This is a genomic window from Dactylosporangium sp. CS-047395, from assembly GCF_050942185.1.
Lineage (GTDB): Bacteria > Actinomycetota > Actinomycetes > Mycobacteriales > Micromonosporaceae > Dactylosporangium.
The window spans coordinates 6556099-6610374 of record NZ_CP192015.1 but is presented as its reverse complement, the minus strand read 5'-3'; the positions used below and the strand labels follow the sequence as shown (position 1 = coordinate 6610374).

The window sequence follows — 54276 nt, the reverse complement described above, 5'->3', positions numbered from 1 at the left end:
AGGGCGACCCCCGGTGGCAGGAACCGGCAGCTCGCGGCGATCGCGGCGGCGGCCACGCCGAGTGGGGCCAGGCGTGGGTCGGTGCGGAGCGCGTCGTACAGCAGAAGCCCGAAGAACCCGGGAAAGACCAGGTCGAGGCCGGTCGCGTGGAGGGCCGCGCCGCCGGGGACGAGCAGGGCGCCCAGCGCGGTGCCGAGGATCCAGGCCGGCCACTGCACCAGCGTCGCGCCGAACATGAGCCGCCGGTCCAGGCCGCCGCCGGGGAGCTGGGCGGCCACCCACGAGCCGTCGACCACGGCCTGCCCCTGCACCGCGCGCCGCCACGGCCCGCCGGGCAGGTGCCGGGCGGTCGCCGCGGCCATCGGCACGAACCGCAGGTTCATCAGCGCCGCGCTGGCCACGGCCGGGCCGAGGCCGCCCCCGGCGAACGCGGTGACCAGCGCGAACTGGGCCGAGCCGGAGAACACCAGGGCCGACATGGCGATCGCCAGCCAGGCCGGCCAGCCGTGGCCGACCGCGAACGCCCCGAACCCCACCGCGAGCAGGAACGACCCGGCCGCGAGCCCGGCCCCGACACGCAACCCGCGCGACCATCCATCCATGCCCCTCGTCGTCCCCGCCTCTCACATGGTCTAAACCCGCTTAGACCATGTACATTGGATGGCGTGTACGAATGGCGCTTCGTCGGCGGCCACTTGGCCCTCGACCTGTGCAACACGCTGTCCTGGCGGCTCGACCCGGCCCGGGCGGTCGACCGGCTGAGCTCGCCGGACCTGCTGGCCGCCTGGTTCACGGCCGCGACCGGGCGGACTGTGCCCGTGGACGATGCGGCGCTGGCCCGGGTCCGGGAGTTGCGCGCGGTGACCGTCCGGCTTTTTGATGCGCACCTCGCCGGGGCGGCGGCTGCGCCGGGGGACGTGCGGGCGGTGCACGCCGCCTGGATGGCCGCGCTCGCCGAGGCGGAGCTGCCGGGCCGGTTGCCCCTGGTCCCCTCTGCGCGCGGCCTGGTCCCGCACCTCGTGCTGGCTACGGTGGAGCTGCTGCAGCGCCCCGACCTGACCGACCTGCGGCGCTGCGACGGCGACGGCTGCGGCTGGCTGTTCCTGGACACCACCCGCAACCACAGCCGGCGCTGGTGCGACGCGGCCGACTGCGGCAACCGGGCCCGGGTCCGCGCCTACACCCGCCGCCGGCGGGGTGCGCGCGGGTAAGCTTGATCAATGTCTGCGAGTCAGGGTGTCGCCCGTCCGATCGTGTACTACGGCGACCCGGTCCTGCACCGCCGGTGTGCCGACGTGACGGTGTTCGACGAGGCGCTCGGCGGGCTCATCGACGACATGTTCGCGTCGATGTACGAGGCCCGCGGGGTCGGGCTGGCGGCCAACCAGATCGGGGTCGACCTGCGCGTGTTCGTGTACGACTGCCCCGACGCGGACGACATCCGGCAGATCGGGCACATCGTGAACCCGCAGCTGCAGACGGCGTCGGCCCTCGCGCCGCCGGACGAGGGGGACGAGGGCTGCCTGTCGGTGCCGGGGCCGCGCGCCTCGCTGCCCCGGGCCGCGATCGCCACCGTGACCGGCGTGGACAAGCGCGGCAAGCCGGTCAGCGTGACCGGAACGGGATACTTCGCCCGGTGCCTGCAGCACGAGACCGATCACCTCAACGGCATCCTGTACGTCGACCGGCTGCCCGAAGAGCGGCGGGAGGAACTGCTGGCCGAGGCGGGTTTGCGCGGTACAACAAATTCTTAACGCGGCTCTGGCACGCTCTTCGCTGTCGGTGGTGCAGCGGGGGCGCATCAACGACTCGGCGCAACGGCGCCCGTCTGCAACACGGTGATCACGATGTCGTCGGCGGCGCCCGTCCTGGACGAGGTCAACAGGTGATCGCACAACTGCTCGGCAGACAGGTGGTGACGGCCCGTGAACAGGCCGGCCGGCTCACGCATGCTCGCATCCATCGCTGCACCCGGCCGCTCGACGAGGCCGCTGGGCTGACACTCGACATGGCTGCCGTGTTCCGGCGCGAGCTCGTCGTTGTTGGGAGCCAGCGGGATCGGGGGCGGATGACCGGCGTCGCACCAGTGCAGCGGGTGGGCGGCTGGGGTGCCCGCCGTCGCCTCGTCCATCGTGGCCCGCGCCGGGTGCTTCAGGCGTCCTCGTCGAACCAGCGGCCGGTGCGGTAGGCCTTTCGGGCGCGCATCAGGTTCGCGGTGATGAGTGTCGCGACGAACATCGGGATGAGCCCCCACCAGCGCAGGCTCGTCGCGGCCAGGGCCAGGCCGCCCAGCATGAGCACGGTCGCGACCGCGGCCTGACGCTTGTAGTTGGGGCGGTTCATGCGGGCCCTGCGCTCGGCCTCGCGCCGTCGGCGTCCCACGCGACCGTTGTACCGCCGCCGCGCAAATCTGTCAGCAGTGTGATCGGTTGGACAGGTCGGCGGGCAAACTGAACGCTCATCGTTCAGTTAACATGGCCGGGTGACGGCAACCGCGGTGCACGGGCGGCCCCGCGATCCCCAGGTGGATCGGCGGATACTGCGGGCCGCGCTCGACGTGTTCGGCGACGTCGGGTGGGCCGGGTTCGCGATGGAGCCCGTCGCACGGCGGGCGGGGGTGGGCAAGGCCTCGCTGTACCTGCGCTGGAGCTCCAAGGAGGCGCTGCTCAACGACGCGCTCACGGCCGGGCTGCTGCGGGTCGAGGACGTCGACACCGGGACGCTGCGCGGGGACCTCGTCGAGCTGGCCACGCAGGTGCTCGACCGGTACGCCGGGCCCTCCAGCCGCGCCGCGCTGCGGCTGCCGCTGGAGATGGGGACCATCCCGGGCGTGGCCGAGCACTACGCGGCGCTGCACAAGGCGCAGATCGCGGCCGCGCGGGCGATCGTGCGGCGGGGGATCGACCGGGGCGAGCTGCCGGCCACGGTGTCCGTCACGCTGCTGCTCGACACGCTCGTCGGCGGGGCGATGATGCACGCGATCAGTACGCCGGCGGACAAGCGCGCGGCGCTGGCCGCGGACACGCCCCGGCATGCGCGCCGGCTCGTGGATTTCCTGCTGCACAACGGGAGCTACTCGTGATCATCACCGGCACCGCCCAGCACGAGGCCTGGCAGGAGCGCGTGCTGCCGCCGGTCGAGCAGGTGCGCCCCGACGTGTGGTCGGTGCCCGTGCCGATTCCGGACAGCCCTTTGCGGTACACGCTGAGCTATGTCTTTGTTGACGACGCCGGTGTGCTGCTGGTGGATCCCGGATGGGACAGCGCCGAGGGGCGGGCCGCGCTCGAGGCGGGTCTGGCGTGCGCCGGCGCCGGGATCGGAGACGTCACCGGGGTCGTGCTCACCCACGTCCACCCCGACCACCACGGCATGAGCAACTGGGTGCGCGAGCGCAGCGGAGCCTGGATCGGCATGCACCCGGCCGAGGCGGAGACGCTGCCGGTGCGCGCGTGGCGGCACCGCGACCCGGGCACCGACCGGGCCTGGCTGCTGCGCCACGGGGTGCCCGCCGACGTCACGGAGGGGCTGGTCATCAGCCACAACCGGATCGGCGAGCTGATGGACATGGCCGAGCCGGACCGCGCCATCGAGGACGGCGACCTGCTGCCGCTGGCCCGCCACGAGCTGCGCGCGATCTGGACGCCGGGCCACACGCCGGGCCACCTGTGCCTGCACGAGGCCGGGGCGGGCGTGCTGCTCACCGGCGACCACCTGCTGCCCCGGATCAGCCCCAACATCGGCATGCACGACGGCTCCGAGGGCAACCCGCTGGGCGACTACCTGGCCTCGCTGGAGATCACCGCGAAGTACACCGCGGAGGAGGCGTTGCCGGCGCACGAGTACCGCTTCCGGGGCCTGGACGCCCGCGCCGCCGAGCTGGTCCGCCACCACGACGAGCGGGGCGGCGAGATTCTGGCCGCGATCGACGCCAACGGCGGTGCGGCGACCGCGTGGACGGTGGCGGCCGGGCTGACCTGGTCGCGGGGCTGGGACGCGCTGCACGGGGTGCTGCGGCGGCTGGCCCTGGGGGAGACCCTGGCCCATCTGGAGCACCTGGCCGCGATCGGCGCGGTGCGGGCCTCGACCGGTGCCGACGCCCTGGTCCGCTGGCGCCGGGCCGCGACCGACTGAGTGACACCCGGCTGACACCGGGGCTCGGCTAGGTTGGGTTGCGGCCCCACCGGGCGGTGGCCGCGAGCGCGATCGGGCTGCCGGCGCGCTCGGCCGGCCAGAACAGGTCGAATCGCAGGCTCGGCCCGCCGTGGACCGGGCGGACAGTGAACGCCGGGTCGGCGAAGACGCCGATGTCGCCGCCGGTCTCCAGCGGCAGGATCTCCGCGAGCACGCCGGTCCGGCGCACGTGGTCGGCGAGCGTGGCCCAATCGGCGTCGGGGTGCGTGCCGACGCCGACGTGGTCCCGGCCCCACACCTGGCCCATCCAGATCGGGTCGAGCGCGGCGAACGGATCGTCGTGCCGCATGGCCACCCGGGTGCGGTGCGAGGCCACCATGACGTGCTCGGCGCCCTCCGGGGCCGTGAACCGTCCGGAGAGGATCACGGCGTCGAGGTCGCCGCGGCCCAGGTCGTCCACCAGCCGGTCGCACGGTTCCAGGACGACCTCGACGTCGAGGCCGAGTTCGGTGAAGAGGCCGGGCGGCGTGAAACGTGAGCCGCCCAGGCGCGGCTTTCGGTCCATGACCTCAGTGTGGCATCGCGAGCAATCGATTTATAGCACGACCGTCACCGGCCAGCGGCCGCAGCGGACCAGTTTCACCGCGATCGAGCCGGCCAGCCGGTGCAGCGCGCCCGCCGAGCGGCCCACGATCACCGCGTCCGCGTTCAGGGCCTGCGCCACCGCGACCAGCTCCGTGAACGGCTCGCCGGTGCGCACGACGAGATGGGCGTCGACGTCGAGGCGGGCGATGTCGCGCTCGACCGCGTCGCGGAGTTGCCGCTCCACGGCGTCGTGCGCGTCCACCACGTTGAGCGCGGCGTGCCCGCCCGAGTCGGCCAGGGACAGGACGGTGGCGGAGAGCGTGCGCACGTACACGGCGACGAGGCGGCTGCGCTGCCGCCGGGCCAGTCCGACCGCGTAGGCCGCGGCGCGCAGGGACGGGATCGAGCCGTCGACGCCGACCAGGATCGTCCCGGGACCGTCCCCGGGGGTGCGTGCGGGGGTCATCACAGCCAAAAGCATAACGCGCGAATATAAGTAGGTGATATAAAGGACGGGTGTCCAAGATCCTCGACGGGGCGGTGCTCGCCGTCAGCCTGGAGCGGGTCGTCTCGCTCCTGCGGCGGCTGGCCCCGGCGGACGACGTGTCGCTGACCAAGGCGGCGACGCTGCGGACGCTCGACGTGCACGGGCCGTGCCGCCTGTCGGAGCTCGCGGTGCGCGAGGGCATCACGCAACCGGCCATGACGCAGCTCGTCTCGCGGCTGGAGCAGGACGGCTACGCCGAGCGGCGCTCGTGCGCCGGCGACGCCCGGGTCGTGATGGTTCACCTCACCGCGGCCGGGGCAGACGTGCTGCGCCGGCGCCGCGCCGCCCGGGCCCGCCGGATGAGCGAGCTGGCGGAGCACCTCAGCGCCGAGGACCGCGCCGCGCTCGCCGCCGCGTTGCCGGCCTTGGACCGGCTCGTCACCACCGATCCGACCCTCCCCGGGAGTACCTCCGTATGAACCAGCACAGTCCGGCGACGGCCAGTCCGTTCCGCCAGCCGAAGGCGGTGTGGGCCGTCGCGTTCGCCTGTGTCGTGTCCTTCATGGGCATCGGCCTGGTCGACCCGATCCTGCCCGCGCTGTCGCACCAGCTGCACGCGTCGCCCAGCCAGGTGTCGCTGCTGTTCACCAGCTACCTGCTGGTGACCGCGGTCGCGATGCTCATCACGAACATGGTGTCCAGCCGCATCGGGCCCAAGCGCACGCTCATCGTCGGCCTGGCCATCATCGTGGTGTTCGCGGCGCTGGCCGGCACCTCGGACAGCATCGGCGGCATCGTCGGCTTCCGGGCCGGCTGGGGACTGGGCAACGCGCTGTTCATCGCCACCTCCCTGGCCGTCATCGTGGCCTCGGCGAGCGGCGGGTTCGGCGGGGCGATCATCCTGTACGAGACGGCTCTGGGCATCGGCATCGCCGTGGGCCCGCTGCTCGGCGGGACCTTGGGCGGGATCAGCTGGCGCGGGCCGTTCTACGGCGTGAGCGTGCTGATGTTCATCGCGCTCGTCGCGACCATCACGCTCGTGCCCAGGACGCCGAAGCCGGCCGAGCGGACGAGCGTCATCGCCCCACTCGCCGCGCTGCGCCACCGCGGGCTGCTCATCATGAGCCTGACCGCCGTGCTGTACAACTGGGGCTTCTTCACCATGCTCGGCTATGCGCCGTATCCGATGGAGCTCAACGAGCACAAGCTCGGCCTGGTCTTCACCGGCTGGGGGCTGCTCGTGGCGATCTTCAGCGTGGCCGTCGCGCCCCGGCTGCAGCGGCGGTTCGGCACGGCGAAGACGCTGTACGCCAACCTGTTCCTGCTCGGCGTGGTGATGACGGTCATCGCCGCCTTCACCGACTCGCCCACCACCGTCATCGTCGCGGTCATCGTGTGCGGCGCGTTCATCGGCATCAACAACACGCTCACCACGCAGGCGGTCATGACCGTGGCGCCGGTGCCGCGGCCGGTCGCCTCGGCCTCCTACGGCTTCGTGCGCTTCATCGGCGGCGGCCTGGCCCCGTTCGTGGCCGGCAAGCTCGCCGACCACTACAACATCCACGTGCCGTTCTACCTCGGCGCCGCGACCTTCATCCTCGCCATCTTCGTGCTCGCCACCGGCCACCGGATCCTCACCGACGCGGAGAACGCCGCCGAGGAGGCCGCGAGCGGTGCGGCCGCCGCACCCGTCGGCGAGATCGTGACCGTCGGGCGGACCGGCGCGGCGAACGGCAACCGCCCGGTCGTGGTGGCGGTCGACGCCGGACCGTCCGCGGCCGCGGTGACCGCGGTGGCCGCCGAGCGCGCGGCCGAGCTGCACGCGCCGCTGGAGCTGCTGCACGTCCACGAGATCGCGATCGTCGGCGAGGACGCGGTCGACCGCGAGTCGTACGAGCAGGCCCGCGCCCGCGTCCAGGCCGCCCTCGACGACCTGGCGGCGCGCGGCGTCGCGGCCTCCGGGCACGTGCTGCGCAGCGTCGCCGACCACGGCCACGCCGGCAGCCTCATCGCCAAGCACGCCAACGCGGTCGGTGCCCAGCTGGTCGCCATCGGCGCGCCCACCCACGGCGACGTCGCCCACCTGCTCGACGGCAGCGCGAGCCGGCGGCTGGTGGAGGAGTCGGGCTGCGAGGTGCTGGTGGTTCCGCCAGGCGACGGGGCCGGCAATGGGAGCGCTACCGACCTGTTGTCACACCGAAGTGGGGCCGAACTTCGTTCGCGGGACGGATTTTAGTTTAGGCAGTTCGTTTTATGGTTAGGTCATGATGTCCGTCGAGACCCGGCACGATCTCGAGCGCGAGATCACCTGGATCACCGCCGCCGGGGAGCTGACCACCGAACGCAAGCACCGACTCCGCAGCGCTGTGAGCAAGGCGCTCGTCGCCTGCCCGCGGGCCGTCATCGTCGATCTCACCGACTTCGATGATGCCACGGGCACGGCGGCGCCGCTCTTCCACGCGGCGCAGGATCGGGCTTTGCGCGACCACGGGGTGTCGCTGCTGTGGGTCGTCCCGGCCCACGGCACGCTGCGCACCCGGCTCGCCAACCCGTTCTGGCACCGGGTGTTGCGCCTGTACGACACGCTGCCCACCGCCGAAGCCGCCGCGCTGCACGGACCGCCGCTGCCGGACCGGTTCAGCCTCGTGCTGCCGCCGGACGCGTTCGCCCCGAGCCGGGCCCGGTTGCTCGTGCACGAGGCGTGCATGGCCTGGCAGGTGCCGCACGTGGCCACCGTCGCGCGCCGGATCGTCTTCGAGCTCGTGCACAACGCCGCGACCCACGCCGGCACCGAGGTGGTGCTCTCGGTGAGCCGCCGCGGCAACTACCTGCACATCTCGGTGCGCGACGGCGATCCGCGCCCGCCGACGGTGGTGCCCAACGCCCGCCGGGCCGACGTGCCGGGCGACGGGCTGCACATCATCGACCGCAACGCCACGATGTGGGGCTGCCTGCGCAACGAAAAGGGCAAGATCGTGTGGGCCGCGATCTGGTTGCCGATCATGCACTGAAGGTGACCGATATGTTCGGTAGGCCGGGCTGATGGGTATCAGGGTGGGCGAATCCGGTTCCACCCGAGGAGACCCCCATGCAATCGGAGCTGCGAACCCTGGAGCGTCACGCGCGTCCGCTGCACGGCGTGCTGGGCTGGTGGGCGGTGACGAGCTTCGGCCTGGTGAGCGTGCTGGTGGCGGCGCTCGCGGCGTTCTGGCCCGGCACCATGAAGGCGGTCGGGCCGGCGGCGCTCGGGGCGTGGCTGCTGTTCACCGCGTGCGGGCGCTTCGGCGGCGGGCAGTTGCTGCGCGCACGGTACGGCGGCCCGCTGATCCTGCAGGCCGGCCCGGCGCTGCTGGCCCTGGCGGGGGTCGTGCTGGTCCGGTTGCCCGAGGCCGATCCGTCGGTCGGGGTCTCGGTGGCCGCCCTCGCGTTCGGCATCGCCGCGGCGGTCGACGGCGCGGCCGCGCAGCCGTTGCCGAGCCTGCCCCGCCTCGGCCTGCGGGTGCGCGCCGGTTCGGGCCTGGTCGCCACGATCGCCATCGCCGCCGCGCCGGTGGCCGGCCTCATCGTCGCCGCGGCCGTCATCGGGGCCGGTGAGCTGTTCCTGGCCGTACGGCTGCTGCCCGAGGTCGAACGGCTGGCCGCGATGGCCTCAAGCGGCGACGGGGACCTTGCCCCGGAGTTCGTCCTCGGCCCGCTCCTTGCGCAGCCCGCCGCGATGGCCTCAAACGGCGACGGGGACCTCGCCCCGGAGTTCGTCCTCGGCCCGCTCCTTGCGCAGCCCGCCGGCGAGGTAGGTGGCCAGGGCGAGCAGTGGCAGGCCCCCGCCGAGGAGCGCGACCGCCGGCCAGCCGCCCAGGTGCCAGGCGACGGTGCTCAGCTGCGCGCCGGCCGCCCCGCCGAGGAAGAACGTCACCAGGAACACCGTGTTGATGCGGGCGCGCGCTGAGGGCTCCAGGCGGTACACCACCTGCTGGTTCGTGATGAGCAGGGTCTGCACGGCGGCGTCGATGACCAGCGCGGCCACCGCCAGCAGCACGATCCCCGCAATGCGCCCCGGCAGCGCGGTCACCGCCCCGGCCGCCGCGAACGTGACGCCGGCGACGAGCAGGCCGGCCACCGTGCTCCGCCGCGCCCAGCCCCGATCGCTCCACCGCCCGGCCGCGGGCGCGATGAGCGCGCCACCCGCCCCCAGCAGCGAGAACAGACCCACGTGCAATTCCGAGAGGTTGTACGGCGGGCGCGTGAGCAGGAAGCCCATCGTCGTCCAGAACGCGGTGAACGAGCCGAACAACGCGGCCTGGAACAGTCCCCGCCGCCGCAGCGTCGCGTGGCGCACCGGCAGCGCGAGCGTGCTGCGCAGCAACTGGCCGTACCCGATGGCGGTGGACGGTTCGCGCACCGGCAGCATCGCGCGCAGCGCCACCGCGAGGGCGAGCATGAACCCGGCCGAGAGCGCGTAGACCCAGCGCCAGCCGAGCGCGTCCGAGACGACCCCGGAGAACGCGCGGGCGAGCAGGATCCCGGCCAGCAGCCCGCTCATCACCGTGCCGGTGACCCGCCCGCGGTCGGCGTCGGAGGCCAGCCCGGCCGCGAACGGCACCAGGATCTGCGCCACCACGGACACCGCGCCGACCACGACCGACGCCGCCAGCAGCACCCCGAACGCGGGCGCGGCCGCCGCCCCCACGAGCCCGGCCGCCCCGACGAGCAGCAGCACCGTGACGAGGGTGCGCACGTTGACGCGGTCGCCGAGCGGCCCGAGGAAGAACAAACCGACGGCGTACGCGATCTGGGTCGCCACCACGATGGTCGACACGGTGACGTCGCCGACGCCGAACGCCTGGCCGAGGACGGGCAGCAGCGGCTGCGCGTAGTAGAGGTTGGCGGCGGTGAGCCCGCACGCCACGGCCAGCAGCCCGATGAGCCCGCGACGCATCCGATGTGCACCTTCCTGATCACGTTCCGAGCGGGACCGTAACAGTCCCCGTACCGCGGGCGCTGTGATGCGCTTTACCCTTTGGTGGTGATCGATGGACGGGCCTCGGCGGTGCGGGCCGTCGCGGCGCTGCTCGGCCTGGGCACGATCGAGGTGCGGGCCCTGGCGAGCGAGCTGCGGCTGGGCACGATCGCGGCGTACGAGATGGATGACGCGTTCGCCCGGATGCACATGATCGCCGAGGTGGTGCACGACTTCCCGCCGGTGCTGGCCCGCACGTTCGGCCGGGAGCGCGCGGCCCGCGAGACGCTCGTGTGGCGCTGGGGCGTCTCGACCGACGCCGCCCGGGAGTGGATCGAGGACGCGCTGGCGGAGGCGGGGCCGCAGTTCCGCCGCTTCCCCGAGCGCCTCGAGCGCGAGCACCGGCGCTGGATGGCCAAGAACCCGCGCCGACGCTTCTAGAGCAGCGCCTCGAGCACGGCCTCGAAGCCGTGCCGGATCCGCTCGGGCTTCAGTTGGAGCCCGTGGCGCTGGTGGTCCAGCACGGTCGGGTTCAGCAGGGCCAGCAGGACGCTCGCGGTGTAAGGCGCGTCCAGGTCACGATCCAGGGACCGCAGCAGGTGTACCAGATGCAGCTGATACGTCGGATACGGCCCGCTCGCCCAGCCGTGCGGGCCCTTCTGCGTGGCCAGCAGGCGCAGCTCCCACTGGTCCCATTGCAGGTCCAGCAGGGCATCCAGGAACGCGCGGATGCGCTCGTGCGGCGGGGCGCCCGGTCCGAGCGGGGGAGGCCCGGACAGGAACGCCTCCTGGAACCGCAGCTCGTGGTTCTCCAGCAGCGCGTACGCCAGGGTGCCGACGTCGCCGAAGCGCCGGTACGCGGTACCGACGCCGACTCCGGCTTCCCGGGCGACCTCGTCGAGGGCCAGTCCGGCCACGCCGCGGGCCGCCACGATGCGCAGGGCGGCCTCGACGAGCCGCTGCCGGTTGCGCGCGGCGTCGGCCCGTTCGGGCGGCGGTTGGCCGATCAGCGGCAGCGACATGTGAGCATCCTCCCATCCCTTGTAAGCGGAAGAAGTTCCACTTAGTCTCGACCACGTAACCGGAATAGTTTCCACTTCAGGAGGCGTCATGGGCGCGAAGGTCGCCGTCATCTACTACTCGGCCACGGGCAACGTGCACGCCCTGGCCTCGGCCGTCGCGGAGGGCGCCGAGTCCGCCGGCGCCGAGGTGCGGCTGCGCCGGGTGCCGGAGCTGGCCCCGGACACCGCGATCGACGCCAACCCGGCGTGGCGCGCGCACGTCAGCGCGACCCCGCACGTCGAGGTGGCCACGCTGGACGACCTGCGCTGGGCCGACGCCTACGCTTTCGGTTCGCCGACGCGGTACGGCAATGTGGCCGCCCAGCTCAAGCAGTTCATCGACACCACGGGTAGCCTGTGGTCGGCGGGCGCACTGTCCAACAAGCCGGCGACGGCGTTCGCGAGCGCCGGCAACCTGCAGGGCGGCAACGAGTCGACGCTGCTGGCGCTGTACAACACCTTCTACCACTGGGGCGCGTTCATCGTCCCGCCCGGCTACACCGACCCGGCGGTGTACGCGGCGCACGGCAACCCTTACGGCACCGCCCACCCCGGCGTCGAGGGCGTGCCGAGCGAGGCGACGCTTGGCGCCGCGCGGTACCAGGGAAGGCGTCTGGCTTCGGTGGCGGCCCGGCTGCTGGCGAGCGCCGAGCTCACCGCGGTCGCGTAGCTGCTTCCGCGTTCGGGTCTTCGGTGGTCGGGTCTTCGGTGGTCCGGTCTTGGGTGGTGCGGCTTTGCGTGGTGCGGTCGCCGGTTGTGCGGTCTTCTGTGGCGGCCCGGTTGCTGGCGAGCGCCGGGCTCACCGCGGTCGCGTAGCTGCTTCCGCGTTCGGGCCTTCGGTGGTCGGGTCTTCGGTGGTCCGGTCTTGGGTGGTGCGGCTTTGCGTGGTGCGGTCTTGGGTGGTCCGGTCTTCGGTGGTGCGGCTTTGCGTGGTCCGGTCTTCGGTGGTGCGGTCTTCGGTGGTGCGGCTTTCCGTGGTGCGGCCTTCGGTGATCCGGTCCAGCCACTCGATCAGGAGCCGGCGCTCGCCGTCGCTGAGCATCGCGAGTTGCGGCGCGAGCGCGCGCAGGGCAACGGCCGCCGCGGTGGACGCATCCTGGTCGGCGGCGGGCGCGTCGGTCAGGATGCGGGCCAGGACGGCGTCCATCATGGCGTCGCCGAGGCCCGGGTCCCGTCGCTCCAGCGGTGCCACGAGCAGCGTCTGGATGGTCCCGACGCCGGCGGCCTGAATGACATCGATCGCATGTGCCTCGGAGACCCGCAGCCGCCCGGTCGCCGCCAGTCGGTGCACCCGGGCCTCGAGGACCTGCCGGCCCCTGGCCGCGGCCGGCGAGTCCAGCACCCGGTCGGGGTCGCTCAGCAGGCGGAAGATCGCCGGGTTGGCCAGGCTGAACTCGACCTGCCGGCGCCAGCTGCGGCGCAGGTCATCGAGCGGGTCGGCGTCCGCCGCGGCGGCGGCCGCCTGACCCGCCGCCTTCTCCGCCACGAACGTGGTCATGACGTGCTCGGCCACCGCCTCCAGCAGCCCGTCCTTGTCCCCGAACAGCCGGTAGATCGTCGGGGCCTGCACACCGGCCCGCTCGGCCACCCCGCGGGTCGTCACCGCACCGGGCCCCACGTCCCGCAGCAGCTCCGCGGCGGCCTCGACGATCGCCATCCGCACGTCGGCCCGATCACTCATGAACCAACGATAACATGAGGTTGCTATCGGCGATTACAGGCGGTACCGTCGTCAGTGTTTCCATTGGTAACAGCGAAGGCGGATCAATGATTATCGTCACCGGCGCGACCGGAGCCCTCAACGGCGCCACCGTCACCCACCTGCTCGAACGCATGCCCACCAGCGGCCTCGCCGTCGTCACCCGCGACCCCGCGAAGGCCGCCCCGTTCGCGGACCGCGGCGTCGAGGTCAGGCGCGGCGACTACAGCGAACCCGCCTCCCTGCCGGCCGCGTTCGCCGGCGCCGACCAGTTGCTGCTCGTCTCCTCCAACGACCCGACCGCGGACGCGACGACCCTGCACCGCACCGCGATCGAGGCGGCCGTAGCCGCCGGCGTGGGACGCATCCTCTACACCAGCCACCAGGCCGCCGCCCCGGACAACCCGTTCGCCCCCGGAAGCAGCCACTTCGCCACCGAGCAACTGCTGGCGGCCTCCGGCATCCCGTGGACCTCGCTGCGCAACGGCTTCTACGCGCACAGCCTGCAGTGGCTTGCAGGCCCGTGGCGCGAGACGGGCATGATCGCCGTACCGGGCGACGGCCCGGTCTCATGGACGGCCCGCGAGGACGCCGCCGAGGCCGCAGCCGCAATCCTGCTCGCCGGCGGCGGCTACGACGGCCCGACCACCATCACCGCTCCGGCCGCCGTAACGTTCGCGGAGCTCGCCGAAATCGCGTCCGAGGTCTCGGGCCGCCCCATCGGCTACCGGCTGCTGGACGAGCAGGACTGGGTCGCCGCTCAGCAGCAGCCGCATCGGACCGAATTCCTGCTCGGCTTCTACCAGGCCGCCCAGGCGGGCTACTTCGCCGGCACCGACCCGCTGCTGAGCAAGCTCCTCGGCCGCGAGCCACGCGCCGCGCGGGAGGCCCTCGCGTAACGGCCAGACCGAGCGCCCGTATTCGCGCGATGCTCGCGGAACGGCGTTGCCGAGCGTCCGTGCACGCGGAACGGCGTTGGCGAGCGTCCGCGCTCGCGGGATGCCCTCGCGTGGCGGCGTTGCCGAGCGCCCGCGCTCGCGGAACGGCCTTAGCGAGCGTCCGTGCACGCGGGATGTCCTCGCGTAACGGCGTGGCCGAGCGTCCGTGCACGCGGGATGTCCTCGCGTAACGGCCTTGCCGAGCGTCCGTGCACGCGGTCTGATGGGGACGTGCGCAGCTGGTTGCTCGCGGCGGTGGCGTTGACGGCGTTCGCATCGTGCAGTTCGCCCTCACCGCCGTCTCCGCCTTCACCGCCGTCTCCGTCTGCGGCTGTGGAGCGCCCGGCCCCGCTGACCGAACAGTCCCTGCCGGGCACGAGCGAACGTGCCTGCGTGCCGGTCGCTGACGAGGTGCGTGACGCCCGCTCGGGCGACATCATCGCGGGCGATTTCGTTGAGTACCGCCGGCAGTGGCGGCCGGGCCTCGAACCGGGCATCGGCAAGCTGTACTGGATCCCGTCCCACCCGGCCGTGAACGCGCGCATGACCATCACCGCAACGTCGGCGACCGGTCGCGTCGAGACCTACGACGCCGGATCGCTGGCGACGAACGAGGGCGGCGTGCAGTTCTACCCGAGCGGCATCCCCCTGCCGTCGGCCGGCACCTGGAAACTCGTCGCCGAGGCGGGCGGCGACTGGGGCTGCTTCGAACTCACCCTGCACTGAGCCGCCGGCCTCACCCGAAGGCGGTACGCCCGGTGATCGCCGCGGTTCGCACATCCACGTTGCCTGCCCGGCTGCCTCACTCGCCGGAGGCCGGCGCCTGCAGAAGTTACAAGGTCATGGTGGCGATGATGAACACCGCGGTCGGGTCGAGCCGGCGGTTGCGCGCCCGGGTCAGGCAATCCCGGCGGGCGGGGGCGATCGGGGCGAGCAGCAGCGCGAGCCACTGGTTCAGGCCGGTCCGATGAGCGGCCCGGGGTAGGGTGGCCGTGCGTCCGAGGCGAGGGAGCGAAACACGCGTCTTGAGGGCGATGGAGCGAAACGCGCGGCTCGTGGCGTTCATAAGAGTATGACGTTCGACGAGTTCGTGCAGGCGCGGTTGCCCGCGTTGCTGCGGTTCGCGGGTGTGCTGGCCGGGGATCGGGAGCTGGCGCAGGACGTGGTGCAGGACGCGCTGGTCGTCGCGCACGGGCGGTGGGCGCGGATCGGCGGCATGGAGCGGCCCGAGCTCTACGTCAAGAAGATTGTCACGTCGCAGTATCTGTCGTGGCGGCGGCGGGTGGTGCGGCGGGCGGAGCTGTGGCAGCGGCAGCGGGTCGAGGAGCCGACCGTGCCCGATCACGCCGAGGACATGGCTGTTCGGGCGGCGGTGCTCGAACGGCTCGCGCGGCTGCCACAGCGGCAGCGGGCGGTGCTCGTGTTGCGGTACTACGAGGGGCTCAGCGAAACCGAGACCGCCGAGATGCTCGGGTGTGCGCCCGGGACCGTGCGTTCGGCGCATGCGCGGGCGATCGCGGCGTTGCGGTTGGAGTCGGCCGATCTGGAGGCGTTGCGATGAACGTGCGGGTGCTCACCGATGCGCTGCTCGAGGAGGAGCGGCACGCGCCCGACGCCGGGCTGGTCATGGCGCACGTGCGCGAGCGGGTCAAGAGGCGGCGTCGTACGGTACAAATGGCGAGTTTGGCTTTGCTTGTGCTCGTCGCGTGGCTGTTGTCGCCCGCGCAGCAGCAGGCGGCGGAGGGGCCGGCGCCTGGGTGGACCGCAAGGATCCGGATGACGTGGCTGCCGGAGGGGGTGCCGGGCGAGCCGTATCGGGCGGTCGGGCTCGCGGGGGAGGCGGCGGACTTCGGGGAGCAGGAGACCGGGCCGTATCTGCAGGTGGCGCTGGACTCGCCGGCGAATCCGGACTGGGCGGGGTGGACGGCGACGAGCGTCAACGGGCAGCGGGGGCGGTTCCAGTCGAGTCCACTGTGGACACGGGTGTTGTGGACGCTGCCGTCGGGGCGGTCGGCGGCGCTGGAGTACGGTAGCATCGGCAATCGGGTTTCCACGCTGGAGCGGGATGCGCTGCGGGCCGCGGCCGGGCTGCGCGATGACGGGGAGCTGGTGCTGCGGCCGAAGATCGAGGCCTCCTACCTGCCCGCGGGGCTGTCCGTTGCCGGGGTGGACAGCGACGGCGGGATCAGCCTGCGGGGCGACGGCACGGCGGCGATCCGGGTCGTGCTCGCCGCACCGTCGACCGGCAACGGGCTGGCCGGCGTCGGCGGGCCGCAGCGCGTGCGCGATGTGCAGGGGCTGGCCGCGTACGCCGAGCAGAACTTCCTCAACGTGCTCGACTTCCACGGCCACACCCTGGTGCTGTACCGCAGCGGCGACCCGATCCCGAGCCTCGACGAGGCGCTGCGCACCGCGGACGGGGTGCGCTGGATCGGCGGCTAGGTGTTGCTGTACACGCGGGACGGGTCGATGAGCACGGCCGTGCGGCGCTGTTCGGTCATGACGCGGTCGTACTCGTCCCAGTCGTCATGGGTGCCGCCGGCCGACGTGAACACCTCGCGCAGCAGCAACCGCAATCGGTCGGCGTCGAAGCCGGGGGCCGGGTCGTCCGGGCCGATCAGGGTGGCCGTTCCCTCCACGGTCGCCCACTCCCAGCCGGCCCGGGCGGTCACCGTCACGCGCGGGCGGGTGCGCAGGTTGGCCAGCTTCACCTTGCCGTACGTCACGAACCCGAGCGCTCGCCCGCCCGTGAGCGGGTCGGTGAGCACGCCGGCGTTCACGATGGACGCCTGGATGGTGGTGTCGGCGCGGAGGGTCGAGACGACGACCAGCCCGTGCTCGCGCCCGGCGAGCGCGGCGAACTCGTCCAGCGATGTCATGCGAGCAAAGCTACCCGCGCCCGAGGTACGCGGCGAGCCGGTCGGCCGGCGTGGCGCCGGGCGGGGCGGGACGTTCCGGGCCGAACGATCCTCCCGGTGTCCGGGGCAGGCTGGCATACTGGCGGTGCACGGCCGGGAGCACCGCCAGGGCGACGTCCGGCGCCAGATCGGTGGAGCGGCCGGTCGCCGTCGCGAGGTCCCACCCATGCGCGAGCATCTCGATGACCAGCTGCTCGACGAGGTTCCATCCGCGCGCCGGGCCGTAGGGCGCCTCGAGCATCCCGGGCCGCCGGAACGCGCGCATCGTGGCCGCGGCCGCCGCCCGGAACGCCGCGACGTGATCGCCGTCGAGGTGGTCGGCGGCGAAGTCGGAGCGCGGCCGGTTCTCGGCGAGACTTGTCCAGAGCAGGTTCTCGTACACCATGTGGTCGAGCAGCGCCCGCACGTCCCACCCGCCGCACGGCGTCGGGTCGGCGAGGCGCTCCGGCCCGGTGCTCGCCACGAGCGCCCCGACCTCGTGCAGCACCTGCTCGCACGACTCCAGCAGGCTGTCCGGTGGCGGGCGATCGAGCTGGGCGGCGATCGCAGCGGCGCGGGCGCCCGGGGACGGGTTGGCCCGCAGCGCCGTCATCAGCCATTGACCGGGCCCGGCCAGGCTCGGCGGCACCGGGCGGCCGGTGATGACGCAGACGAGCTGCCAGTACCGCTCGGCCTTGGCATCGGCCGCCACCTCCAGCTGCTCCAGGAGCTGGGCCCGCGGATCGGTGGTGTCGCGCTGGGTGGGCAGCCAGGCCTGGACGATCTCGGCCACGATCGGGTCGGCGGACGGCGAGTCGGCCGCGATGCCCGCCCGCATGGCCGCGCCGACCCTCGCCACCCAGAAGGCCGTGACGCGCTCGGCCGAGCCGTCGTCCGCCGCGCCGGGCGCGATCCGGGCGACGTACTCGGCGGTGCGCCGCATCGCCCGGCCCAGTTCGGGATCGGCGACGAGCTCGGCGAGCTCCAGCCAGGCGTCGACCTGCTCGGCGGTGGGATCGTCGGGCAGGTCGGGGCGGGCGGCGAGCAGGCCGTCGCGGTACGCCGGGACGTCGACGTCGCCGACGGTCTCGGCCACGAACCGCTCGATGATCGCGGCCCGCTCGGCCGCGGAGAGGCGGGCGAGCCGGGTCAGCACGCCGAGCTCCTCCGCCGACGAGCCGCGCGCCGCGACCGAGCGCAGCACCGCCTGCTGCAGCTTGAGCGCCCGGATCTGCGCGTCGATCGCCCGGGCGTGCGCGGCCGCGACCTCGCCGAGGGTGTCCTCGCGGGTCACGACGCCGCGGATCGCGTCCATGCCGAGCCCGAGCTGGCGCAGCGTGCGGGCGAACTCGAGCCGGGCGACGGCCCGCGGTTCGAACCGCCGGTAGCCGGCCCCGGTCCGTCCGGCCGCCGGCACGATCCCGAGGTCGGACCAGTGCCGCACGAGCTTGACCGGCAGCCCGGTCCGTCGCGCGAGTGCGCCGATGCTGAGCAGTTCGTCGTCCACCGCTCAACTCTGCGGTCTCCCACGGTGGGAGAGTCAACCGCGTTCGCGAAACTGCGCCAGGTCCTCGGCCAGGAGCGGGTCGTCGTCGGCGAGGACGGTGCGCAGCGCGTCCACGAGGCTCGCCCATTCCGCTTCGGTACGGTCGTCAAGCGGCCCGGCCGCCGCGCCGATCGCGTACAGGTAGTGGGCCTCCAGCCCGATCCGCAGCCCCTCCGCCGGCGACTCGGGCAGCAGCCGCTCCGCGATCCCCGCGAGCTTGGCGGCGTCGATCGTGGCCAGGTGCGGGTACGTGCGGCCGGACGGGCTGACCAGGTTCGGGGCCGGGTCACGGTACGCGTCGGGCAGCCCCTCCGCCTCGGGCACCAGCCACAGCGCCTGCGCCAGGGTGAGCGGCGGGGGCCGCTCCCGCAGCCGCTCCCACTCGTCCTGGGCCGCGCGGGCCGCCTCCGCGTCGACGGACCGGGCGTCGCCGAGGTGCTCGGCCGCCTGCTCGCGATGCCGGTCGTCGGCGAGGGCGAGCAGGTGCAGGCCGGCCAGGGTGAGCGCCTCGGCGGTGCGGGGGGCGTCGCCAAGTTCGGCGTACGCCTTGATCGCCAGCTCGTCGGCGGCGACGGCGTCGGTGAACCGGCCGGTGCGGGCCAGGATCGCGCTCGCCCGGGCGGCGAGCGCGCCCATCTCGGCGACGGTCCAGCCGCGGGTGCGGTACTGCCCGACGTACCCGCGGAAACCCAGATCGGCGGCGGCCGCGGCGAGCTGCGGATCGCCGTAGCGCATGAGCACCTCGGCGTTGTCCAACTGCGCGCGGCTGAACAGCAGCGCGAGCTCCCGCCCGCGCGAGCGTCCGCTGTCGCGCAGCAGCGTCAGGTAGCCGGTGATCGCCCGGTCGAGCAGGATGACCGCCGACGCGCCCCGGCCGTGCCGGAAGTGCTCGAGTCCGGCGCGGAGGTCCGTGTCGGCGCGCAGCTGCAGGTCCCGCGACTCCCGTCTCATCCATCAATGCATAGGGCACGCAGTCAAGCGCGGGGCGGCCTCGGCGTCGTCGGGAGCTCATCGAAGATCAACACCGTCTCCGTCGAGGTGATCTCCGGCATGCCCTGCAGCTGGGTCAGCACCAGCTCGCGCAGCGACGTGGTGTCCCGGGTGCGCACCAGCAGCACCAGGTCGTGCGAGCCGGACACCAGGGCCGCGTGGTCCACCTCGGGCATGGCGAGGATGCGCGACCGGACGGCCTTCCACGAATGCTGCGTGATGTTGACGTAGACGTATGCGGCCACGCCGTAGCCGTACCGCTGCGGATCGACCGTCGCCGTGTAGCCGGTGATGACGCCGTCGTGCTCCAGGCGCTGCACGCGCGCGTAGACGTTCGCGCGCGAGATGTGCAACGACTCCGCCAGGGTGCGCATCGACGCCCGGCCGTCCGCCCGCAACGCCTCGACGATGCGGCGGTCCACGTCGTCCAGCTGAGCCATCCGTCTCCCCGTACACCCGAATCCGGCTCGTGCGGAGCCAATCGTCTTCGAATGTAGCCCCGCGCTGGACCTCTGGCCACGCAGGAGCCGATGATGCTGGACATCCCAGGACCGAAGGAGCTCCCCGGTGAACACCATCGAGGCGATGCTGCCGAGCCCGACCCCCTGGCGTCTGATCGACGCCGAGGGCCGCGCCGGCACCCCGGAAGACCTGCCGAAGAGCGAAGTGCTGCTGGAGCTGTACCGCCGGATGGTCGTCGGGCGCCGCTTCGACGCGCAGGCCACGGCGCTCACCAAGCAGGGCCGCCTCGCGGTGTACCCGTCCTCGCACGGCCAGGAGGCGTGCCAGATCGGCGCCGTGCTCGCCCTGCGCGACCGGGACTGGCTGTTTCCGACGTACCGCGACTCGGTCGCGATCGTCTCCCGCGCGGTCCCGCCGGCCGAGGTGCTCTCCCTGCTGCGCGGCGACTGGCACTGCGGCTACGACCCGCACGCCCACTTCGTCGCCCCGCAGTGCACCCCGCTCGCCACGAACACGCTGCACGCCGTCGGCCTCGCCCACGCGGCCCGGCTCAAGGGCGACGACCAGGTCGCCGTGGTGCTGCTCGGCGACGGCGCGACCAGCGAGGGCGACACCCACGAGGCGCTCAACTTCGCCGCCGTGTGGAAGGCGCCGGTGGTGTTCCTGGTGCAGAACAACGGCTATGCGATCAGTGTGCCGCTGGCCAAGCAGACCGCGGCACCCACGCTCGCGCACAAGGGCGTCGGCTACGGCATGCGCTCGCTGCTCATCGACGGCAACGACGCGGCCGCCGTGCACGCCGCGGTGACCGGGGCGATCGCGCGCGCGGCGGCCGGCGACGGCCCGACCCTGATCGAGGCGCTGACCTACCGCATCGAGGCGCACACCAACGCCGACGACGCCACGCGTTACCGCGCCTCCGACGAGGTTCAGGCGTGGCTCGGGCGCGATCCGATCAAACGGCTCCGGGTGTACCTGCATGAGGCCGGACTGCTCGATGACGCCACCGAGGCCGCGTTCGCCGAGCAGGCCGAGCGGTTCGCGGCGGGCGTCCGGGAGCAGCTGAACACCGACGTGGACCACGATCCCGGCGAGCTGTTCGAGCACGTGTACGCGCGGCCCACCGCCGCACTGCGCGCGCAGCGATCGGAGCTGCTCGCGGAGCTGGCCGAGGAGGGACGGGCATGACGAGCACGTTGGAGCGTCCGGCAGTACCGTCGAAGCCTGAAAAAATCGCGCCGGTGACCATGGCCGGCGCGCTCAACGCCGCGCTGGCCGACGCGCTCACCGAGGACTCCCGGGTGCTCGTGTTCGGCGAGGACGTCGGCACCCTGGGCGGCGTCTTCCGCGTCACCGACGGGCTGGCCGCGCGCTTCGGCGACGCGCGCGTGTTCGACACGCCCCTCGCGGAGTCCGGCATCGTCGGCACCGCGATCGGGATGGCCATGAACGGCCTCGTCCCGGTCGTCGAGATGCAGTTCGACGCGTTCGCCTACCCCGCGTTCGAGCAGATCACCAGCCACCTCGCGAAGCTGCGCAACCGCACCCGGGGCGCCGTGCAGCTGCCGATCGTCATCCGCGTGCCGTACGGCGGCGGCATCGGCGGGGTCGAGCACCACTGCGACTCGTCGGAGGCGTACTACACGCACACCCCCGGCCTGCGCGTGGTCACGCCCGGTACCCCGTCGGACGCGTACCGCCTGCTGCGCCAGGCGATCGCCTGCCCCGACCCGGTCATCTTCCTGGAGCCCAAGCGCCGCTACTGGTCGAAGGAGTCGGTGGCCCTGGGCACCGACGGCCCGGCGATCGACGAGGCCCTGGTCCGCCGCCCCGGCCGGGACGTGACCGTGATCGCCTACGGCGGCATGGTGGCCACGGCGCTGGAGGCGGCCGACGCGGCCACCGCCGAGGGCTGGGACCTCGAGGTGATCGACCTGCGCAGCCTGTCCCCGTTCGACGACGCCACGGTGACCGCCTCGGTCCGCCGCACGGGCCGCGCCGTCGTGGTGCACGAGGCCGCGCGGTTCACCGGCTACGGCGCCGAGGTGGTGGCGCGCCTGCAGGAGCAGTGCTTCCACCACCTGCAGGCGCCGATCCTGCGGGTGACGGGCCTCGACATCCCCTACCCGCCGCCGCACCTCGAGCACCACCACCTCCCCAACGCCGACCGCATCCTCGACGCCGTCGCCAAGCTGCAGTGGGACGACCATGCCTGACTTTCTCCTGCCCGACCTCGGCGAGGGCCTGACCGAGGCCGAGGTGCTGTCCTGGATGGTGCGCGTCGGCGACACGGTGCGCATCGACCAGTCGGTGGTGGAGGTGGAGACCGCGAAAGCGTCGGTCGAAGTGCCAATTCCCTTCGCCGGTACCGTCAGTGCCCTCCACGCCACGCCCGGCACCGTCGTGCGCGTCGGTGCACCGCTCATCACGGTGACCCCGGTCGAGTCCTTCCAAGAACCGGGCATCGTGACGCCTGATGAGGGCAGCGGCGCGGTGCTGATCGGCTACGGCACCACGACCGAGACCCGCCGCCGGCGCGGTTCGCGGCGCGCGGCCAACGTGCAGCACCGCGGCCCGGTCCGGGTCATCTCCCCGTTCGTGCGGCAGATGGCCCGCGCGGGCGGCCTCGACCTGCGCTCGGTCGTCGGCACCGGCCCCGAGGGCCTGATCCGCCGCGCCGACGTCGAGCAGGCCCTGGCGACCGTCCCCCTATCGGCACCGGGCGAGTCCCGCCGGCCCTTGCGCCGGGCCATGGCTGAAAAGCTCAGCCGCTCCCGCCGCGAGATCCCCGAGGCGACGGTGTGGGTGGACGTCGATGCCACCGAGTTCCTCGCCGCCCGGACCGTGCTGAACGCGCAGTCGCCGGTCAGCCTGCTCGGGCTGCTGTCGCGATTCGTGCTGCTCGGCCTGGCCCGCCACCCCGAGCTGAACGGCCGCGTCGAGGGCGACGAACTGGTCGTCCCGTCGCACGTCAACCTGGGCTTCGCCGCCCAGACCGACCACGGCCTGGTCGTCCCGGTCGTCCGCGACGCCCACCTGCTGCCGACCCGCGCCCTGTCCGCCGCGATCGCCGCGCACACCGAGGCCGCGCGTTCGAACACCCTGGCCCCGGCGGACCTGACCGGCGGCACGTTCACCGTGAACAACTACGGCGTCTTCGGCGTCGACGGCTCGGCCGCGATCATCAACCACCCGGAGGTCGCGATCCTCGGCATCGGCCGGATCATCGACCGGCCGTGGGTCGTCGACGGGCAGCTGACGGTACGCAAGGTGACCCAGCTGACCCTCGCCTTCGACCACCGCGCCTGCGACGGCGGCACGGCGGGCGGCTTCCTGCGCTACGTCGCCAACTGCGTCGAGTCCCCGCTGACCGCGCTCGGCGACCTGTGACCCGGGGGCGGGCGCGCGCCACGGTCAGCGCGGTGTAGCGGCGCTCTGCGGCTGGGCGGTTCGGGCCGGCTTCGCGGTCCGCGGGAGCAGGACGGCCAGGCCCAGGCCGATCGCGCCGATGGCGGTGAGCACGCCGAGCGACGCCGCGTACGGGTGGCGGCCCGGCTCGGCGGCGGAGACGATGACCGACCCGGCGAGCGCGGTGCCCAGCGACGAGCCGAGGTTGGACACCGCGCGGGACAGCCCGGAGATGTCGCCCTGGTCGCGGTCCGGGAACGCGGACTGCACCAGGTTCACCGACGCGGTGAGCATCGTGCCCAGGCCCAGCCCGGCCAGCAGCAGGCCGGGAACCGTGCGCCAGACCCCGGATCCGGTACCGACCAGGATGAGCAACAGGGCGAGGCCGGTGACGGTGGCGACGAAGCCGCCGACGATGAGGGTGCGCTGGGTGCGGCGCCGGGCGAAGCGCTCGGCGGCGGCCGAGGAGGCCAGGATGCCCACGGTCGCCGGGGTGAGCACGAGGCCGGTGAGGATCGCGCTGTACCCGCGGGCGTTCTGCAGGTAGACGGCGGTGACGAAGAACGTGCCCTGCATGACCAGCCACTGGACGGCCTGCGTGCCGAGGCCCAGGTTGGCCGCGCGGTCGCCGAACAGCCGCAGCCGCAGCAGGGGCTCGCGGCCCCGCCGTTCGGTCCGGCGCAGGTGCAGCCCGAACACACCGAGCAGGACCGCGCCGAGGGCGAGCGTCGGCCAGACCGGGGACAGGCCGCCCTCGGCGATCAGGACGCGGCCGGCGACGGCGAAGTCGGTCCGGGCGGTGGTCCAGCTGTAGGTGGTCGACTGCAGCACGGCCAGCACGACGAGCAGCAGCCCGGCGGCCGACAGCAGCGCACCGGTCAGGTCGAAGCGCGGCGCCGGCGTGGGGCGGGGCGTCGCGGGCAGCCGGCGGATCAGCACGACGATCCAGGCGATGACGAGGACCTGCAGCAGGAACGAGGCCCGCCAGGTGATGAAGCTGGTGATGACACCGCCGATGAGGGGCCCGGTGGCGGCCCCGAGCGCACCGGCGCCGCCGACGATGCCGAAGTACTTCGCCCGGGTGGGCAGATCCGGCGCCATGACGGTGATCAGGATGTAGATCGGCGGGATCATGAGCGCCGAGCCGACTCCCTCCAGCAGCGCGTTGCCGAGAATCATGACGCCGAGCCGCGGGGCGACCGCGGCGAGCAGGGCGCCGATGCCGTACAGCAGCAGCCCGGCGACGAGGCACTGCTTGCGCCCCCAGATGTCGGTGAGCTTGCTGCCGGGGATCATGAGCGCGGCCATGGTGAGGGTGAACAGGGTGATGGTCGCCTGCACCCCGAAGACGCTGGTGTGCAGGTCCCGGGCCATCGGCGTGATGGCGACGTTCATGGCGGTGCCGGCGTAGCTGCAGATGAACTGGGCCAGCGCCAGGGGCAGGATCATGGCCCGCGCGGCATCGGCGGGCTGGCGGGTCGGCACCTGTCGATCGTCGGCGGTCACCGGTCGCGCCGCCCCATCCGCCCAGGGTGACGGCGCGTCTCGCTCGCCCCGGCGGCTCGTTCGCCCCGGCGGCTCCTCCCGCGCTCGCTCGCCCCGGCGGCTCGTTCGCCCCGGCGGCTCCTCCCGCGCTCGCTCGCCCCGGCGGCTCGTTCGCCCCGGCGGCTCCTCCCGCGCTCGCTCGCCCCGGCGGCTCGTTCGCCCCGGCGGCTCCTCCCGTGCGAGCGAGGCGCTCGCCGTTGCCGCAGATGAGCCTTGGCCGTACGGCACGCGGGATTCTCAGGGGGACGCCGTGCAACGCTGCCCGGGCACCGACGACCCCGACGACCACCGCGGCCGATGGTCACGACTCCTCCTGCCCGCCCAGCGCCGGCCGCTGCCCGAACTGGCCGACCAGCTCGACCTCGCGCGCGGCGACCACGCCGCGAAACGGTCCGCGTTCTGGTCGATGCTGGTCCTCTCCGCGGTCATCGCCACCGCCGGCGTCCTGGCCGACTCGACCGCCACCGTGATCGGCGCGATGATCATCGCCCCGCTGTCCCGCCCGATCATGGGCATCGCCCTGGGTACCGTGACCGCCGACCGCCGCCTGCTACGGCACTCGGCCGGCGTCGTCACCGCCGGTCTCGTCATGGTCGTCGGCATCGGCGCCATCGCCTCCCTAGCCGTGCCGGCCGGGGCCGACCTGCTCACCAACACCCAGGTGTCCGGGCGCACCGCCCCCCGCCTGGCCGACCTCATCGCCGCGGTCGCCACCGGCGCGGCCGGCGCCCTGGGACTGTCCCGCCGCGACGTCAGCGACGTGCTGCCCGGCGTGGCCATCGCCATCTCCCTCGTGCCACCCCTGGCCGTCGCCGGCGTCTGCCTCGGCCAGGGCGACCTGCCCCTCGCGGCGGGCGCGCTGGTGCTGTTCGCCTCCAACGTCCTGTCCCTGGTCCTGGCCGGCACGCTGGTCTTCGCCGCGTACGGCTACGCACGCCGGCCCCACGGCCTGGGCCGCGCCTACGTGACCATCACGATGCTGATGCTGTTGCTGCTCGTACCGCTCGGCGCGAACACCGCCGCGAACGTCCTCGTCAACGCCTGGACCAACCGGATCACGACCGCCGCCACCCAGTGGATCGCCCCCGTCCCCGGCGCCGAGATCCGCTCGGTCACCGTCAACGCCCACATCGCCACGATCGACGTCCTCGCCCCGGCGACGCTCCCACCGGTCGGCCTCCTCCTCGACGCCCTGCACGGCCACATCCCGCCCGGCGTCCGCATCGTCATCACGGTCGCCGACGGCCGCCGCATCGAGGCCGGCCGCGTCCCTTGACGGCGGTCGGTGTTCATCATCGCCACCTTGGCCCTGTCACTCCTGGTCGCGCTGGCCACTGGCGACGCCCGGGCGCTGCTGGCCCGTCTCCCTCGTCGTGCTGCAGCCACCCCGGCGCACCTGGCGCCCGCGCCGTCAGTCCAGGACTTCGGCGCGGACTTCTCCCGGCTCGCGGCCGCCCGCGTCGGGTGTCGCCTCCCGGCCGCCCGCTCCGTGGGCCCGCCGAGCGGCGAGCCGTCCGGTCACGAACGTCCCGACCAGCGACGCCGTCCCGGCCATGGCGATGGCGGCCCCTTGCGTCGGTGCGCCCGAGTCCGCGAAGTACTTGGCGAGGACCGCGAGCACGAGCACGGACGCGAGCCCGCAGGCGTAGCCGAAGATGCGAATCCGCATGGCCATGACCTGCACGCGCTGGGCATGCCGCTGCTGCGATTCGAGCATCGCCAGCAGCCGCTCGGCGGTGCCGGGAACGGCCCGCTCGTACTGCTCCATCTTGACCGGGGTCGGCAGGCTCACCCAGCTGGCAGCCGTGGACGGGGCGGGGTCACGGTCGGGCATGCCGGTCTCCAGCGGGTGGGGGACCAAGGGCTTGGTACATCCGATCCAGTTCGCCTTCGAGCTCAGCCCAGCGGCCACCGAGATCGTCATGCCCGCCGTGCCGGGCCGGCATCCAGGTCAGGCGAACAGCGTCCGCGAACGTCCTGAGGGCGGCTCGAAACCCGGGGGCCGCAGCGGACGGGCTCGCTTTCGGCTCGGCCGGCGGCGGTGGTGGTGCGGGTTCCTCGCCCAGCACCCGCTCGGCGACCTCCCGCATGGTCAGCTGATTGTCCATGGCGGAGCGTTGCAGCCACCGGAACGCCTGCGGCTCCGACAGCCCGTATCCGGCCATCAGCCGCGACTTGGCCGCCTCGACCACCTTCCGGGTGGCCAGCCGCTCGGTCAGCGATCCCTGCTCCGCCTCGAGCCGAAGCAGTTGCTCGTGCCGACGCAGCGCGGTCTCGATGGCCGACTCCAGCTCGCTCGGTTGGATCGGCTTGACGAGCCAGACCTCGTCGACCCCTTCGCGCGTCAGGCGTGTCATGTCCCGCAGATCGGCCGTGAGGATCATGATCGGAGCGAGTGGGCCGTCGTGCAGACGCGCGGCCGCGAGGCTGTCCATGATCGGCATCTTGATGTCGAGGACGATGAGGTCCGGCCGCAGTTCGAGGGCGAGCCGGAGGGCCGCCGCGCTGTCACTCGTCTGCCCGACGACGTCGTACCCCGCTTCGGCAAGCAACCCGGCCAGGCTCGATGCATCATCGTCGGCGACGAGCACCCGGCGGCGCGTTCCCTCGGGCGGCGTCTCAGCCACGGCGCTCCCTTTCCGGCGTTCGGTGGCGCTGCGTGCAGCCTAGCGTCGGGAACCCTTCACGGATAGTTGCCGCGAGGCCATGCGCCGCGCGCTTGGTCGCGATGCGGGGGATAGCCCCAGGGCCGGTCCGGGGGGCCGTCGGATGGTTCGCGGACGCCGGTGAGCCGAGGCTGGGTGGCAATCAAACCTCGTCCCGGTCTGGAGCGTCCAGATGTACGTTCTCAGGAGAATAGGCGGCTGGCACCGGCCGCTGGTGCTGCACGCGGGGCTCATGTTCGGGCTGGCGGTGTGGTCCTTCGTGGGGCTGTTCGCCGACGATCGGCTCCTGCTCGGCGAGCCCGTGTGGGCCAAGCCGATGAAGTTCGGGATCGCCATGGGCATCTACAGCCTGACCCTCGCCTGGCTGCTCACGCTGCTCACCAAGGGGCGGCGGGTCGGCTGGTGGGTCGGGACCGGGTTCGCGGTGGCCGGCGCGCTCGACGTCGGGGCGGTCGTGTGGGCCGCGGCGCACGGGACGTTCAGCCACTTCAACCAGGAGAGCAACGATGTGGCGCGCACCGTGCAGACGGTGTTCTCGTTCGGGATCATGCCGCTGATCATCGCCACGCTGATCATTGCGGTTCTGCTGTTGATGCAGCGAACCGGCGACCGGGCGCTCACCCTGGCCCTGCGCGCGGGGCTCGGGCTCGCGTTCGCGAGCATGGTGGTGGCGGGCTGGCTCAGCGCGTCCGGCGGCGGGTACCAGCGCACCGAGGTCGACGCGAACGGGCAACTGGTGTCGCTGGTCGGGCAGCACGGCATCGGCGACCCGGACGGGCGGGGGATGTTCCTGACGAACTGGAGTACCAGCGGCGGGGATCTTCGCGTGCCCCACTTCGTCGGGCTGCACGCCATCCAGGTGCTGCTGGCCGCCGTGGCGCTGCTGCACCTGCTCGCGGGCCGGATGGAGTGGCTGCGGCCCGAGCGGGTCAGGGCGCGGCTGGTGGGCGTGGTCGCGTTCGGGTACACCGGAAGCTTTGTAATCCTGTCCTGGCAGGCCGCGCGGGGGCAGTCCGTGGTCCATCCCGACGCGGTCACGCTCGTGGCGTTCGGCGCGGTCGTGCTGCTCGGCGCCGCCGGGGTCCGGTGGGCGGCATCTGGACCTTTGCGGGAGGCGGAGCTAGCGTCGCGCGCATGAACGGTGTGGTACCGCAGCGGGCCCGGGTCGTCGTGATCGGCGGCGGGGTGGTGGGCGCGAGCGTCGCCTACCACCTGGCCAAACTCGGCTGGACGGACCTGGTGCTCGTCGAGCAGGGGCGGCTGTCCAGCGGCACGACGTGGCACGCGGCGGGGCTGGTCGGGCAGCTGCGGGCCAGCGAGAGCGGGACCAGGCTGGTGCAGTACTCCGCCCAACTCTACAGCGAGCTCGAGCAGGAGACCGGCCTCGCCACCGGCTTCAAGCGCTGCGGCGGCGTCACCGTGGCGCGCACCGCCGACCGGATGGTGCAGCTGCAGCGGACCGCCGCCTCGGCCGCCGCCTACGACCTCGAGTGCGAGCTGCTGACACCGTCAGAGGCGCGGCAGTTGTACCCCCTGCTGGCAACCGAGGATCTCGCCGGCGCGATCTGGCTGCCCGGTGACGGTACCGCCAATCCGACCGACGTCACAAACTCCCTCGCCAAGGGGGCGCGCCACCGCGGGGCCACCATCGTGCAAGGGGTGCGCGTCACCGGGATCGACGTGCGGGACGGGGTCGTGCGCGGGGTGCGCACCGACGCCGGCGACATCGAGGCCGAGGTCGTCGTGAACTGCGCCGGGCAGTGGGCCAAGGCGGTCGGCGCGCTCGCCGGGGTCAATGTGCCGCTGCACTCGGCCGAGCACTTCTACGTCGTCACCGAGGCGATCGAGGGCACCCACCGGATGCTGCCGATCCTGCGCGACCCGGACGGGTACACCTACTTCAAGGAGGAGGTCGGCGGGCTCGTCGTCGGCGGGTTCGAACCCGAGGCCAAGCCGTGGGTGGCGCCGGACGCCCTGCCGTACCCCTTCGAGTTCCAGCTCCTCGACGAGGACTGGGACCACTTCGCGATCCTCATGGAGAACGCCCAGCTGCGGATTCCGGCGCTGCGCGAGACGGGGATCAAGAAGTTCTACAACGGCCCGGAGAGCTTCACGCCCGACAACCAGTTCATCCTCGGGGAGGCGCCCGAGGTGAAGAACTTCTTCGTCGGCGCCGGATTCAACTCGGTCGGCATCGCCTCGGCCGGTGGCGCCGGCCGCGCGCTCGCCGAGTGGATCGTGGCGGGCGAGCCGACCAGCGATCTGTCCGGTGTGGACATTCGCCGGTTCGCCCCGTTCAACGGCAACAACCAGTGGCTGCACGACCGGGTCGCGGAGGTCCTCGGCCTGCACTACGAGGTGCCGTGGCCGAACCGCGAGCTGACGTCGGCCCGGCCGTTCCGCCGCTCGCCCGCGTACCATTTGCAGGCGGCCGCGGGTGCGCAGTTCGGCTCGAAAATGGGCTGGGAGCGGGTGAACGTGTTCGCGCCGAGCCTGGAGTACACCTGGGGCAAGCCGGACTGGCTGCCGTACTCCGCCGCCGAGCAGCGGGCCACCCGCGAGTCGGTCGCGTTGTACGATCAGACGTCGTTCGGCAAACTCCTCATCGCTGGCCGCGACGCTGAAGACCTGCTGCAGTGGCTGTGCACCGCGGACGTGGCCGTCGAGCCGGGCCGCGCCGTCTACACCGGCCTGCTCAACGCCCGCGGCGGCTACGAGTCCGACGTCACCGTGACCCGCCTGTCCCGCGACGAATATCTCCTGGTCACAAGCTCGGCCTCGGTCCAGCGCGACGCCGACTGGCTGCGCCGGCACGCCGACGGGCGGCACGTGACAGTCACCGATGTCTCGTCTTCCTTCGCGGTGTACGGCCTGATGGGCCCCCAATCCCGCGCCCTCCTGCAATCCCTGACGCGCTCCGACCTGTCCGACGCCGCCTTCCCGTTCGCCACCAGCCGCGAAATCGACCTCGCCCACGCCACCGTGCGCGCGACAAGAATCACGTACGTCGGCGAACTCGGCTGGGAACTGTACGTCCCGTCCGAGTTCGCCGTCGGCGTCTACGAGCAACTGATCGCGGAAAATGTCGTACCGGGTGGCTACTATGCGATCAACTCGTTGAGGCTGGAGAAGGGGTACCGGGCCTGGGGGCCGGACCTGCGCCCGGACACCAATCCGGTCGAGGCGGGGCTGTTGTTCGCCTGCAAGCTCAAGACCGACATCCCGTTCCTAGGCCGCGAGGCCGTCGAGAAGGCCCGAGCCGAGGGCCCGGCGCGCCGCCTGGTCTCCCTCGTCGCCGACGACCCGGACGTGATGATGTGGGGCGGCGAGCTCGTCCTGCGCGACGGCGTACCCGCGGGCCAGGTCACATCGGCCGCCTGGGGCGAAACCCTCGGCGCCTGCGTGGCCCTGGCCTACGTGGCGCCTTGGGAGGGCGGCACGTTCGAGATCAACGTGGGTGGCCGGCTCGTCCCGGCGACCGTGCACCGCCGCCCGCCGTACGACCCGTCCGGGGAGCGCATCAAGCGCTAGTCCTCGTCACTCGGCCACGCCCCACCGACCCACGCGCGGGCGGCACACGCTGTCCTCGCGTGGACGCCCACCACCGGGCCGCGCGCCGGACGACCGGACGCGATCGCGGGCCGTCGCGGCAGGTTCGAGGCGATCGTGCACGCCTCGCACCGTCGGGCCGCGCACTCGGGCCGCGCGGCGGACGATCGTGCGCGGCCGCGCGCCATCGGACCGCGCGGCGGGCGACCGCACGCGATCGCGGGTTGTTGCGGCAGGTTCCGGGCGATGGGGCACGCCTCGCTTTGTCCGGCCGCGCACTCGGGCCGCGCCATCGGGCCGCGTGGCGGGCGACCGCACGCGGTCGCGGGTTGTCGCGGAAGGTTCGGGGCGATTGTGCACGCCTCGCGCCGCCCGGCCGCGCACTCGGATCGCGCGCCGCGCGCCGCGCGATCGTGCACGGCCGCGCACTCGGGTCGCGCGGCGGGCGCGCCATCGGGCCGCGCGCGATCGGGCCGCGCGCCACACGCTGCCGCACGTGGCCGGACCGCGGGCCGGGCGATCACGCGCTGGCCGCATACCGTCGTGCGCCGTCGGGTCGGGTGGCGGGCGGTCGCGTGCCGTCCTCGCGCGACTGCCCACCATCGAGCCGCGCGCCGCCACCATCGAGCCGCGCGCCGAGCGACCGCACGCGATCGCGAGCTGTCGGGGCAGGTTCGAGGCAATGGTGCACGCCTCGCCCCTGTCCGGCCGCGCACTTGGGCCGCGGGCCGGGCGATTGTGCACGGCCGCGCGCCCTCGGGCCGCGCGGCGGGCGATCCTTCACGGCCGCGCGCGATCGGGCCGCGCGCCACACGCTGCCGCACGTGGCCGGACCGCGGGCCGGGCGATCACGCGCTGGCCGCATACCGTCGTGCGCCGTCGGGTCGGATGGCGGGCGGTCGCGTGCCGTCCTTGCGCGACTGCCCACCATCGGGCCGCGCGCCGTGCGACCGCACGCGATTGCGGGCTGTTGCGGCAGGTTCGGGGCGACTGCGCGAGCCTCGCGCCGTCCGGCCGGGCACTCGGGTCGCGCGGCGGACGATCGTGCGCGACCGCGCGCCATCGGGCCGCGCGTCACACGCTGTCCCCGCGCCGCCGCACCTAGCCGGGCCGCGTGCCGGCGACCACGCGCTGGCCGCGTACCGTCGCGCGCCATCGAGTCGCGCGGCGGGCAGTCGCGTGCCGTCCTCGCGCGACTGCTAACCATCGGGCCGCGCGCCGTGCGACGACACGCGATTGCGGGCAGTTGCGGGAGGTTCGGGGTGATGGTGCACGTCTCGCACCGTCGGGCCGCGTACTCGGGCCGCGCGCCGGGCGATCGTGCACGGCCGCGCGCCATCGGGCCGCGCGGCGCGTGATTGTGGACGGCCGCGCGCGTTCGGGCCGTGCGCCACAGGCTGTTCCCGCGCGGCCGAACGTGGCAGGGCGTGGGCCGGGCGATCACGCGCCGGCCGCATACCATCGCGTGCCGTCGGGACGCGCGGCGGGCGTGCGTGCACGGCCGCGCGCTATCGGGCCGTGCGGCTGGCGACCGCACGCGATCGCGGGCTGTTGCGGGAGGTTCGGGGTGATGGTGCACGCCTTCCACCGTCCGGCCGCGTACTCGGGCCGCGCGCCGGGAGATCGTGCACGGCCGCGCGCCATCGGGCCGCGCGGCGCGTGACTGTGCACGGCCGCGCGCGTTCGGGCCGTGCGTTACAGGCTGTTCCCGCGCGGCCGCACGTGGTCGGGCCGCGTGCCGGGCGAGCATGCTGGCCCCGCATGGCCGTGTGCGGCAGGGTGGAGCAGGGCGCTGGTCCGGCAATCGAGAGAGAAGCGGGCGTGCAGCGAGCACTAATCCCGCGACGCCGTGGCGCGCCAGTCGGCGGGGCTCAGGCCGAACTCGGCGCGGAAGCGGCGCGCGAAGTGGCGGGCGTTCGCGAAGCCCCAGCCCTCCGCGACCGCAGCCACCGTCGCCCCCGGACGGTCGGCGAGTTCACGGTGCGCCCCGTGCAACCGGCCCCGCATCACGAACTCCGAGAGCTGCTCGCCGCGCTCGGCGAAGGACGCGTACACCGCCCGGACCGACACCCCGTGCTCCGCCGCCAGCCGGGCCGCGCTCAGGTCCCGGTCACGCTGGTGGCGGGCGATGAACGCGGTCAGCCGGGTGAACAGGGTCCCGGCCGAAGCGTCGCGCGGCCATGGGCCGTCCGGCTCCGCCGCCGACGCGATCAGGGCGCGGATCAGCTCGACCGTCGAGGAGCCCAGCAGCTGGACCGCCGCGCCCGGCGGCACCTTGTCGAGCACCCCCGGCAGCTGCAGCAGATGGCGGCGCAACAGTTCGTACATGGGGCTGGCGGTCAGGCGGGGCACCGCATCGCGGACCGCGGCCACCGGCAGGCCCAGGCGGCTGTAGTCCACCAGCACCGCCTCGACCACCGACGGCTCCGCGACCAGGAAATCGTACGGCGAGGTCAGATCGGCCAGCTGCAGCTCGCCGATGCGGTCGCTGAACGGCAGGTCGCGGTGGCGCATGCGGACCGCGCCGCTCACCGGCAGGCCCAGTGAGATGCGCTCCGGGACGCTCGCGCGCAGATGACTGGCGGTCACCGTCAGGCGGTGCGGGCCCGCCACCGAATGTAGGAGTCGCACGCCCGGGCCCAGCTGCCACAGGCTGATGCGGGCCTGGCCGGGCTCGGCGATCCAGACGCCGGCCGGGGGCAGCTGCGCGCCCAGGGCGGCCCGGACCGCGTCCGTGCGCTGCTCCTGCGGCAGCGTGGACGTGTCGAGCAGCAGCGCCATGCCGGTCACGGTAGAGCTCGGCCGGCCGCGGGAACAGGGGCCGGTGCACGTTCGGACCGAGGGTTGCACGCTGGGACCCACTGCGGGACGCTCCCGGATGGCTACAGTCGCGCTGCGGCACCGCGCCGCCCGGGGACGCGTGACCGCACGGTGAGGACCAACGGCGTTGGACAACGTACGCGTGACGCACATCGGCGGCCCGACCGCGCTCGTCGAGGCCGGGGCCTGGCGCATCCTGACCGATCCGACGTTCGATCCGCCCGGGCGGCGGTACTCGTTCGGCTGGGGCACCGGATCCCGCAAAACAGCCGGACCCGCGCTCGACCCGAAGGAACTCGGGCCGGTCGACGTGGTGCTGCTCAGCCACGACCAGCACGCCGACAACCTCGACGACCGGGGCCGCGAACTGCTCGCGAGCGTGCCGACCGTGATCACGACCGCAAAGGCCGCCCGGCGCCTCACCAAGGCCGGAACCGCACAGGACGTGCGGGGGCTGCGACCGTGGGAGCAGACCGTGCTCGAAGCGCCGGGCCGGCCGCCGATCACCGTCACCGCCACCCCGGCGCGGCACGGGCCGCCGCTCAGCGAGCCGATCGTCGGGCCCGTCGTCGGGTTCGCGCTCGCCTGGGACGGCCAGGAGCACGGGGTGCTGTGGATGACCGGTGACACGGTCCTGTGCCCGGCGCTGCGCGAACTGCCGCGCCGGCTCACCGTCGACACGGTCCTGCTGCACCTCGGGGGCGTGCGGTTCCCGATCAGCGGGCCCTTGCGGTACACGATGACAGCAGAGAAGGCCGTCGAACTGTGCGCGCTCGTGAACCCGCGGACCATCATCCCGGTGCACTACGAGGGGTGGGAGCACTTCCGCGAGGGGCGCGCGGCCGTCGAGCGGGCCTTCGCCGGCGCGCCCGGCGGGCTCGGTGAGCGGCTGCACTGGCTGCCGTTGCGAGTGCCATGACGGTCCTGGTCGACACCCGCAGCCTCGCGCCCGCCGACTCGGCCGAGGCGATCATCGCCGCGCTCACCTCGACGTCCGTGCCGACCGCGGTGACCGTCGGGTCCGGCGCCCGCTCGGTGATCGAGGGCTGGCAGTTCAGCGCCGGCGTCAACCTCGTGAACACCGTCACCACCGGCGCGCTGCACATGCGCCGCTCCGCCCGGCACCTCAAGGTCGAGGCGCCGGAGCGGATCTCGCTGGGGTACAACGTGCGCGGCACCGGCAAGGCCGCCCATCTCGGCCACGGCCTGCTGCGCGAGGACGAGCTGCAGCTGCTGGACCTCACCTCACCGTACGAGATGCGCTGGGACACCGCCAACGCCGCCGTCGGGTTCCTGGCCGACTACACCGACCTCGGCCTGCCCGTGGACCTCGTGCGACGGGCGGTGCCGCGGATGCGCCAAAGCCCGCTGTACGAGCTGACCCTGCAGCATTTGCGCGATCTCCCCGGCATCGCCCGGCGCACACCGCCCGGCCCCGCGCTGAGCATGCTCGGCATCGGCATGATCGACCTGGTCCGGGCCACGATCGCGGCGATCGCGCCGGACGACCCGCACGCCCGGGCCGGCCCCGCCGAGTCGATGCGCGCCGTCGTGCTCGCGCACATCGACGCCAACCTCCACGACCCGCGACTCACCCCGTCGCGGATCGCCCTCGAGTTCGGGATTTCGCCGCGGTACCTCTACAAGCTCTTCGCCGCCGAAGCCGAGACCCCGGCCGAGGCGATCATCACCCGGCGGCTCGAGGGCGCCCGGCGCGAACTGGCCGGCCGGGCCGCTCACCGCACCCTGATCGCGGTGGTCGCCCGGCGCTGGGGCTTCACCGACCCGCGCCACTTCGCCCGCCGGTTCCGCGCCGCCTACGGCCTGGCCCCCAGCGAATGGGTGCGCCGTCATCTTCCGAAGGAGTCCGACGCATGAGCACGATCGTTCTCGTCCACGGCCTGTGGGTGACCCCGCGCAGCTGGGAGCACTGGGTCGAGCACTACGAGGCCAAGGGCCACACCGTGATAGCGCCCGCCTATCCCGGCTTCGAGGTCGAGGTGGAGGCGCTGCGGGCCGACCCGACGCCGATCGCCACCGCCACGGTCCCGGAGACGGTGGCCCACCTGGAGAAGATCATCACGGCGCTGCCGGAGCGGCCGATCATCATGGGCCACTCGTTCGGCGGCACCCTGACGCAGCTGTTGCTGGACCGCGGCCACGGTACCGCCGGTGTCGTCATCGACTCCGCCCCGCCCGAGGGCATCCGGGTCACGCCGCCGTCGCAGATCCGTTCGCTGTTCCCGATCCTCAACAACCCGGCCAAGCGCCACCAGGCCGCCGGCTTCACGCCCGCGCAGTTCCACTACGCGTTCACCAACACGCTGTCCGAGGAGGACGCGCGGGCCGCCTACGACCGGTACGCGATCCCCGCGCCCGGCAGCTGGGTCTGGACGTACGGCCTGATCGCGAACTTCAAGCCCGGCAAGCAGGAGACCTGGGTCGACTTCAGCAACCCCGGCCGCGCCCCGCTGCTGTTCATCGCGGGCGGCGCCGACCACATCATGCCGCCGTCGGTGAACAGGTCGAACGCCCAGCACTACAAGGGCGAGGGCACGATCACGGAGTACCACGAGTTCCCCGGCCGCTCGCACTGGACCTGCGCCGAGCCGGGCTGGGAGCAGGTCGCCGACCACGCCCTGGAGTGGGCCCTCAAGCACGTCAGCTGACGCGTCTGCGCGCCTCCGCGACGACGGCCACCGCCACCGCGCCCGCCCCGACGAGCGCGGTGGCGGTCATGAGGTACGCGATGCGATGGTTCGGCGTGACCCGGGTGTCGCGCACGTCGGCCTCGGGGTGCCGCGGGTCGTAGACCACGCGGATCTCGTCGCCCACCGCCGGGCGCCGGTCCCGGGGCGAGCCGCCCTGCCCGATCAGCGCCCGCACCCGCCGCCCGTCGGCGGTGCTGAATTCGACCGTGGTCCGCTTCCCGGCCGCGACGACCCGCGCGTCGGCCTCGGCCCCGCGCTCCCGCAACGCCCGGTCGTTGCTCCAGTCCGACCAGGCCAGATACCCGAACCCGAGCACGACGGCGAGCCCCACGAGCGCGAACCCCACCACGCGCGGCCTCCGCTCCGCCCGCACACTCATACATGTTGATATCTCCACCGGCCGGCCCCGGAAACGCGTTGCCGGGTGAACCATCGCGGGCGTTCCCTGCTACCCATCATCGGGGAGGTGCACGGATGCCGGCCGGCGACGACGAACTGCTGCGGCGGGTGGCCCGCGGCGACGCGGCCGCGCTCGCCGAGCTGTACGAGCGACATGCCGGACCGCTCCACGGCTACCTCCACCGCCTGGCCGGCGACCGGATGACCGCCGAGGAGATCCTGCAGGACACCATGCTGGCGGTCTGGCGCTCAGCCGGTGCGTACGAGGGCCGCGCAAAGGTGACCACCTGGCTCTTCGGCGTGGCCCGGCGCCAGGCCCACAACCGCCTGCGCGGCCGCGCCGACCCGGTGGCCGCGGAGCTCCCGGACGGCCCCGATCGCGGCCCCGGCCCGGAGGAGCTGGCCATCGCGGCGGCGGGCGGCACGCCGGTGGCGGCGGCGATCGACCGGCTGCCCGGCCACCACCGCGACGTGATCGCCCTGGTCTTCGTGGCCGGCCTGCCCCTCGCCGACGTGGCCGACATCCTGGCCGTCCCGCTGGGCACGGTGAAGAGCCGCCTGCACCACGCCCGGGCCGCCCTCGCCGCCGCACTCATCGCCCAGGAGGTGCCCGAATGAGGGACTTGCTGCCGGGGTACGCCGCCGGCTCCCTCGCCCCCGCCGACCGCGCCCGCGTCGAGGCCCACCTGTCCGGCTGCGCCCGCTGCCGCGCCGAACTCGGCTCCTGGCGCGCGATCGCCGCCGCCGCGGCCCCACCGGGGCCACCGCCCGACCCGGCGCGACTGGTGCGCACGGTGCTGACCCGCAGCACCCTGGACGGTCCGGCGCGCCGACCCCGCCGGACCAACCTCGCCGATCTGGTGCTGGCCGAGGCGCGCTTGATCCGACTGGCGGTACCGATGGCGTCGGCTCTGGTGATGGCGCTCGGCGTCGCGCTGGTGCTCCTGCAGCCCACCACGACCGCGCTGGCCCTGGTCGCGCCGATCGTGGCGGCCGCCGGGGTCGCCGGCACCTACCGCTCCGCGCGCGACCCGGCGGCCGAGCTCGTCGCCGCCACCCCGACGTCCGGCCGGTTGCTGCTGCTGGTCCGCATCGCGCTGGTCTTCGGCTACGACCTGCTGCTGGCCCTCGCCGCGTCCGCGGTCCTGGCCGTCACCGGCGCGGCCGGCTCGGCGGGGCTCGCCGCCCTCGTCGGGTCGTGGCTGGGGCCGATGGCGCTGCTGTCGGCGTTGAGCCTCCTCGTCGCCGTCCGGTTCGGGCCCGACATCGCGCTCGGCTCCGCCCTCGGGCTGTGGGCGGTGCGCGTCCTGGCCGAGGGCCTGCTCGCCGGCGGCGCCGCCGCGTGGCCGGCCCGGGCCGTCGTGGCCGCCTGGTCGACCAACGCGCCGGTGCTCGCGGCCAGCGCCGCGATCGCCGGCACCGCCGTCGCCCTGGCCGGTCGAATCGGGCCGTTCCGCGGTGAACCCGGCAACGGGTGACCCGCTACCCATCCGGTGTGAGACCACTGACGCTCTGGCGGCACGAGGTGCGCCGCGCCGGCTGGACGGCCGTGCTCGGACCGCCGATCGCGGCCGCCGCCGGCATCGCGGCCGCGCTCGCCAATCCGGTGCCCGGCGACCGCAACACCGCCCGCATCCTGCTCGGCGCGCTCGAAATGGCGATCCCGCTCGCCGCCGCAGTCGCGTGCGCGTCCCTCGTCGGGCGGGACCCGGCGGTCGAGCTGCAGCTGACGGCGCCCACGAGGTACCGGGTGACGCTGCTGCGGCGGGCCGGGGCCGCGCTCGCCTGGGCGGCCGTCGTCGCCGCCGTCATGGCCGCCGCGCTCATCGGCACCGGCTGGTGGGAGCGCTGGCCCGCCAACCACGGCGTGCTCGCCGGCCAGCTCACCTGGGTCGCGCCGACCGCCGGCCTCGGCGGGCTCGGATTCGCCGCCGCCGCCATGTTCCGCAGCCCCGGCGCCGCGGGCGCGCTCGTCACCACGCTCTGGGCCGTCCAGCAGTTCTTCGGCGCGGGCGCACAACAGAACAGGATCGGGCGCCTGCTGTACCTGTTCGCGACCACCCGCGGCGCGCAGCCCGCCGACTGGATGGCCAACCGCCTGGTGCTGCTGGCCGCCGGCGCCGCGCTCATCGGCGTCGCCCTCGTCGTCCTCGGGCGCACCGAACGACTGCTCCACGGGGAGGACGCATGAGCGGCGCGTTCACGGCCAGCCTGCGGTACGAGTTCCGGATGCAGCTGGCCAAACGCACGGTGTGGATCGTCCCGGCGCTGTCCGTGCTCCTGTTCCTGCTCATCGGCGGCAGCCTCCTGCGCGACCTGTTCGACCCCAACGAACGCCCGCCGCTCGCGCGCACCGCGGTGGTCGGCCTGGCCCTGCAGCTGCAGGCGCTGCTCGCCATCGGCTTCGGCTGCCTGCTAGCCGACCGTTACGTGCGCGACGACCGGCTGCGGGTCGCGCCCATCCTCGACGCCACCCCGTCCTCGTCCGCGGCCCGGCTGCTCGGCAAATACCTCGGCGCGGCCGGAGCCACCGCGACGCCGATCCTGCTCGTGTACTTCGCGTTCGCCGCCGCCTACGCCCTGCGCATCGGCGGCGTAGCGGCGATCGGCTGGGCCCTCGCCGCCGGTGCCGTGGTGTTCGTGCCGGGCCTGCTGTTCGTGGCCGCGTTCGCGCTCGCCGTGCCGCTCGTCATGCCGGCCCCGCTGTTCCGGGTCCTGTTCGTCGGCTACTGGCTGTGGGGCAATCTCGCCGGCCCCGACCTGATGCCCACGCTCGCCGGCACGCTCGTCCACCCCCTCGGCGGGTACGCCATGGAGGCCCTGCTCGGTTTCCACGGCATCGAGGACGACCAGTCCTTCGCCGGCCCCGTCCCCGGCGCCGCGCTCAACTTCCTGCGGCCCGACCCGACCCCGGCCACCGCCTGGCTGTCGATCGCCGTGCTGCTCGCCCTGTCCGCCGCCGTCCTCGCCGGTGGGCACGCCCTACGCGCCAAGAGGAGCCACTGACGTGCGGATCGAGATCGACGGGCTGACCAAGCGGTACCGGCGCACCGGCCCCCCGGCCCTGGACGGCCTCGACCTGAGCGTGCCGACCGGCATGTTCGGCCTGCTCGGTGCCAACGGAGCCGGCAAGACCACGCTGATGCGGATCCTGGCCGGCATCGTCCGCCCCACCACCGGCCGCGTCACCGTGGGCGAGCACGATCTGGCGACGGCGGCCGGGCGCACCGCGGTACAACGGGAGCTCGGCTATCTGCCCCAGGACCTCGGCGTCTATCCGGACCTGACCGCCCGCCAGTTCCTGGATTACGTGGCGCTGCTCAAGGGCCTCGACGACCGCACCGCACGCCGCCGGCGGGTCGGCGAGCTGCTGGAGGTGGTCGCCCTGACCGAGCACGCCGACCGCCGGCTGCGCGGCTTCTCGGGCGGCATGCGCCAGCGGGTCGGCATCGCCCAGGCCCTGCTGGCCGACCCGCAACTGCTGATCGTCGACGAACCGACGGCGGGCCTCGACCCCGAGGAGCGCATCCGCTTCCGGACGCTGCTGTCGCAGTTCGCCGGCCGCCGCACCGTCCTGCTGAGCACCCACATCGTCGACGACATCGCCCAGACCTGCCGCGAGGTGGCCGTGCTGGCGCGGGGAAGGCTCATTTTCCGCGGTACCACGGCGGAACTGATCCGGCGCGCGGAAGGCCGGGTGTGGTCGCTGGTCACCGACGGCCCCCCGCCGGCCGAGGGGACCATCGTGTCGGCGCTGCCGCAGGAGCACGGCGTGCGCTACCGCATCGTCGCCCCGCAGCCCCCGTCCCCGGACGCCGCACCGGCCGAGCCCGGCCTGGAGGACGGGTACCTGGCGGTGACCGCCCGGTGACACCGTGCCGTGCGTCGTCTGATGCGGGCCCTCGTCATGCACGGCGGGTAGCCGCCGCGACGGTCACCGATTCCATCCCGCGCACGCATGCCTCGAGCACCCCGGGCGGGATGTGCGCGGTGTCGCCACAGACGTCGAGGTGTACCGTCCCCGGCTCGTCGGCGATCGTCAGAAACATCCGCTCGCTGGGCCGATCCTGGCGAGCGATCCACCGAAACGCGGTGCGGCGCAGCGCTTCCCGAATCTCGTCCGCCTCCGGCACCGCCCCGTCCACGGTCGCCGGGGGCCGCCGATCGTTGAAATAGCAGGCGATGTCGATCTCCTCGCCCCGTTCGGCCTCGATCCGCCCCCGCAGCGCATCGAGCTCGCCCGGGTCGTAATAGGCGTGTTTGTACGCCGTGAGCGCCCGCTTCCCCGCCAGCACAACGGCATCGTCGAAGTCCAGCCCCTCCCCGTCGAGCACACACAACGCCGGCCGACTGATCGGCGTCACGGCTCCGGCGAGCGTGCCGCGGAACCGATTGCTAACCACGACCCGCACGACAACGGGATGGATTCCGGTCGCGCCGGCCAGCGCCACGGCGAACGCGGTCAACAACACCGTCGTCCGGTCGGTCCCCGTCCGCCGGGCCACCCCGTGCGCGGCCAGGTGCAACGCGGGCGAGACGAAGTCCCCTTGCCAGTGCCGCGGCGCCCGCACGTCGACCGGACCTGGAAACCGCCGCGCGGGAATGGCGCGGAGGGTCTTCTCCCAGTACCGCAACGCCGAAGCCGACTGCCGCCGCCCCGCCTCCGACCCCTGCCACCGAGCCTGCTCCAACGCCGACATCCCACCGGCCCCGCCCTCGTCCACCCGCCCCGACGCGTGCCAGCGGGCCACGGCCTCAACGAGCAGCAACCCCCCGAACCCGTCGTTCACCAGATGACAGACCACCGTCACCTGATGCGTGAGCACCCCTCGATGCCGAACGACGGCGATCCGGACCGGCCAGTCCCGCTCGAAGTCGAACGCCGTCTCGTGCAACCGCCGGCTGACGTCCGCCGCAACGCCGGCGGGATCGCTGTCATCAGGAGCATCAGCCACATCCAGCGGTACCGCACCGTCGCCCGCCACCACCTGCAAGGGCGCCCGCCCGTCCCGCAACCGCAGCCGGGTCCGCGTCGACGGAAAGCGCTCCAGGATGAACCGCAACTCGGCCAGACCGGCCGCGACGCCCGCGCGGTCCGGCGCGGTCCCGGACTGAAAAGTACGCAGGAGCCATGCGCGACACCGCCCGAGGGCCGGCGGGTTGCCCGCGCGACCGTGACTTCGGTCAGGAGCGCTTTCGCCGGCACGGTACCGTTCCGGGCGGTTCTCGATGTTCCTCCACGACGACCCTGTCATGGGCCGGGATCCGGACGCGGTGCAGCGTCACGAGCCGTATCCGTCTGCCGGCGGTGCAATGGAACGCCCTGATCTACGGCGCAGGATCTCCCGGGGATGGGCTGTTCAACGACGCTGTGGCCGAGATGATGCTGTGGCAGCAGCTATCCGGTCCAGACGCGGTCACGCCGCCGGTGATTCGGGTCAGGGTGGTGGCCGGGCGGGCGGGGTCGACGACGACCGGGTTCGGCGGGCCCGCCACCACGCCGTTCACGGTGTCGTAGCCGATCTCCGTGGTCACCAGCGACGGCAGCCCCCGCTCGGCGATCAGCCGCAAGGTCGTGCGCACCTGGGCGTCGGCGAACTCCGCGCCCAGACACCGCCGCGGGCCCATCCCGAAGGGCATGAAGGTGTACGGCCCGCCCGGCGCCGAGGTCCAGCGGGCGGGCGAGAAGCGGTGCGGCTGCGGGTACACGGAAGCGTCCCGGTGTTCCAGCAACGGCGACACGAACGTCCACGCGCCCGCGGGAACCTCTGTCTCCGCCACGGTGACGGCGCGCGTCGTGTGGCGGGGGAGGGTGATCGGGACGACCGGCATGACCCGCTGCGCCTCGCGTACCGCCGCGTCCAGGCCGGTCGCGGTGTCGACGTCGGCGCGTGCGGCTCCGGCCGGGTCCGGGCTGCCCACCAGGGCGAGCAATGCGACGGTCATCGTCATCGCCGACGTCTCGAAGCCCGCCGAGAAGAAGCCGTGCAGTTCGCCCACGATCTCGCCGGTGGTCAGGTGGTCGCCGGACTCGTCGCGGGTGTGGCACAGGATGGACAGCGCGTCCGGTGCGGGCGGCTCGGTGCGGCGGCGCTCGATCAGCGTGGCCAGGCGCTCGTAGGCCCAGGCGACCCGGCGCAGCCAGCGGGAGTACGGCGTGAAGGGAATGTCGCGGCGCAGGGCGAGCACGCCGGGGCTGAGGGCCTCGCCGCCCAATCGGACGATCACGTCGGCCTGCGCGGTCAGCGCCGGGGTCGGTTCCAGGCCCAGCAGGCAGCGCAGCAGGTTGGCCTTCGAGATGCGCAGGAACTCGGCCTTCGCGTCGAAAGGGGCGGTCTGTCCGCCGGCGAACCTCGACTCGGCGAAGGTCCGGGCGAAGACCTCGGTGTACCGCTCCACCGCCGTCCGGTGTACCGCCGGCATGACGAGCCGGCGGCGCCTGGTGTGCTCGGCGCCGTTGGCGGTGATGACCGCGTCGAACATGCCCGACCACGGGCGGCCCGGCGGGACGGTCAGGATGCCCGGCGGGCGCTGGAAGGTCTCGTTGTCGGTGAACAGCAGCCGGCTCGCCGCCGGGCCGCGCAGGACCACGATCGAGCCGTTGCCGCCGGTGACCGGGACGACGCTGCGGCCGGAGAAGCGCTCCAGGCGGCCGAGCAGGTACCGCGGGCTGCGGGCCATGAAGCGCAGGTTGTTGGCGACCGCGAGCCCGCCGGGGCCGGGGGCGTCCACGCGCAGTGACATGTCGAACAAGCGGCTCGCCACATCCGTCACTGTTGCCCATCGTGACGCTTGAACGACATCAGGTGACCGGCTGATTGTGGGTGCAACTGCGCTGCAACCGGCGGCGCACCGGGATGTTCCGGGGCTGTCCGACCTTTGGTGGTGTCACCCGCCAAACGTTCGACAGGAGGCCCCGCATGTTCCCCACCATCCGGCGTACGCTCGCCACCGTCTTCGCGGCGACGCTCGTCTCGCTGGCCGTGGGGGCCGGCATGGCCTCCGCCGCGACCGCGGACGGGCCGATGTTCTCGTGCCGCTCGCACGGTGACGACTGCCGCCAGGCCGGCGACCCCGTGCCCGTGGTCGCGCTGCCGGAGCCGGACGGGACCATGACGCCGGCGCAGTTCATCGTCGCGGCCGCGCCCGGGGCGCAGCTGAGCCGCCGTGAGCACGGGGTGCCGGCGTCGGTGACGCTCGCCCAGGCCATCCTGGAGTCCGGCTGGGGCAAGAGCGCGCTGTCCACTGTGGACAAGAACTTCTTCGGCATGAAGTGCAACGGGCAGGGCGCCTACGCGATCGGCTGTGCCAGCCACGCCACCAGCGAGTGCACCAAGGCCGGGGCGTGCTTCCCGACCTCGGCGTCGTTCCGCAAGTACAACAGCGCCGCGGACTCGTTCCGCGACCACGGCGCCACGCTCGCCTCGCTGTCCCGCTACGGCGTCGCGTTCCAGTTCAAGAACGACCCGAACCGCTTCGTGGCCGAGATGCACAAGGCCGGTTACGCGACCGACCCGCAGTACACCACGAAGCTGACCGCCATCATGGCGAAGTACAACCTGTACCAGTACGACCTGACGATCTAGTAGCGGACGCTCCCGGGGAGGTCGGCGTCATCGGTCCACGCGGCGGCGTCCTCCTCGGGCTCCGCCGCGGACCGGGGGTCACTGCTGAGTTCCTGTTCCAGTGCGTGGAAGTCGGTCGGCTGGCTGAAGTACTTCAGCTCCCGCGCGATCCGCGTCTGCTTGGCCTTCGCCCGTCCACGTCCCATCGTCGCCCCCCGATGCCTCTCGACCGCGCTGTAAGCGCTGAAGTCCATTCGTGCCCGTAACGATAGCGCGTGTGCAAAAACCAGGCGACCCCGTCCGCCATCTGTGTGCAAGTCGTTGACGGTATATACCGCGCAGGGTATGTTCAAGGCGTGCTCTCGATCTTTGAGGTGCTCTCGCTGCCGGCGCGCCGAGACATCATCGAGCGGCTGCGCGACGGGCCGAAGTCGGTGAGCGAGCTCGCCGACGCCCTCGGTGTCAGCCAGCCGATCATGTCCAAGCATCTGCGTGTACTGCGTGACGCCGGCTTCGTCACCGCCCGTGCCGACGCCCAGCGCCGCTGGTACGAGCTGCGCCCCGAGCCGCTGATCGAGGTGGCGCAGTGGCTCGAGCCGTACCGCTGGATGTGGCAGGACCGTCTCGACCTGCTGGGCCGTCACCTGGACGAACTGCGCGAAGGAGACGAACCGACATGACCGACGTCGCACCCGAACCCGAGCTCACCGACGACGGCCCGCGGCCGAGCATCCGCGTGGTGCGCACCTACGATCACCCGATCGAGCGGGTCTGGCGGGCGGTGACCACCCCCGAGCACCTCGCCCGCTGGTTCCCCACCGGCGTCACCCTCGACCTCACGCCCGGCGGCCGGATCCGCTTCGGTGACCTGGGCGACGGCGGCTCCGAGGGTGAGGTCCTCGCCGTCGACCCGCCCCGCCGCTTCGCGTTCCTGTGGGGCGACCAGCGCTTCGAGTTCGAGCTGGAGCCGGCCGCCGGCGGCACCAGGTTCACCCTGGTCCATCACTTCGACGATCGCCCGGGCGCGGCGAGCTTCGCCACCGGCTGGGAGCGGTGCCTGCGCGCCCTCGCCGCGGACCTCGCCGGCACCGAGCCGCCGGCCCCGGACCGGGGTGTGGCCCGCCACGAGGAGCTGGTGACCCGCTTCGGCCTCGACCGCCCGCGGGTGACCCACGACGCGACCGGCTGGCACGTCCGCTTCGAACGCCAGCTCACCTGCCCGGCCGACCGCGCCTGGAGCATCTTCTTCGGAGGAACGCGGGCCCCGGCGGTGGGCGAGCCGTTCCATCCCTTCGCGGCCCCGGACCAGCTGCTCGGCACGGTCGTGGAAGCGGACGCCCCGACGACCTTCGTCTTCGACACGGCCGACGGCGAGCCGGGCAGCCGCGTCCATCTGCGCCTCGGGGCGGGAACGGGGCACGGCGCCCGGCTGGTCCTGGAGGTCGACGGCACCGACGAGGCCGAACTCGGCCCCGCGATCGACCAGTGGGGCGGCGGCGCCATCGCCCACGTGGCCCGCGAAGCGGCCGCGTCGAACGCCTGAGACGATGGCGGGCAAGCATCGCCGCCGCGCCGACGGCTCGTGGCGGGACACCGTCGTGTGCGCCATCCTCGACGATGACTGGCCGCACGTCCGAGGCGCGCTGGGGGCCCGCCCGGAGCGCTGATCAGCGGAAGGTGACCGCGAGAAACTCGAGGGCCTCGGTGACCAGGGGTTCCAGGTCGGCGCCGATGAAGCAGTGCCCGGCGCCCGGCACGAGGTGCAGCCGCGAGTTGGGCAGTGCGCGGTGCAGCTCGCGGCTCTGCTCGGCCGGCACGATCCGGTCGTTGTCGCCGTGTACGAGCAGCATCGGGGGAGCGGCCGGCGTGGCGTACGTGATCGGGCTCGCCGCCGCCGCCTCCCGGGCGAACCGCTGGACCGGGCCGCCGATGAGCAGGCTCTCCGGGGAGTCGGCGGCGTCGTGGTCGGCGTCCTCCGGGTGGCTCTGGGCCGCCATGGTGAGGAAGTCGGACGGCCCGTACCAGATCACGGCGGACCGCACCGCGTCCTCGCCCGCGCCGGTCAGGGCGGCCAGCGCGGCCAGGTGCCCGCCGGCCGACTCGCCCCACACGGCGATCCGCTCCGGGTCGAGGCCGAGCTCGCCCGACGTGGCGCGCAGCCAGCGGATCGCCGCCCTGACGTCGTCGAGCTGCGCCGGGAACCGGGCCTCGCCGCTGAGCCGGTAGCCGATCCGGGCGAGCGCGAAGCCCGCCCCGAGGATGCGCTCCTCGAGGCGGGCCCCGACCAGCTCCGGCGAGTCGCGCTTGCTGCTGCCGAACAGCCAGGCCCCGCCGTGAATCCAGGCCACGACCGGCACCGGGCCGGTCGAAGCGGGCCGGAAGAGGTCCAGGGTCAGCGGTCGGAAGCCGGGAGGCTCAGCCACGACGAGATCGCGCCAGACGCCGCTTTCCATGCCTTCGACGGTACCGCCGAAACTCAGGCGTTCCGCAGCACGCTCAGGGCCCCGGTGAGGCGGACCAGCTCGTCGAGCATCGCCTTGGCGCCCGCCTCGGCCGGGGCGGGCGCGACGAACTCGCCGTCCTCGTTGATGCTCTGCATGAACATCGGGATCGACACCGCCTCGGCCGCCGGGAACAGCCGCAGGGCGGCCAGCACCGGGCGCAGCGCGGTGGCGGCACGCAGGCCGGCCGACACGCCGCCGTAGGAGACCAGCCCGACGGCCTTGTTGTTCCACTCGGCGTTGAGGTGGTCCAGGGCGTTCTTCAGCGACGCCGGGAAGGAGTAGTTGTACTCCGGCGTCACGAACAGGAACGCGTCGGCGCGCGCCACCGTGGCGCTCCAGTCCTTGGTGTGCTGGTGCTTGTACTGCCCCAGCCGCGGGTGGTTCGGCTCGTCGAACATCGGCAGGTTCACCTGGGCCAGGTCGACGAACTCGACCTCGAACCCGCCGTGGGCCTGGGCGAACCGCTCGATCCAGCGGGCGACGGCGATGCCCTTGCGGCCGTCCCGGGTGCTGGCGGCGATGATCTGCAGAACGGGGAGCGACATGGCGACCTCTCGAACGAGCCGATTCGTGCGGATGCCAAGATAGTCCAACCGTCAGATAGTTGCCATGTCAGCAATCTCACCGGACAGCGAACCGGTGATCTCGACGGAAAGCGCGACCGCCCGGGCCGCCAGGGGTGACAATGTGCGCCCGGCCGGCCACAGGAGGTAGATCTCCCGCGGCGGGAACGGGGGCCGCAGCGGATGCACGGACAGCGAGTCGTCGAGCCCGCCGAGCACGAGCCGGGGCAGCACCGCCGAGCCGATCCCGGCCCGCACCATCGACAGTACGGCCTCGTTGCTCGTCGTGCGGAACACGAGCCGCGGCTGGACCCCGGCCCGCGCGAACGCCTCCTCCACCCGGGGCTGGTCGCACTCCGGCGGCCAGGCCACCATCGGCGCTCCGTGCAGCGCGTCGAGGGCGACCGGGCCGGGCGGGAAGGTGCCGCGGCGGGCGACGAGCGCGTAGGGGTCGTCGAGGAGCTTGCGGTGCGCGACCTCGCCCGCGACCCGCCCGTCGAAGAAGGTCAGGTCCACGGCGTCGATCCGCGGCGGGTCGGCCTCCTCCTCGAACAGGCGGATGTCGCAGCCCGGGAACTCGTTGCGCAGGGCCACGACGAGCCGCGGCAGGAGCGTGGTGGAGATGCTCTGGAAGGTACCGATGTCGAGGCGCCCCTCGCCCGCCCGGAACCGCTCCAGGGCATCGGCCATGGCCTCGGCCCGCGCCAGCAGGTCCCGCCCGTGGGCGAGGACGACCCGCCCGAGCGGGGTGAGCGTGACCGGCCGCGGCCCGCCCGGCCGGTCGAACACCGCGCCGCCGGCCGCCTTCTCCAGGGCCGCGATCTGCTGGCTCACCGTCGACTGGGTGTAGCCGAGCCGGGCCGCCGCGCGCCCGAACGACCCGTCGTCGACGACGGCGGCCATGGTGGCGAGGTGGCGCAGTTCCATGCCCCGACTCTATCGCCAGAACCGATGGCCACCATCGGAACCAATCGCTTTTCAGCATCAAAAGAGCTGGCTAGCGTGAGAGACATGAGCACTTTCGTCCTGATCCACGCCGCCGGAGAGTCGAGCTGGGCCTGGCACCTCGTAGTGCCGATCCTGCGCGAGCACGGCCACGAGGTCGTCGCACCGGACCTGCCCGCGGACGACGACCGCGCCGACCTCGACGACTACACCGAGACGGCCGTCCAGGCGGTCGGAGAGCAGCGCGACACGGTCGTCGTCGGGCACTCGTTCGGGGCGTTCACCTCGCCCCTGGTCGCCGACCGGCTCGGCTCCAGGCTGCTGGTGCTGACCGCCGGCATGGTCCCGGCGCCCGGCGAGAAACCGGCGGACTGGTGGGACAACGTCGGCTACCGCGACTTCGTGCCCGAGGAGCCGGACGACCCCTACTTCCACGACGTCCCCGGCGCGCTCGCCGAGGAGGCCCAGCGCCGCGAGCGCGCCCACCCGTCGCCGGCGGCGTACGACCAGCCGTGGCCCCTGCCGCACTGGCCCGCGGTACCAACGAGATTTGTGCTCGGAATAAACGACCGCTGCTTCCCGCCCGCGCTGTTCCGCGAGCTCGTCCCGGAGCGGCTCGGCATCCAGCCCGACGAGATCGAGTCCGGGCACTGCATGTCCCTCGCGCACCCGGCGGAGCTGGCGCACAAACTGCTGGGCTACACCTCATGAAGCACGGCGTGTGGCTGCCGCTGTTCGATCCGTTCGCCGACCCGCTCGTCGCCGTCCGGCTGGCGGCCGAGGCCGAGGAGGCCGGCTGGGACGGCTTCTTCGTCTGGGACCACCTGCACTGGAACGCCCCGGTGCAACAGACAGCCGACCCGTGGATCACCCTGGCCGCGATCGCCGCCGGCACCGAGCGGCTGCGGATCGGGCCGATGGTGACGCCGCTGCCGCGCCGGCGCCCGGCCAAGGTCGCGCGCGAGACGGCGACCCTGGACCGGCTCAGCGGCGGCCGGCTCACCCTCGGCGTCGGGCTCGGCGGCGACCGGTACGGCGGCGAGCTCACCCGCTTCGGCGAGCAGACCGACGACCGGCTGCGCGGGCAGATGCTCGACGAGGCCCTGGACATCCTCACCGCCGCCTGGTCCGGCGATCCGGTCCGGCATCGCGGCGCGCACTACGTCGTCGACGACGTCACCTTCCGGCCGCCGCCGGTGCAGCCCACGGTTCCGGTGTGGGTGGCGGCGTACCCCGGCAGCCGCAAACCGCTGCGCCGGGCCGCCCGGTTCCAGGGCTTCTTCCCGATCAACCTCGCCCACCCCGATCAGCTCGCCGAGGCCGTGGCGGCGATCGGCGCGCCCGGGCCCTTCGACGTCGCCGTAGCACTGTCACGAGGACAGGATCCGCGGCGGTACCGCGATGCCGGCGCGACCTGGCTGCTGACCGACTTCGATCAGGAGGCCCTGGACCTCGCCCACATCCGCGCGGTGGTGCGGGCCGGGCCGTGTCAGTGACGTGGCGGAGCCGTGTCAGCGCGGCCGCCGAAAGTACTGGGCATGACAACGGCGATCGAGGTCGCGGGGCTGCGCAAGGCCTTCGCTGACAAGACGGTGCTCGACGGCATCGACCTGGAGGTCCGGGCGGGGACGGTCTTCTCCCTGCTCGGGCCGAACGGGGCGGGCAAGACCACGACGGTGAACGTGCTCACCACCCTGCTCAAGGCCGACGCCGGCACGGTCCGGGTGGCCGGGCACGACGTCGCCACCCACACCAAGCAGGTCCGGGCCGCGATCGGCGTGACCGGGCAGTTCGCGGCGGTCGACGAGCTGCTCACCGGCCGGGAGAACCTGCGGCTCATGGCCGACCTCAAGCGGATGCGCGGGGCCGGCGAGCTCGTCGACGGGCTGCTGGAGCGCTTCGACCTGACCGAGGCGGCGGCGAAGCTCGTGCACACCTACTCCGGCGGCATGCGGCGCAAGCTCGACCTGGCCATGACGCTGGTCGGCGGCCCGCGGATCATCTTCCTGGACGAGCCGACGACGGGCCTGGACCCGCGCAGCCGGCGCACCATGTGGGGCATCGTCCGCGAGCTGGTGGCCGAGGGCGTGACGATCTTCCTCACCACGCAGTACCTGGAGGAGGCCGACCAGCTCGCCGACCGGGTCGCGGTCCTCGACCACGGCCGGCTGGTCGCCCAGGGCACCCCGGCCGAGCTCAAGCGCCAGGTCCCGGGCGGCCACGTGCGGCTCCGCCTCGCCGACCCGGCGACCCTGGCCGCCGCCGCGGCGGTGTTCCCCGGCTCGACCCGCGACGAGCAGGACCTGGTCCTGCAGGTTCCCGGCGGCGGCGACGTGCGGGAGCTGCGCGCGCTGCTGGACCGGCTCGACGCGCACGACATCGGCATCGAGGAGTTCTCGGTGCACACCCCCGACCTCGACGACGTCTTCCTGGCCCTGACCGGCCGCACCAACCCGGAGGTAGTGGCGAAATGAGTGCTCTGGCCGACTCGGCGACCATGCTGCGACGCAACTTCAAGCACACCGCGCGCAACCCGGTCACGGTCTTCAACGCCGTGCTGTTCCCGATCGTGATGGCCCTGATGTTCGTCTACGTGCTCGGCGGCACGTTCAACGTGGGCGTCAAGTACATCGACTACGTGACGCCCGGCCTGATCGTGATGGCCATCAGCTACGGGCTCGGCGCGACCGCGACGGCGGTGAACGCGGACATGACCAAGGGCATCATCAGCCGGTTCAAGGTCATGGACGTCTCCCGCGGCGCGGTGCTCACCGGGCACGTGGTGGAGACGACGCTGCGGGCCGTGGTGGCCGTCGCGGTGATCGTCGGCGTGGCCTTCGCGATGGGCTTCCGGCCCAGCGCGAGCGCCGTGGACTGGCTGGCCGCGGCCGGGCTGGTCCTGCTGCTGGCGTTCGCGGCCAGCTGGATCACGGTGGCGCTGGGGCTGGCCGCGAAGAGCGCGGACTCGGCGGGCCTGGCGACGGTACCGCTGATCATGCTCCCGTTCCTGTCCAGCGCGTTTTCGCCGGCGGAGAAGATGGGGCCCGGCGTCAAGCAGTTCGCCGAGTACCAGCCCTTCACGCCGATCATCGAGACCCTGCGCGGGCTGCTCACCGGCGCCCCGTCGACCGGCACCGCGATGGCCGCGGTGGCCTGGTGCGCCGGGATCGGGCTGGTCGGCTACGTCTGGGCGATGCGCACCTTCACACGGCGAGCGTGACCGCGACCAGCTCGTCCCAGCTCGATCGGGCACCCTCCCGAGCCGCCTCGGCGTACCGCTGGTCGCCGAGGCGCTCGCGCGCGGTCCGCTCGATGCGGACCACGTCGGGGTGGGCGGCGTCCTGCAGCCCGCGCACCCCGGCCCCGGCCGCCAGCAGCCGGGCCGCCTGCTCGTCCTGGCCGCGGCGCAGGGCCAGGTCGGCGATCCCGACGAGGACGGCGGCGACCAGCGGCGCGTGCCCGGCCTTGTTCGCCTCGCCCCAGGCCGCGGCCCGGTGCTCGCGGGACTCCTCGGGGTCCTCGGCGAGCCAGCCGAGCAGGTCCTGGGTGCTGGCCCGGTTCGTCGGCCGTTCGGCGTCCGCGCCCAGCAGCACAATGACCTGCTCCAGGTGCCGGCGGGACTCGTCGGGGCGGCCGGCCCAGCGGGCGATCTCGGCGCGGGAGAGGGCCAGCTCGGCCAGCGCGTCGGGCCAGGTGACCCGCTCGGTCCAGCGCTCGGCGTCGGCGAGGGCGGCGGTGCCGGCGGCCTCGTCGCCGTGCAGCCAGTACAGGCGGGCCTGGCGGGCGCGCAGCCGGATGACGTCCTCGATGTCGCCGACCTCGGCGACGGCCGCGATGGCCTCCTCGTAGTGCGCACAGGCGGCCGCGACCTCACCGCGGGTGGCGATCCGGTCGGCCAGCTCGGTCAGCGCGAACGAGATGCCGAACCGCTCGCCGATCGCCCGGAACTCCGCGAGGGCCTGCTCCAGGTAGGCGTCGGCCTCGGGCCCGCCGCGGCCGATCACGATGCGCATCTTGCCCAGGTGCAGCCGGGCCAGGGCGCGCACGAACGGGTCCTCGTCGCCGAGCAGCACCTCGAACTCGGCGAGGGACGCCTCCGGGGACTCCAGCATCCGATGCAGCGGCGCCACGAAGCCCATCAGCGGGTGCCGGTTGCGGCTGTCGCGGCCGTACCGGTGCGCCTGCCGGATCCACTCCGCGGCGTCCTGCTCGTCGCTGCGCCCGGACGTGACGAACATCGACATGATCGCGTACACGTTGGCGCGGGTGTCGTCGTCGCACTCGCCCGGCATCGCGGCCGCGGCGGCGATCAGCTCCTCGCCCTCGGCCTTGCGCCCGGCCAGCCACCAGTACCAGCCGGCGCCGGCGGCGAGCCGCATCGCCGCCTGGGCCTCGCCGGCCGCGATCGCGCCGCGCATCGCGGTGCTGATGTTGTCCTGCTCGGCGTCGAGGATCGCCAGCCACGCCAGCTGCTCGGCCCGGCGCAGGTGCGGCTCGGCGGTCTCGGCCAGCTCGGTGAAGTACGCGAGGTGGGACCGGCGCGCGGTGTCGGTCTCGCCGGCCTCCTCCAGGCGCTGTCCGGCGTACTCCTGGATGGTGCCGATCATGCGGTACCGTGGCGCGCCCTCATCCTCGGTGAGCAGCAGCGACTTCTCGGCGAGCGAGGTCAGCAGCTCCAGGACCTGGTCCGCGTCGACGTCGGCGCCCGCGCAGACCCGCTCGGCCGCCTCCAGGCTCGCCCCGCCGGTGAACACCGCGAGCCGGCGCAGCACCGCCCGCTCGGCGTCGGTGAGCAGCTCCCAGCTCCAGTCGACGACCGCGCGCAGCGTGCGGTGCCGGGGCAGAGCGGTCCGGCTGCCGCTGGTGAGCAGCCGGAACCGGTCGTCGAGGCGCTGCGCGAGCTGCTCGATGGACAGCGTGCGCAGCCGGGCCGCGGCCAGCTCGATGGCGAGCGGCATGCCGTCCAGCGCGCGGCAGACCCGGGCCATCGTGGCGAGGGTGGCGGCGTCGACGGTGAGGTGCCGGCGGACCGCCCCGGCCCGGTCCCGCAGCAGCCGTACCGCCGCCGAGGACTCGATCTCGCCCGGGTCGGCGTCGCCGCCGGGCAGGGCGAGGGGCTCGACCGGGTACAGGACCTCGCCGGTGATGCCGAGCGGCTCGCGGCTGGTGGCCAGGATGCGCAGCCGCCGGCACTCGCCGAGCACCCGGTGCGCGAACGCCGCGGCGGGCTCGATGAGGTGCTCGCAGTTGTCGAGCACCAGCAGCGCCGCCCGGTCGCGCACGGCGGCGATGAGCCGCTCGGTGACATCGGCGCTCTGGGACTGCCCGAGCAGCGCGTCGCGCAGGCCGAGCACGGTCATCGTCGAGCGGGCCACGTCGCCGTCGGCGCCGATGTCGGCCAGCTCGACCAGCCAGGCGCCGTCGGGCAGCTCGGCCAGCAGGGTCCGCGCGGTCTCGGTGGCCAGCCGGGTCTTGCCCGCCCCGCCCGGCCCGATCAGCGTGGTGAGCCGGTTGCCGGCGACGAGCTCGCGGACCGCGGCCACGTCGGCGGCCCGGCCGACGAAGCTGGTCAGCTCGGAGCGCAGGTTGCTCTTGCGGGTCTCCTCGCGCCGGCCGACCTCGCCGCGCAGCATCGCGGCGTGCAGCGCGGTCAGCTCCGGGGACGGGTCGACGCCGAGCGCGTCGGCGAGCGCCTCGCGGGTGCGCTGGAACACCAGCAGCGCCTCGCTGTCCCGCCCGGCGGCCACCAGGGCCCGCATGAGCGCGGCGGCCAGCCGCTCCCGGATCGGGTTGGCGGCGACCAGGTCGGTCAGCTCGGTGACGAACCGGGCGCCGTCGGTCTCGGCCT

The 54276-nt window shown here is 73.4% G+C and carries 58 protein-coding genes and 1 pseudogene (2 of these 59 cut by a window edge); 34 read left to right on the top strand and 25 right to left on the bottom strand.

The window, feature by feature from the left end; translation table 11 throughout:
- Positions 1-602, bottom strand: the 5' portion of a protein-coding gene (locus ACQP00_RS31140; RefSeq protein WP_433201773.1) for an AzlC family ABC transporter permease. It extends 43 nt beyond the left edge of the window; the window shows 602 of its 645 coding nt (coding positions 1-602); the start codon lies at positions 600-602; the stop codon falls past the left edge of the window.
- Between the two features lie 63 nt (positions 603-665).
- Between ACQP00_RS31140 and ACQP00_RS31135 the strand changes: the two genes are divergently transcribed.
- Positions 666-1211, top strand: coding sequence for a CGNR zinc finger domain-containing protein (locus ACQP00_RS31135; protein ID WP_433201770.1), 546 nt, complete (start codon positions 666-668; stop codon positions 1209-1211).
- Between the two features lie 9 nt (positions 1212-1220).
- Positions 1221-1754, top strand: coding sequence for a peptide deformylase (gene def / locus ACQP00_RS31130; protein WP_433201767.1), 534 nt, complete (start codon positions 1221-1223; stop codon positions 1752-1754).
- Positions 1755-1801: 47 nt separating this feature from the next.
- Here def and ACQP00_RS31125 read toward each other — a convergent pair whose 3' ends face one another.
- Together ACQP00_RS31125 and ACQP00_RS31120 are read right to left on the bottom strand one after the other, a co-directional pair.
- A complete protein-coding gene (locus ACQP00_RS31125) occupies positions 1802-2131 on the bottom strand; it encodes a hypothetical protein (protein WP_433201765.1) in 330 nt (109 codons plus the stop codon).
- Between the two features lie 20 nt (positions 2132-2151).
- The gene (locus ACQP00_RS31120) at positions 2152-2382 is read right to left on the bottom strand and encodes a hypothetical protein (protein WP_433201762.1); all 231 of its coding nucleotides are present in this window, start codon (positions 2380-2382) and stop codon (positions 2152-2154) included.
- Positions 2383-2482: 100 nt separating this feature from the next.
- Here ACQP00_RS31120 and ACQP00_RS31115 point away from each other — a divergent pair, with 100 nt between their 5' ends.
- On the top strand, positions 2483-3082 hold the full coding sequence (locus tag ACQP00_RS31115; RefSeq protein WP_433201759.1) for a TetR/AcrR family transcriptional regulator: 600 nt from the start codon (positions 2483-2485) through the stop codon (positions 3080-3082).
- Positions 3079-4131, top strand: coding sequence for an MBL fold metallo-hydrolase (locus tag ACQP00_RS31110; protein ID WP_433201756.1), 1053 nt, complete (start codon positions 3079-3081; stop codon positions 4129-4131). Before ACQP00_RS31115 ends, ACQP00_RS31110 begins: the two co-directional genes overlap by 4 nt.
- 28 nt (positions 4132-4159) lie before the next feature.
- Here ACQP00_RS31110 and ACQP00_RS31105 read toward each other — a convergent pair whose 3' ends face one another.
- Both ACQP00_RS31105 and ACQP00_RS31100 read right to left on the bottom strand, forming a co-directional pair.
- Positions 4160-4696, bottom strand: coding sequence for a hypothetical protein (locus ACQP00_RS31105; protein WP_433201753.1), 537 nt, complete (start codon positions 4694-4696; stop codon positions 4160-4162).
- Positions 4697-4726: 30 nt separating this feature from the next.
- Positions 4727-5182, bottom strand: a complete 456-nt coding sequence (locus ACQP00_RS31100; protein WP_433224058.1) for a universal stress protein — start codon at positions 5180-5182, stop codon at positions 4727-4729.
- 50 nt (positions 5183-5232) lie between these two features.
- On the opposite strand from ACQP00_RS31100, the gene ACQP00_RS31095 reads away from it, so the two are divergent.
- The 3 genes from ACQP00_RS31095 to ACQP00_RS31085 are packed head-to-tail and all read left to right on the top strand — an operon-like array spanning position 5233 to position 8214.
- Positions 5233-5682, top strand: a complete 450-nt coding sequence (locus tag ACQP00_RS31095; protein ID WP_433201750.1) for a MarR family winged helix-turn-helix transcriptional regulator — start codon at positions 5233-5235, stop codon at positions 5680-5682.
- On the top strand, positions 5679-7439 hold the full coding sequence (locus tag ACQP00_RS31090) for an MFS transporter (protein ID WP_433201747.1): 1761 nt from the start codon (positions 5679-5681) through the stop codon (positions 7437-7439). Before ACQP00_RS31095 ends, ACQP00_RS31090 begins: the two co-directional genes overlap by 4 nt.
- A 28-nt stretch (positions 7440-7467) precedes the next feature.
- Positions 7468-8214: a hypothetical protein gene (locus ACQP00_RS31085; protein WP_433201744.1), complete on the top strand. Its 747-nt coding sequence runs from the start codon at positions 7468-7470 to the stop codon at positions 8212-8214.
- 710 nt (positions 8215-8924) lie between these two features.
- On the opposite strand, the gene ACQP00_RS31080 is transcribed toward ACQP00_RS31085, so the two are convergent.
- A complete protein-coding gene (locus ACQP00_RS31080; protein ID WP_433201741.1) occupies positions 8925-10139 on the bottom strand; it encodes an MFS transporter in 1215 nt (404 codons plus the stop codon).
- A gap of 87 nt (positions 10140-10226) precedes the next feature.
- Here ACQP00_RS31080 and ACQP00_RS31075 point away from each other — a divergent pair, with 87 nt between their 5' ends.
- Complete coding sequence (locus tag ACQP00_RS31075) at positions 10227-10601, top strand: hypothetical protein (RefSeq protein ID WP_433201738.1); 375 nt, start codon at positions 10227-10229, stop codon at positions 10599-10601.
- Here the strand turns inward: ACQP00_RS31075 and ACQP00_RS31070 are convergent.
- Positions 10598-11182: a TetR/AcrR family transcriptional regulator gene (locus tag ACQP00_RS31070; RefSeq protein ID WP_433201735.1), complete on the bottom strand. Its 585-nt coding sequence runs from the start codon at positions 11180-11182 to the stop codon at positions 10598-10600. The genes ACQP00_RS31075 and ACQP00_RS31070 overlap by 4 nt on opposite strands.
- Before the next feature lie 88 nt (positions 11183-11270).
- Here ACQP00_RS31070 and wrbA point away from each other — a divergent pair, with 88 nt between their 5' ends.
- Positions 11271-11891 (top strand): NAD(P)H:quinone oxidoreductase, encoded by a 621-nt coding sequence (gene wrbA, locus ACQP00_RS31065; protein ID WP_433201732.1) that lies wholly within the window; start codon positions 11271-11273, stop codon positions 11889-11891.
- A 129-nt stretch (positions 11892-12020) separates the two neighbouring features.
- Here wrbA and ACQP00_RS31060 read toward each other — a convergent pair whose 3' ends face one another.
- On the bottom strand, positions 12021-12902 hold the full coding sequence (locus ACQP00_RS31060) for a TetR/AcrR family transcriptional regulator (protein ID WP_433201729.1): 882 nt from the start codon (positions 12900-12902) through the stop codon (positions 12021-12023).
- A gap of 86 nt (positions 12903-12988) precedes the next feature.
- On the opposite strand from ACQP00_RS31060, the gene ACQP00_RS31055 reads away from it, so the two are divergent.
- Together ACQP00_RS31055 and ACQP00_RS31050 are read left to right on the top strand one after the other, a co-directional pair.
- A complete protein-coding gene (locus ACQP00_RS31055) occupies positions 12989-13819 on the top strand; it encodes an NAD(P)H-binding protein (RefSeq protein ID WP_433201726.1) in 831 nt (276 codons plus the stop codon).
- Between the two features lie 432 nt (positions 13820-14251).
- Entirely contained in the window at positions 14252-14584 is a 333-nt protein-coding gene (locus tag ACQP00_RS31050) for a hypothetical protein (protein ID WP_433201723.1), read from the top strand.
- Positions 14585-14690: 106 nt separating this feature from the next.
- On the opposite strand, the gene ACQP00_RS31045 is transcribed toward ACQP00_RS31050, so the two are convergent.
- Complete coding sequence (locus ACQP00_RS31045; protein ID WP_433201720.1) at positions 14691-14924, bottom strand: hypothetical protein; 234 nt, start codon at positions 14922-14924, stop codon at positions 14691-14693.
- 6 nt (positions 14925-14930) lie between these two features.
- Here ACQP00_RS31045 and ACQP00_RS31040 point away from each other — a divergent pair, with 6 nt between their 5' ends.
- Together ACQP00_RS31040 and ACQP00_RS31035 are read left to right on the top strand one after the other, a co-directional pair.
- Positions 14931-15419: a SigE family RNA polymerase sigma factor gene (locus tag ACQP00_RS31040; protein WP_433201717.1), complete on the top strand. Its 489-nt coding sequence runs from the start codon at positions 14931-14933 to the stop codon at positions 15417-15419.
- Entirely contained in the window at positions 15416-16300 is an 885-nt protein-coding gene (locus tag ACQP00_RS31035) for a hypothetical protein (protein ID WP_433201714.1), read from the top strand. Before ACQP00_RS31040 ends, ACQP00_RS31035 begins: the two co-directional genes overlap by 4 nt.
- Here the strand turns inward: ACQP00_RS31035 and ACQP00_RS31030 are convergent.
- Genes ACQP00_RS31030 through ACQP00_RS31015 form a run of 4 tightly spaced genes read right to left on the bottom strand, consistent with a single transcriptional unit; the run spans position 16297 to position 19731 of the window.
- Positions 16297-16737 (bottom strand): TIGR03618 family F420-dependent PPOX class oxidoreductase, encoded by a 441-nt coding sequence (locus ACQP00_RS31030; RefSeq protein ID WP_433201711.1) that lies wholly within the window; start codon positions 16735-16737, stop codon positions 16297-16299. The two genes, ACQP00_RS31035 and ACQP00_RS31030, sit on opposite strands and share 4 nt — an antisense overlap.
- 10 nt (positions 16738-16747) lie before the next feature.
- Positions 16748-18262 carry a TIGR03086 family metal-binding protein gene (locus ACQP00_RS31025; RefSeq protein WP_433201708.1) on the bottom strand — a complete coding sequence of 505 codons (1515 nt, stop codon included), beginning with the start codon at positions 18260-18262 and terminating at the stop codon, positions 16748-16750.
- Positions 18263-18295: 33 nt separating this feature from the next.
- Entirely contained in the window at positions 18296-19252 is a 957-nt protein-coding gene (locus tag ACQP00_RS31020; RefSeq protein ID WP_433201705.1) for a hypothetical protein, read from the bottom strand.
- Positions 19253-19275: 23 nt separating this feature from the next.
- Positions 19276-19731 carry an Lrp/AsnC family transcriptional regulator gene (locus tag ACQP00_RS31015; protein WP_433041911.1) on the bottom strand — a complete coding sequence of 152 codons (456 nt, stop codon included), beginning with the start codon at positions 19729-19731 and terminating at the stop codon, positions 19276-19278.
- Between the two features lie 145 nt (positions 19732-19876).
- Between ACQP00_RS31015 and pdhA the strand changes: the two genes are divergently transcribed.
- From pdhA to ACQP00_RS31000, 3 genes are read left to right on the top strand one after another with little or no spacing between them, the layout of a single operon-like run.
- Entirely contained in the window at positions 19877-20941 is a 1065-nt protein-coding gene (pdhA, locus tag ACQP00_RS31010) for a pyruvate dehydrogenase (acetyl-transferring) E1 component subunit alpha (RefSeq protein ID WP_433224056.1), read from the top strand.
- Between the two features lie 44 nt (positions 20942-20985).
- Positions 20986-21969, top strand: a complete 984-nt coding sequence (locus ACQP00_RS31005) for an alpha-ketoacid dehydrogenase subunit beta (RefSeq protein ID WP_433224054.1) — start codon at positions 20986-20988, stop codon at positions 21967-21969.
- Positions 21962-23143 carry a dihydrolipoamide acetyltransferase family protein gene (locus ACQP00_RS31000; RefSeq protein ID WP_433201702.1) on the top strand — a complete coding sequence of 394 codons (1182 nt, stop codon included), beginning with the start codon at positions 21962-21964 and terminating at the stop codon, positions 23141-23143. The genes ACQP00_RS31005 and ACQP00_RS31000 overlap by 8 nt, the downstream gene beginning before the upstream one ends.
- Positions 23144-23167: 24 nt before the next feature.
- Here the strand turns inward: ACQP00_RS31000 and ACQP00_RS30995 are convergent, their stop codons facing one another.
- Complete coding sequence (locus ACQP00_RS30995; RefSeq protein ID WP_433201699.1) at positions 23168-24646, bottom strand: MFS transporter; 1479 nt, start codon at positions 24644-24646, stop codon at positions 23168-23170.
- 310 nt (positions 24647-24956) lie between these two features.
- On the opposite strand from ACQP00_RS30995, the gene ACQP00_RS30990 reads away from it, so the two are divergent.
- Positions 24957-25982, top strand: coding sequence for a TIGR00341 family protein (locus ACQP00_RS30990; protein WP_433201696.1), 1026 nt, complete (start codon positions 24957-24959; stop codon positions 25980-25982).
- 135 nt (positions 25983-26117) lie between these two features.
- Here the strand turns inward: ACQP00_RS30990 and ACQP00_RS30985 are convergent, their stop codons facing one another.
- Positions 26118-26540 carry a DUF2335 domain-containing protein gene (locus tag ACQP00_RS30985; protein ID WP_433201693.1) on the bottom strand — a complete coding sequence of 141 codons (423 nt, stop codon included), beginning with the start codon at positions 26538-26540 and terminating at the stop codon, positions 26118-26120.
- Between the two features lie 211 nt (positions 26541-26751).
- Positions 26752-27333 (bottom strand): annotated as a pseudogene (locus tag ACQP00_RS30980) (ANTAR domain-containing response regulator); the annotation flags it as partial.
- Between the two features lie 211 nt (positions 27334-27544).
- Between ACQP00_RS30980 and ACQP00_RS30975 the strand changes: the two are divergent.
- Together ACQP00_RS30975 and ACQP00_RS30970 are read left to right on the top strand one after the other, a co-directional pair.
- The gene (locus ACQP00_RS30975) at positions 27545-28510 is read left to right on the top strand and encodes a hypothetical protein (protein WP_433201690.1); all 966 of its coding nucleotides are present in this window, start codon (positions 27545-27547) and stop codon (positions 28508-28510) included.
- Complete coding sequence (locus ACQP00_RS30970) at positions 28507-30903, top strand: GcvT family protein (protein ID WP_433201687.1); 2397 nt, start codon at positions 28507-28509, stop codon at positions 30901-30903. Before ACQP00_RS30975 ends, ACQP00_RS30970 begins: the two co-directional genes overlap by 4 nt.
- Before the next feature lie 1851 nt (positions 30904-32754).
- Here the strand turns inward: ACQP00_RS30970 and ACQP00_RS30965 are convergent.
- Positions 32755-33702, bottom strand: coding sequence for a helix-turn-helix domain-containing protein (locus tag ACQP00_RS30965; protein ID WP_433201684.1), 948 nt, complete (start codon positions 33700-33702; stop codon positions 32755-32757).
- A gap of 166 nt (positions 33703-33868) precedes the next feature.
- Between ACQP00_RS30965 and ACQP00_RS30960 the strand changes: the two genes are divergently transcribed.
- Genes ACQP00_RS30960 through ACQP00_RS30950 form a run of 3 tightly spaced genes read left to right on the top strand, consistent with a single transcriptional unit; the run spans position 33869 to position 36410 of the window.
- On the top strand, positions 33869-34660 hold the full coding sequence (locus tag ACQP00_RS30960; protein WP_433201681.1) for an MBL fold metallo-hydrolase: 792 nt from the start codon (positions 33869-33871) through the stop codon (positions 34658-34660).
- Positions 34657-35619, top strand: a complete 963-nt coding sequence (locus ACQP00_RS30955; protein WP_433201678.1) for a helix-turn-helix domain-containing protein — start codon at positions 34657-34659, stop codon at positions 35617-35619. The genes ACQP00_RS30960 and ACQP00_RS30955 overlap by 4 nt, the downstream gene beginning before the upstream one ends.
- Complete coding sequence (locus ACQP00_RS30950) at positions 35616-36410, top strand: alpha/beta hydrolase (protein WP_433201675.1); 795 nt, start codon at positions 35616-35618, stop codon at positions 36408-36410. The genes ACQP00_RS30955 and ACQP00_RS30950 overlap by 4 nt, the downstream gene beginning before the upstream one ends.
- On the opposite strand, the gene ACQP00_RS30945 is transcribed toward ACQP00_RS30950, so the two are convergent.
- Entirely contained in the window at positions 36403-36801 is a 399-nt protein-coding gene (locus ACQP00_RS30945; protein ID WP_433201672.1) for a hypothetical protein, read from the bottom strand. The genes ACQP00_RS30950 and ACQP00_RS30945 overlap by 8 nt on opposite strands.
- Before the next feature lie 125 nt (positions 36802-36926).
- Here ACQP00_RS30945 and ACQP00_RS30940 point away from each other — a divergent pair, with 125 nt between their 5' ends.
- The 5 genes from ACQP00_RS30940 to ACQP00_RS30920 are packed head-to-tail and all read left to right on the top strand — an operon-like array spanning position 36927 to position 40722.
- The gene (locus ACQP00_RS30940; protein ID WP_433201669.1) at positions 36927-37469 is read left to right on the top strand and encodes an RNA polymerase sigma factor; all 543 of its coding nucleotides are present in this window, start codon (positions 36927-36929) and stop codon (positions 37467-37469) included.
- Positions 37466-38329 carry a zf-HC2 domain-containing protein gene (locus ACQP00_RS30935; RefSeq protein WP_433201666.1) on the top strand — a complete coding sequence of 288 codons (864 nt, stop codon included), beginning with the start codon at positions 37466-37468 and terminating at the stop codon, positions 38327-38329. Before ACQP00_RS30940 ends, ACQP00_RS30935 begins: the two co-directional genes overlap by 4 nt.
- Before the next feature lie 17 nt (positions 38330-38346).
- The gene (locus ACQP00_RS30930; RefSeq protein ID WP_433201663.1) at positions 38347-39042 is read left to right on the top strand and encodes a hypothetical protein; all 696 of its coding nucleotides are present in this window, start codon (positions 38347-38349) and stop codon (positions 39040-39042) included.
- The gene (locus ACQP00_RS30925) at positions 39039-39857 is read left to right on the top strand and encodes a hypothetical protein (protein WP_433201660.1); all 819 of its coding nucleotides are present in this window, start codon (positions 39039-39041) and stop codon (positions 39855-39857) included. Before ACQP00_RS30930 ends, ACQP00_RS30925 begins: the two co-directional genes overlap by 4 nt.
- Before the next feature lies 1 nt (position 39858).
- Complete coding sequence (locus tag ACQP00_RS30920; protein ID WP_433201657.1) at positions 39859-40722, top strand: ABC transporter ATP-binding protein; 864 nt, start codon at positions 39859-39861, stop codon at positions 40720-40722.
- 34 nt (positions 40723-40756) lie between these two features.
- Here the strand turns inward: ACQP00_RS30920 and ACQP00_RS30915 are convergent, their stop codons facing one another.
- Both ACQP00_RS30915 and ACQP00_RS30910 read right to left on the bottom strand, forming a co-directional pair.
- On the bottom strand, positions 40757-41914 hold the full coding sequence (locus tag ACQP00_RS30915) for a condensation domain-containing protein (RefSeq protein ID WP_433201654.1): 1158 nt from the start codon (positions 41912-41914) through the stop codon (positions 40757-40759).
- A 265-nt stretch (positions 41915-42179) separates the two neighbouring features.
- The gene (locus ACQP00_RS30910) at positions 42180-43616 is read right to left on the bottom strand and encodes a cytochrome P450 (protein WP_433201651.1); all 1437 of its coding nucleotides are present in this window, start codon (positions 43614-43616) and stop codon (positions 42180-42182) included.
- 155 nt (positions 43617-43771) lie between these two features.
- On the opposite strand from ACQP00_RS30910, the gene gsmA reads away from it, so the two are divergent.
- A complete protein-coding gene (gene gsmA, locus ACQP00_RS30905) occupies positions 43772-44437 on the top strand; it encodes a sporangiospore maturation cell wall hydrolase GsmA (RefSeq protein ID WP_433201649.1) in 666 nt (221 codons plus the stop codon).
- Here the strand turns inward: gsmA and ACQP00_RS30900 are convergent.
- Positions 44434-44622 (bottom strand): DUF3073 domain-containing protein, encoded by a 189-nt coding sequence (locus tag ACQP00_RS30900; RefSeq protein ID WP_433201646.1) that lies wholly within the window; start codon positions 44620-44622, stop codon positions 44434-44436. The genes gsmA and ACQP00_RS30900 overlap by 4 nt on opposite strands.
- 150 nt (positions 44623-44772) lie before the next feature.
- Between ACQP00_RS30900 and ACQP00_RS30895 the strand changes: the two genes are divergently transcribed.
- Positions 44773-45096, top strand: a complete 324-nt coding sequence (locus tag ACQP00_RS30895; protein WP_433201643.1) for an ArsR/SmtB family transcription factor — start codon at positions 44773-44775, stop codon at positions 45094-45096.
- Positions 45093-45959 carry an SRPBCC family protein gene (locus ACQP00_RS30890; protein ID WP_433201640.1) on the top strand — a complete coding sequence of 289 codons (867 nt, stop codon included), beginning with the start codon at positions 45093-45095 and terminating at the stop codon, positions 45957-45959. Before ACQP00_RS30895 ends, ACQP00_RS30890 begins: the two co-directional genes overlap by 4 nt.
- A 124-nt stretch (positions 45960-46083) precedes the next feature.
- Here the strand turns inward: ACQP00_RS30890 and ACQP00_RS30885 are convergent, their stop codons facing one another.
- The 3 genes from ACQP00_RS30885 to ACQP00_RS30875 are packed head-to-tail and all read right to left on the bottom strand — an operon-like array spanning position 46084 to position 48410.
- The gene (locus ACQP00_RS30885) at positions 46084-46869 is read right to left on the bottom strand and encodes an alpha/beta fold hydrolase (protein ID WP_433201637.1); all 786 of its coding nucleotides are present in this window, start codon (positions 46867-46869) and stop codon (positions 46084-46086) included.
- Between the two features lie 23 nt (positions 46870-46892).
- Entirely contained in the window at positions 46893-47465 is a 573-nt protein-coding gene (locus tag ACQP00_RS30880) for an NADPH-dependent FMN reductase (RefSeq protein ID WP_433201634.1), read from the bottom strand.
- A gap of 51 nt (positions 47466-47516) precedes the next feature.
- Positions 47517-48410 (bottom strand): LysR family transcriptional regulator, encoded by an 894-nt coding sequence (locus tag ACQP00_RS30875; RefSeq protein WP_433201631.1) that lies wholly within the window; start codon positions 48408-48410, stop codon positions 47517-47519.
- An 84-nt stretch (positions 48411-48494) separates the two neighbouring features.
- Here ACQP00_RS30875 and ACQP00_RS30870 point away from each other — a divergent pair, with 84 nt between their 5' ends.
- The 4 genes from ACQP00_RS30870 to ACQP00_RS30855 are packed head-to-tail and all read left to right on the top strand — an operon-like array spanning position 48495 to position 51648.
- The gene (locus ACQP00_RS30870; RefSeq protein WP_433201628.1) at positions 48495-49139 is read left to right on the top strand and encodes an alpha/beta fold hydrolase; all 645 of its coding nucleotides are present in this window, start codon (positions 48495-48497) and stop codon (positions 49137-49139) included.
- The gene (locus tag ACQP00_RS30865; RefSeq protein WP_433201625.1) at positions 49136-49924 is read left to right on the top strand and encodes an LLM class flavin-dependent oxidoreductase; all 789 of its coding nucleotides are present in this window, start codon (positions 49136-49138) and stop codon (positions 49922-49924) included. Before ACQP00_RS30870 ends, ACQP00_RS30865 begins: the two co-directional genes overlap by 4 nt.
- A gap of 42 nt (positions 49925-49966) precedes the next feature.
- A complete protein-coding gene (locus ACQP00_RS30860) occupies positions 49967-50902 on the top strand; it encodes an ATP-binding cassette domain-containing protein (RefSeq protein WP_433201622.1) in 936 nt (311 codons plus the stop codon).
- A complete protein-coding gene (locus ACQP00_RS30855) occupies positions 50899-51648 on the top strand; it encodes an ABC transporter permease (protein WP_433201619.1) in 750 nt (249 codons plus the stop codon). Before ACQP00_RS30860 ends, ACQP00_RS30855 begins: the two co-directional genes overlap by 4 nt.
- Here ACQP00_RS30855 and ACQP00_RS30850 read toward each other — a convergent pair.
- A protein-coding gene (locus ACQP00_RS30850; RefSeq protein ID WP_433201616.1) for a BTAD domain-containing putative transcriptional regulator crosses the window boundary here: on the bottom strand, positions 51632-54276 show its 3' portion. Its footprint extends 463 nt past the window's final position; the window shows 2645 of its 3108 coding nt (coding positions 464-3108); its start codon lies beyond the right edge, outside the window — the gene reads right to left on this strand; it ends in the stop codon at positions 51632-51634. The genes ACQP00_RS30855 and ACQP00_RS30850 overlap by 17 nt on opposite strands.

What these genes read in the sequence shown, in the direction of transcription:
- def (WP_433201767.1), top strand. Translation starts at nt 1,221, where the DNA reads ATGTCTGCGAGTCAGGGTGTCGCCCGTCCGATCGTGTACTACGGCGAC.
- ACQP00_RS31125 (WP_433201765.1), bottom strand. Translation starts at nt 2,131, where the DNA reads ATGGACGAGGCGACGGCGGGCACCCCAGCCGCCCACCCGCTGCACTGG.
- ACQP00_RS31105 (WP_433201753.1), bottom strand. Translation starts at nt 4,696, where the DNA reads ATGGACCGAAAGCCGCGCCTGGGCGGCTCACGTTTCACGCCGCCCGGC.
- ACQP00_RS31100 (WP_433224058.1), bottom strand. Translation starts at nt 5,182, where the DNA reads ATGACCCCCGCACGCACCCCCGGGGACGGTCCCGGGACGATCCTGGTC.
- ACQP00_RS31090 (WP_433201747.1), top strand. Translation starts at nt 5,679, where the DNA reads ATGAACCAGCACAGTCCGGCGACGGCCAGTCCGTTCCGCCAGCCGAAG.
- ACQP00_RS31085 (WP_433201744.1), top strand. Translation starts at nt 7,468, where the DNA reads ATGATGTCCGTCGAGACCCGGCACGATCTCGAGCGCGAGATCACCTGG.
- ACQP00_RS31080 (WP_433201741.1), bottom strand. Translation starts at nt 10,139, where the DNA reads ATGCGTCGCGGGCTCATCGGGCTGCTGGCCGTGGCGTGCGGGCTCACC.
- ACQP00_RS31070 (WP_433201735.1), bottom strand. Translation starts at nt 11,182, where the DNA reads ATGTCGCTGCCGCTGATCGGCCAACCGCCGCCCGAACGGGCCGACGCC.
- wrbA (WP_433201732.1), top strand. Translation starts at nt 11,271, where the DNA reads ATGGGCGCGAAGGTCGCCGTCATCTACTACTCGGCCACGGGCAACGTG.
- ACQP00_RS31060 (WP_433201729.1), bottom strand. Translation starts at nt 12,902, where the DNA reads ATGAGTGATCGGGCCGACGTGCGGATGGCGATCGTCGAGGCCGCCGCG.
- ACQP00_RS31055 (WP_433201726.1), top strand. Translation starts at nt 12,989, where the DNA reads ATGATTATCGTCACCGGCGCGACCGGAGCCCTCAACGGCGCCACCGTC.
- ACQP00_RS31045 (WP_433201720.1), bottom strand. Translation starts at nt 14,924, where the DNA reads ATGAACGCCACGAGCCGCGCGTTTCGCTCCATCGCCCTCAAGACGCGT.
- ACQP00_RS31040 (WP_433201717.1), top strand. Translation starts at nt 14,931, where the DNA reads ATGACGTTCGACGAGTTCGTGCAGGCGCGGTTGCCCGCGTTGCTGCGG.
- ACQP00_RS31035 (WP_433201714.1), top strand. Translation starts at nt 15,416, where the DNA reads ATGAACGTGCGGGTGCTCACCGATGCGCTGCTCGAGGAGGAGCGGCAC.
- ACQP00_RS31030 (WP_433201711.1), bottom strand. Translation starts at nt 16,737, where the DNA reads ATGACATCGCTGGACGAGTTCGCCGCGCTCGCCGGGCGCGAGCACGGG.
- ACQP00_RS31020 (WP_433201705.1), bottom strand. Translation starts at nt 19,252, where the DNA reads ATGAGACGGGAGTCGCGGGACCTGCAGCTGCGCGCCGACACGGACCTC.
- ACQP00_RS31015 (WP_433041911.1), bottom strand. Translation starts at nt 19,731, where the DNA reads ATGGCTCAGCTGGACGACGTGGACCGCCGCATCGTCGAGGCGTTGCGG.
- pdhA (WP_433224056.1), top strand. Translation starts at nt 19,877, where the DNA reads ATGCTGCCGAGCCCGACCCCCTGGCGTCTGATCGACGCCGAGGGCCGC.
- ACQP00_RS31000 (WP_433201702.1), top strand. Translation starts at nt 21,962, where the DNA reads ATGCCTGACTTTCTCCTGCCCGACCTCGGCGAGGGCCTGACCGAGGCC.
- ACQP00_RS30985 (WP_433201693.1), bottom strand. Translation starts at nt 26,540, where the DNA reads ATGCCCGACCGTGACCCCGCCCCGTCCACGGCTGCCAGCTGGGTGAGC.
- ACQP00_RS30975 (WP_433201690.1), top strand. Translation starts at nt 27,545, where the DNA reads ATGTACGTTCTCAGGAGAATAGGCGGCTGGCACCGGCCGCTGGTGCTG.
- ACQP00_RS30970 (WP_433201687.1), top strand. Translation starts at nt 28,507, where the DNA reads ATGAACGGTGTGGTACCGCAGCGGGCCCGGGTCGTCGTGATCGGCGGC.
- ACQP00_RS30965 (WP_433201684.1), bottom strand. Translation starts at nt 33,702, where the DNA reads ATGGCGCTGCTGCTCGACACGTCCACGCTGCCGCAGGAGCAGCGCACG.
- ACQP00_RS30955 (WP_433201678.1), top strand. Translation starts at nt 34,657, where the DNA reads ATGACGGTCCTGGTCGACACCCGCAGCCTCGCGCCCGCCGACTCGGCC.
- ACQP00_RS30950 (WP_433201675.1), top strand. Translation starts at nt 35,616, where the DNA reads ATGAGCACGATCGTTCTCGTCCACGGCCTGTGGGTGACCCCGCGCAGC.
- ACQP00_RS30940 (WP_433201669.1), top strand. Translation starts at nt 36,927, where the DNA reads ATGCCGGCCGGCGACGACGAACTGCTGCGGCGGGTGGCCCGCGGCGAC.
- ACQP00_RS30935 (WP_433201666.1), top strand. Translation starts at nt 37,466, where the DNA reads ATGAGGGACTTGCTGCCGGGGTACGCCGCCGGCTCCCTCGCCCCCGCC.
- ACQP00_RS30925 (WP_433201660.1), top strand. Translation starts at nt 39,039, where the DNA reads ATGAGCGGCGCGTTCACGGCCAGCCTGCGGTACGAGTTCCGGATGCAG.
- gsmA (WP_433201649.1), top strand. Translation starts at nt 43,772, where the DNA reads ATGTTCCCCACCATCCGGCGTACGCTCGCCACCGTCTTCGCGGCGACG.
- ACQP00_RS30900 (WP_433201646.1), bottom strand. Translation starts at nt 44,622, where the DNA reads ATGGGACGTGGACGGGCGAAGGCCAAGCAGACGCGGATCGCGCGGGAG.
- ACQP00_RS30890 (WP_433201640.1), top strand. Translation starts at nt 45,093, where the DNA reads ATGACCGACGTCGCACCCGAACCCGAGCTCACCGACGACGGCCCGCGG.
- ACQP00_RS30885 (WP_433201637.1), bottom strand. Translation starts at nt 46,869, where the DNA reads ATGGAAAGCGGCGTCTGGCGCGATCTCGTCGTGGCTGAGCCTCCCGGC.
- ACQP00_RS30880 (WP_433201634.1), bottom strand. Translation starts at nt 47,465, where the DNA reads ATGTCGCTCCCCGTTCTGCAGATCATCGCCGCCAGCACCCGGGACGGC.
- ACQP00_RS30875 (WP_433201631.1), bottom strand. Translation starts at nt 48,410, where the DNA reads ATGGAACTGCGCCACCTCGCCACCATGGCCGCCGTCGTCGACGACGGG.
- ACQP00_RS30870 (WP_433201628.1), top strand. Translation starts at nt 48,495, where the DNA reads ATGAGCACTTTCGTCCTGATCCACGCCGCCGGAGAGTCGAGCTGGGCC.
- ACQP00_RS30865 (WP_433201625.1), top strand. Translation starts at nt 49,136, where the DNA reads ATGAAGCACGGCGTGTGGCTGCCGCTGTTCGATCCGTTCGCCGACCCG.
- ACQP00_RS30860 (WP_433201622.1), top strand. Translation starts at nt 49,967, where the DNA reads ATGACAACGGCGATCGAGGTCGCGGGGCTGCGCAAGGCCTTCGCTGAC.
- ACQP00_RS30855 (WP_433201619.1), top strand. Translation starts at nt 50,899, where the DNA reads ATGAGTGCTCTGGCCGACTCGGCGACCATGCTGCGACGCAACTTCAAG.